The organism is Pseudomonas cremoricolorata DSM 17059 = NBRC 16634 (genome assembly GCF_000425745.1).
GTDB lineage: Bacteria > Pseudomonadota > Gammaproteobacteria > Pseudomonadales > Pseudomonadaceae > Aquipseudomonas > Aquipseudomonas cremoricolorata.
The window spans coordinates 283,775-341,445 of the sequence record NZ_AUEA01000001.1 but is presented as its reverse complement, the minus strand read 5'-3'; the positions used below and the strand labels follow the sequence as shown (position 1 = coordinate 341,445).

At 64.1% G+C, this 57,671-nt stretch carries 47 protein-coding genes and 1 pseudogene (2 of these 48 running past the window's edge); 20 read left to right on the top strand and 28 right to left on the bottom strand.

All coding sequences use genetic code 11. The annotated features are described in order from the left end of the window. The 6 genes from H618_RS0101505 to H618_RS0101480 form a co-directional block, all read left to right on the top strand. Window positions 1-807 carry the 3' portion of a M16 family metallopeptidase gene (locus H618_RS0101505; RefSeq protein WP_028693377.1) on the top strand. 549 nt of this gene lie to the left of the window's left edge, so only the last 807 of its 1,356 coding nucleotides appear in the window; its start codon lies beyond the left edge, outside the window; it ends in the stop codon at window positions 805-807. Next, the gene (locus H618_RS0101500) at window positions 800-2,275 is read left to right on the top strand and encodes a M16 family metallopeptidase (protein WP_028693376.1); all 1,476 of its coding nucleotides are present in this window, start codon (window positions 800-802) and stop codon (window positions 2,273-2,275) included. Before H618_RS0101505 ends, H618_RS0101500 begins: the two co-directional genes overlap by 8 nt. Beyond that, complete coding sequence (rsmD, locus tag H618_RS0101495; protein ID WP_028693375.1) at window positions 2,275-2,871, top strand: 16S rRNA (guanine(966)-N(2))-methyltransferase RsmD; 597 nt, start codon at window positions 2,275-2,277, stop codon at window positions 2,869-2,871. The genes H618_RS0101500 and rsmD overlap by 1 nt, the downstream gene beginning before the upstream one ends. A 93-nt stretch (window positions 2,872-2,964) precedes the next feature. Then, a complete protein-coding gene (locus tag H618_RS0101490; RefSeq protein WP_050577181.1) occupies window positions 2,965-4,278 on the top strand; it encodes a M16 family metallopeptidase in 1,314 nt (437 codons plus the stop codon). Beyond that, window positions 4,275-5,669: a M16 family metallopeptidase gene (locus tag H618_RS21095; RefSeq protein ID WP_050577180.1), complete on the top strand. Its 1,395-nt coding sequence runs from the start codon at window positions 4,275-4,277 to the stop codon at window positions 5,667-5,669. The genes H618_RS0101490 and H618_RS21095 overlap by 4 nt, the downstream gene beginning before the upstream one ends. A 97-nt stretch (window positions 5,670-5,766) precedes the next feature. Next, window positions 5,767-6,753 carry a hydrolase gene (locus tag H618_RS0101480; RefSeq protein ID WP_028693373.1) on the top strand — a complete coding sequence of 329 codons (987 nt, stop codon included), beginning with the start codon at window positions 5,767-5,769 and terminating at the stop codon, window positions 6,751-6,753. 15 nt (window positions 6,754-6,768) lie between these two features. Here H618_RS0101480 and H618_RS0101475 read toward each other — a convergent pair whose 3' ends face one another. Further along, complete coding sequence (locus H618_RS0101475) at window positions 6,769-7,623, bottom strand: sulfurtransferase (protein WP_028693372.1); 855 nt, start codon at window positions 7,621-7,623, stop codon at window positions 6,769-6,771. 237 nt (window positions 7,624-7,860) lie between these two features. Here H618_RS0101475 and coaD point away from each other — a divergent pair, with 237 nt between their 5' ends. Both coaD and H618_RS0101465 read left to right on the top strand, forming a co-directional pair. After that, window positions 7,861-8,343 carry a pantetheine-phosphate adenylyltransferase gene (coaD, locus tag H618_RS0101470; RefSeq protein WP_028693371.1) on the top strand — a complete coding sequence of 161 codons (483 nt, stop codon included), beginning with the start codon at window positions 7,861-7,863 and terminating at the stop codon, window positions 8,341-8,343. A gap of 109 nt (window positions 8,344-8,452) precedes the next feature. Next, complete coding sequence (locus H618_RS0101465) at window positions 8,453-8,704, top strand: YfhL family 4Fe-4S dicluster ferredoxin (protein ID WP_028693370.1); 252 nt, start codon at window positions 8,453-8,455, stop codon at window positions 8,702-8,704. A 24-nt stretch (window positions 8,705-8,728) separates the two neighbouring features. On the opposite strand, the gene mutM is transcribed toward H618_RS0101465, so the two are convergent. Further along, entirely contained in the window at window positions 8,729-9,541 is an 813-nt protein-coding gene (gene mutM, locus H618_RS0101460; RefSeq protein WP_028693369.1) for a bifunctional DNA-formamidopyrimidine glycosylase/DNA-(apurinic or apyrimidinic site) lyase, read from the bottom strand. Window positions 9,542-9,544: 3 nt separating this feature from the next. Next, window positions 9,545-10,363 (bottom strand): HDOD domain-containing protein, encoded by an 819-nt coding sequence (locus H618_RS0101455; RefSeq protein WP_425414154.1) that lies wholly within the window; start codon window positions 10,361-10,363, stop codon window positions 9,545-9,547. A 211-nt stretch (window positions 10,364-10,574) separates the two neighbouring features. Between H618_RS0101455 and H618_RS0101450 the strand changes: the two genes are divergently transcribed. Together H618_RS0101450 and H618_RS0101445 are read left to right on the top strand one after the other, a co-directional pair. Further along, window positions 10,575-11,771 carry a class I SAM-dependent rRNA methyltransferase gene (locus H618_RS0101450; protein WP_028693367.1) on the top strand — a complete coding sequence of 399 codons (1,197 nt, stop codon included), beginning with the start codon at window positions 10,575-10,577 and terminating at the stop codon, window positions 11,769-11,771. 223 nt (window positions 11,772-11,994) lie between these two features. Further along, on the top strand, window positions 11,995-13,188 hold the full coding sequence (locus H618_RS0101445; RefSeq protein ID WP_033727351.1) for an MFS transporter: 1,194 nt from the start codon (window positions 11,995-11,997) through the stop codon (window positions 13,186-13,188). A 50-nt stretch (window positions 13,189-13,238) separates the two neighbouring features. Here the strand turns inward: H618_RS0101445 and H618_RS0101440 are convergent, their stop codons facing one another. Then, window positions 13,239-14,915: a DUF4153 domain-containing protein gene (locus tag H618_RS0101440; protein WP_028693365.1), complete on the bottom strand. Its 1,677-nt coding sequence runs from the start codon at window positions 14,913-14,915 to the stop codon at window positions 13,239-13,241. Window positions 14,916-15,181: 266 nt separating this feature from the next. Between H618_RS0101440 and ilvD the strand changes: the two genes are divergently transcribed. Continuing rightward, window positions 15,182-17,023: a dihydroxy-acid dehydratase gene (ilvD, locus tag H618_RS0101435; RefSeq protein ID WP_028693364.1), complete on the top strand. Its 1,842-nt coding sequence runs from the start codon at window positions 15,182-15,184 to the stop codon at window positions 17,021-17,023. 56 nt (window positions 17,024-17,079) lie between these two features. Here ilvD and darG read toward each other — a convergent pair whose 3' ends face one another. The 4 genes and pseudogenes from darG to H618_RS0101415 all read right to left on the bottom strand — a co-directional run bounded on the left by darG (window position 17,080) and on the right by H618_RS0101415 (window position 19,972). Further along, on the bottom strand, window positions 17,080-18,168 hold the full coding sequence (gene darG / locus H618_RS0101430; RefSeq protein ID WP_028693363.1) for a type II toxin-antitoxin system antitoxin DNA ADP-ribosyl glycohydrolase DarG: 1,089 nt from the start codon (window positions 18,166-18,168) through the stop codon (window positions 17,080-17,082). Further along, a pseudogene (locus tag H618_RS23240) lies at window positions 18,165-18,545 on the bottom strand (DUF4433 domain-containing protein); the annotation flags it as partial. The pseudogene H618_RS23240 and the gene darG, both read right to left, overlap by 4 nt. Then, entirely contained in the window at window positions 18,472-18,864 is a 393-nt protein-coding gene (locus tag H618_RS23235) for a DarT ssDNA thymidine ADP-ribosyltransferase family protein (protein ID WP_281169456.1), read from the bottom strand. The pseudogene H618_RS23240 and the gene H618_RS23235, both read right to left, overlap by 74 nt. A gap of 52 nt (window positions 18,865-18,916) precedes the next feature. Then, the gene (locus H618_RS0101415; RefSeq protein ID WP_028693361.1) at window positions 18,917-19,972 is read right to left on the bottom strand and encodes a hypothetical protein; all 1,056 of its coding nucleotides are present in this window, start codon (window positions 19,970-19,972) and stop codon (window positions 18,917-18,919) included. Window positions 19,973-20,215: 243 nt separating this feature from the next. Between H618_RS0101415 and H618_RS0101410 the strand changes: the two genes are divergently transcribed. After that, window positions 20,216-21,607, top strand: a complete 1,392-nt coding sequence (locus H618_RS0101410) for an L-cystine transporter (protein WP_028693360.1) — start codon at window positions 20,216-20,218, stop codon at window positions 21,605-21,607. Window position 21,608: 1 nt separating this feature from the next. On the opposite strand, the gene H618_RS0101405 is transcribed toward H618_RS0101410, so the two are convergent. Further along, a complete protein-coding gene (locus tag H618_RS0101405; protein ID WP_028693359.1) occupies window positions 21,609-22,499 on the bottom strand; it encodes a LysR family transcriptional regulator in 891 nt (296 codons plus the stop codon). A gap of 143 nt (window positions 22,500-22,642) precedes the next feature. On the opposite strand from H618_RS0101405, the gene H618_RS0101400 reads away from it, so the two are divergent. Further along, complete coding sequence (locus H618_RS0101400; protein ID WP_425414153.1) at window positions 22,643-23,875, top strand: MFS transporter; 1,233 nt, start codon at window positions 22,643-22,645, stop codon at window positions 23,873-23,875. A gap of 52 nt (window positions 23,876-23,927) precedes the next feature. Here H618_RS0101400 and hemE read toward each other — a convergent pair whose 3' ends face one another. The 10 genes from hemE to pilM form a co-directional block, all read right to left on the bottom strand. Continuing rightward, entirely contained in the window at window positions 23,928-24,992 is a 1,065-nt protein-coding gene (hemE, locus tag H618_RS0101395; protein ID WP_028693357.1) for a uroporphyrinogen decarboxylase, read from the bottom strand. 157 nt (window positions 24,993-25,149) lie between these two features. After that, window positions 25,150-26,568: an FAD-dependent oxidoreductase gene (locus H618_RS0101390; RefSeq protein WP_028693356.1), complete on the bottom strand. Its 1,419-nt coding sequence runs from the start codon at window positions 26,566-26,568 to the stop codon at window positions 25,150-25,152. Between the two features lie 121 nt (window positions 26,569-26,689). Beyond that, a complete protein-coding gene (gltB, locus tag H618_RS0101385) occupies window positions 26,690-31,135 on the bottom strand; it encodes a glutamate synthase large subunit (RefSeq protein ID WP_028693355.1) in 4,446 nt (1,481 codons plus the stop codon). 370 nt (window positions 31,136-31,505) lie between these two features. Continuing rightward, a complete protein-coding gene (locus H618_RS0101380; RefSeq protein WP_028693354.1) occupies window positions 31,506-33,095 on the bottom strand; it encodes an SPOR domain-containing protein in 1,590 nt (529 codons plus the stop codon). A gap of 15 nt (window positions 33,096-33,110) precedes the next feature. Further along, complete coding sequence (gene aroB, locus H618_RS0101375) at window positions 33,111-34,208, bottom strand: 3-dehydroquinate synthase (RefSeq protein WP_028693353.1); 1,098 nt, start codon at window positions 34,206-34,208, stop codon at window positions 33,111-33,113. A 96-nt stretch (window positions 34,209-34,304) separates the two neighbouring features. After that, on the bottom strand, window positions 34,305-34,823 hold the full coding sequence (gene aroK, locus H618_RS0101370; protein WP_028693352.1) for a shikimate kinase AroK: 519 nt from the start codon (window positions 34,821-34,823) through the stop codon (window positions 34,305-34,307). Between the two features lie 4 nt (window positions 34,824-34,827). Next, on the bottom strand, window positions 34,828-36,063 hold the full coding sequence (locus tag H618_RS0101365) for a type IV pilus secretin PilQ (protein WP_033727399.1): 1,236 nt from the start codon (window positions 36,061-36,063) through the stop codon (window positions 34,828-34,830). Further along, window positions 36,020-37,057, bottom strand: coding sequence for a pilus assembly protein PilP (locus tag H618_RS21090; protein WP_028693350.1), 1,038 nt, complete (start codon window positions 37,055-37,057; stop codon window positions 36,020-36,022). Before H618_RS21090 ends, H618_RS0101365 begins: the two co-directional genes overlap by 44 nt. Continuing rightward, entirely contained in the window at window positions 37,054-37,590 is a 537-nt protein-coding gene (locus H618_RS0101355) for a PilN domain-containing protein (RefSeq protein ID WP_028693349.1), read from the bottom strand. Before H618_RS0101355 ends, H618_RS21090 begins: the two co-directional genes overlap by 4 nt. Further along, window positions 37,590-38,483 (bottom strand): type IV pilus biogenesis protein PilM, encoded by an 894-nt coding sequence (gene pilM / locus H618_RS21085; protein WP_033727349.1) that lies wholly within the window; start codon window positions 38,481-38,483, stop codon window positions 37,590-37,592. Before pilM ends, H618_RS0101355 begins: the two co-directional genes overlap by 1 nt. A gap of 182 nt (window positions 38,484-38,665) precedes the next feature. Here pilM and H618_RS0101345 point away from each other — a divergent pair, with 182 nt between their 5' ends. Continuing rightward, window positions 38,666-41,119, top strand: coding sequence for a penicillin-binding protein 1A (locus H618_RS0101345; RefSeq protein WP_028693348.1), 2,454 nt, complete (start codon window positions 38,666-38,668; stop codon window positions 41,117-41,119). A gap of 162 nt (window positions 41,120-41,281) precedes the next feature. On the opposite strand, the gene H618_RS0101340 is transcribed toward H618_RS0101345, so the two are convergent. The 3 genes from H618_RS0101340 to rpmE form a co-directional block, all read right to left on the bottom strand. After that, window positions 41,282-42,550, bottom strand: coding sequence for a malic enzyme-like NAD(P)-binding protein (locus H618_RS0101340; protein ID WP_028693347.1), 1,269 nt, complete (start codon window positions 42,548-42,550; stop codon window positions 41,282-41,284). Window positions 42,551-42,729: 179 nt separating this feature from the next. Continuing rightward, the gene (locus tag H618_RS0101335) at window positions 42,730-43,551 is read right to left on the bottom strand and encodes a thermonuclease family protein (RefSeq protein WP_028693346.1); all 822 of its coding nucleotides are present in this window, start codon (window positions 43,549-43,551) and stop codon (window positions 42,730-42,732) included. Window positions 43,552-43,553: 2 nt separating this feature from the next. Continuing rightward, window positions 43,554-43,769 (bottom strand): 50S ribosomal protein L31, encoded by a 216-nt coding sequence (gene rpmE / locus H618_RS0101330; RefSeq protein ID WP_028693345.1) that lies wholly within the window; start codon window positions 43,767-43,769, stop codon window positions 43,554-43,556. Window positions 43,770-43,936: 167 nt separating this feature from the next. Between rpmE and H618_RS0101325 the strand changes: the two genes are divergently transcribed. The 3 genes from H618_RS0101325 (at window position 43,937) to H618_RS0101315 (ending at window position 48,730) form a co-directional block, all read left to right on the top strand. Next, window positions 43,937-46,156: a primosomal protein N' gene (locus tag H618_RS0101325; RefSeq protein ID WP_028693344.1), complete on the top strand. Its 2,220-nt coding sequence runs from the start codon at window positions 43,937-43,939 to the stop codon at window positions 46,154-46,156. Between the two features lie 140 nt (window positions 46,157-46,296). Further along, a complete protein-coding gene (gene argS, locus H618_RS0101320) occupies window positions 46,297-48,033 on the top strand; it encodes an arginine--tRNA ligase (RefSeq protein ID WP_028693343.1) in 1,737 nt (578 codons plus the stop codon). A 1-nt stretch (window position 48,034) separates the two neighbouring features. Then, the gene (locus H618_RS0101315) at window positions 48,035-48,730 is read left to right on the top strand and encodes an SPOR domain-containing protein (RefSeq protein ID WP_028693342.1); all 696 of its coding nucleotides are present in this window, start codon (window positions 48,035-48,037) and stop codon (window positions 48,728-48,730) included. A 45-nt stretch (window positions 48,731-48,775) separates the two neighbouring features. On the opposite strand, the gene H618_RS0101310 is transcribed toward H618_RS0101315, so the two are convergent. After that, on the bottom strand, window positions 48,776-49,195 hold the full coding sequence (locus tag H618_RS0101310; RefSeq protein ID WP_028693341.1) for an NINE protein: 420 nt from the start codon (window positions 49,193-49,195) through the stop codon (window positions 48,776-48,778). A gap of 167 nt (window positions 49,196-49,362) precedes the next feature. Here H618_RS0101310 and H618_RS0101305 point away from each other — a divergent pair, with 167 nt between their 5' ends. Next, window positions 49,363-50,001, top strand: a complete 639-nt coding sequence (locus H618_RS0101305; protein WP_028693340.1) for a C40 family peptidase — start codon at window positions 49,363-49,365, stop codon at window positions 49,999-50,001. A 66-nt stretch (window positions 50,002-50,067) separates the two neighbouring features. On the opposite strand, the gene H618_RS0101300 is transcribed toward H618_RS0101305, so the two are convergent. Beyond that, entirely contained in the window at window positions 50,068-52,344 is a 2,277-nt protein-coding gene (locus H618_RS0101300; RefSeq protein WP_245586739.1) for a TonB-dependent siderophore receptor, read from the bottom strand. Window positions 52,345-52,502: 158 nt separating this feature from the next. Between H618_RS0101300 and H618_RS0101295 the strand changes: the two genes are divergently transcribed. Beyond that, a complete protein-coding gene (locus H618_RS0101295; protein WP_028693338.1) occupies window positions 52,503-53,222 on the top strand; it encodes a response regulator in 720 nt (239 codons plus the stop codon). A gap of 19 nt (window positions 53,223-53,241) precedes the next feature. Next, entirely contained in the window at window positions 53,242-54,612 is a 1,371-nt protein-coding gene (locus tag H618_RS0101290) for an ATP-binding protein (RefSeq protein WP_028693337.1), read from the top strand. On the opposite strand, the gene H618_RS21080 is transcribed toward H618_RS0101290, so the two are convergent. The 4 genes from H618_RS21080 to H618_RS0101270 all read right to left on the bottom strand — a co-directional run. Further along, the gene (locus tag H618_RS21080; protein WP_033727348.1) at window positions 54,607-55,026 is read right to left on the bottom strand and encodes a hypothetical protein; all 420 of its coding nucleotides are present in this window, start codon (window positions 55,024-55,026) and stop codon (window positions 54,607-54,609) included. The genes H618_RS0101290 and H618_RS21080 overlap by 6 nt on opposite strands. Continuing rightward, the gene (gene ssp4, locus H618_RS0101280) at window positions 55,023-55,880 is read right to left on the bottom strand and encodes an Ssp4 family T6SS effector (RefSeq protein ID WP_154660607.1); all 858 of its coding nucleotides are present in this window, start codon (window positions 55,878-55,880) and stop codon (window positions 55,023-55,025) included. The genes H618_RS21080 and ssp4 overlap by 4 nt, the downstream gene beginning before the upstream one ends. 163 nt (window positions 55,881-56,043) lie before the next feature. Beyond that, window positions 56,044-56,934 carry a type VI secretion system-associated lipoprotein TagQ gene (gene tagQ / locus H618_RS0101275; protein WP_028693335.1) on the bottom strand — a complete coding sequence of 297 codons (891 nt, stop codon included), beginning with the start codon at window positions 56,932-56,934 and terminating at the stop codon, window positions 56,044-56,046. Between the two features lie 81 nt (window positions 56,935-57,015). Beyond that, window positions 57,016-57,671: the 3' portion of a formylglycine-generating enzyme family protein gene (locus tag H618_RS0101270; RefSeq protein ID WP_028693334.1), read on the bottom strand. Its footprint extends 1,126 nt past the window's final position; 656 of the gene's 1,782 nt are visible here — the last part of the coding sequence; its start codon lies beyond the right edge, outside the window; its stop codon occupies window positions 57,016-57,018.

Genomic DNA, 57,671 nt, shown 5'->3' with positions numbered 1-57,671 from the left:
CCCACCATCGGCTGGATGGCCGACCTCGAACGCATGAAGGTCGAGGAGCTGCGCCACTGGTACGAAGCCTGGTACACGCCGAACAACGCCACTCTCGTGGTGGTCGGTGATGTTACTGTCGACGAGGTCAAAGGCCTGGCGCAGAAATACTTCGGCGCCATCCCCAAGCGCGCCACACCGCCGGCCAAACTGCCGCTGGAGCTGGCTGAGCCTGGCCAGCGTCAGTTGACCTTGCATGTCGCCACGCAACTGCCCAGCCTGATCTACGGCTTCAACGTGCCGGGTCTGGCGACTGCGCAAAACCCACGTAGCGTGCATGCCCTGCGGCTGATTTCGGCCCTGCTCGATGGCGGCTACAGTGCGCGTTTGCCATCGCGTCTGGAGCGTGGCCAGGAGCTGGTGGCCGGTGCATCGTCCGGCTATGACGCCTTCACCCGCGGCGACAGCCTGTTCCTGATTTCCGCTACCCCCAACGTGCAGCAGCACAAGACCCTGGCCGACGTGGAAAAAGGCCTGTGGGAACAGCTCGACGAGCTCAAGAGCACCCCGCCCAGCGCGGCAGAACTGGAACGCGTGCGCGCTCAGGTCATCGCCGGCCTGGTGTACGACCGCGACTCCATCAGCAGCCAGGCCACCACCATCGGCCAGCTGGAAACCGTCGGCCTTTCCTGGAAGCTGATCGACCGCGAACTGGACGAACTCAAGCAAGTGACGCCCAAGGATATCCAGGACGCCGCCCGCACCTACTTCACCCGTGAACGCCTGAGCGTTGCCCACGTACTGCCCGAGGAGTCCGCTCATGAGTGATCGCCGCGCACCGCGCCAGACCTTCGTTGGCGCCGGCCTGTTCGCCCTGGCGCTGTCGGCCTGCACGCTGCTGTCGGCGCCGGCACACGCTGCCGACGCTGGCAAACCTGCCAACACCCTGCAATCGCTGGCCGAACTCGATGGCAAGGCACCCAGCCGCCGCCAGCTGAACGTGCAGAGCTGGAAAACCGCCGAGGGCGCCCGAGTACTGTTCGTCGAGGCCCACGAGCTGCCGATGTTCGACCTGCGCCTGACCTTCGCCGCCGGCAGCAGCCAGGACGGCGGCACCCAGGGCCTGTCCACCCTGACCAACGCCATGCTCAACGAAGGCGTGGCCGGCAAGGACGTCACTGCCATCGCCCAGGGCTTCGAAGGGCTGGGCGCCGACTTTGGCAACGGCTCGTACCGCGACATGGCGGTCGCCAGCCTGCGCAGCCTGAGCGCGGCGGACAAACGCCAACCGGCGCTGAAGCTGTTCGCTGATGTGGTCGGCAAACCGACCTTCCCCGAGGACTCGCTCAAGCGCATCAAGAACCAGATGCTCGCAGGCTTCGAGTACGACAAGCAGAACCCGGCCAAGCTGGGCGCCAATGCCTTGTCCGCCAAACTGTATGGCAGCCACCCTTACGCCTTCCCCAGCGACGGCAACGCCAAGAGCATTCCGGGCATCACCCAGGCGCAACTGCGCGCCTTTCACGCCAAGGCCTACGCCGCGGGCAACACGGTCATCGCCCTGGTCGGCGACCTTAGCCGCAGCGACGCCGAAGCCATCGCTGCGCAGGTCTCGGCCGCGCTGCCCAAAGGTCCGGCGCTGCCGGCCCCGGCGCAGCCGAGCGAGCCCAAGCCTGGCATCACCCACATCGACTACGCCTCCAAGCAGACCCACTTGATGCTGGCCGAGCTGGGCATCGACCGTAACGACCCGGACTGGGCCGCGCTGTCGATGGGCAACCAGATTCTCGGCGGTGGCGCCTTCGGCACCCGGCTGATGAGCGAGGTGCGGGAAAAACGCGGCCTGACCTACGGCGTGTATTCCTCGTTCACCCCCATGCAGGTGCGCGGCCCCTTCACCATCAACCTGCAGACCCGTGCCGAACTCAGCGAGGGCACCTTGAAACTGGTGCAGGACCTGCTGGCCGACTACCTCAAGACCGGCCCGACCCAGCAGGAACTGGACGACGCCAAGCGTGAGCTGGCCGGCAGCTTCCCGCTGTCGACCGCAAGCAACGCCAGCATCGTCGGACAACTGGGGGCGATCGGCTTCTACAACCTGCCGCTGACCTGGCTGGAAGACTTCATGCAGCAGTCGCAGGCGCTGACCGTCGAGCAGGTGAAGGCCGCCATGAACAAACACCTGGCAGCAGACAAACTGGTGATCGTCACGGTCGGCCCGAAAGTGCCGCAAAAGCCGCTGCCGCCACCCACCGAAAAACCTGCCGATCAGCCGCTCGGCGTACCGGAGCACTAATGGCCAGAGCAACCCCCTCCCCCCGTCCCGCCGCCAGCAAGGGCCAAGGCCACCTGCGCATCATCGCCGGCGAATGGCGCAGCCGGCGCCTGCCGGTGCCCGAGAGCGATGGCCTGCGGCCTACCCCAGACCGGGTGCGGGAAACCGTGTTCAACTGGTTGGCGCCGTACATCGAAGGCGCCCAGGTGCTGGACGCCTTCACCGGCAGCGGCGCGTTGGTGCTCGAGGCGCTGTCGCGTGGCGCACAGGATGCGGTGGCCCTGGACAGCAATCCGGCAGCCATCGCCAACCTGAAGAACAACCTCGAACTGCTGCGCTGCCCGCGCGGGCAGATTCTGCAAACCGACGCCGTGCGCTACCTGCAAGGGCCGGCCAAGCAACAGTTCGACGTGGTGTTTCTCGACCCGCCCTTCCACCAGGACCTGCTCGCCAACACCTGCCAACTGCTCGAGCAACAGCAGTGGCTGCGTGAACGCGCATGGGTCTACACGGAAAGTGAAGCCGTGCCTTCGAGCCTCGGCATGCCCGCCAACTGGCGCCTGCACCGCGAGAAGAAAACCGGCCAGGTGCATTACGCGCTGTGGCAACGGGAGTAACCGGTTACTACCTGCGTACTTAGTTAACGCAGCCGCACGGCTGCATTGACCGAAGCTGCTCCGGCCATCGCCATCCAAGGAGCCTCTTCGATCATGCAGCCCTCATTCCAGACGAGCAGCCGCCTGGGCCGCTCGTCCTCGCCGCTCGCCCACTTCACTCTCGACAACGGCCTCAGGGTCATCCTCGTGCAAGACCACCGCGTGCCGCTGGTCAGCGCGCAGTTGTGGTATCACGTCGGCGCCAGTCATGAACCGCACGGGCAAAGTGGCCTGTCTCACGCACTTGAACACTGGGTGTTCGAGGGCAGCAGCAAGCTCGCGCCCGGGCAGTACGCCAAGGTGCTCGCCCGTCTGGGTGCCAAGCCGCTGGCCTTCACCCTCGACGAAGCCACGCTGTACGTCGCCAGCGTGCCGGCCAATCGCCTCGAGATCGTGCTGGAAGCTCAGGCCGACATCATGTCCAGCGCTACGCTCGCGGAGCAGGACTTCGTCAGTTGCCGCGATGCGCTGATCAACGAGCATCGCTTGCGTGTCGAAAGCTCAGCCGATGAGCAGGCCAGCCGCCTGCACCTGCAACTGGCCCATGGCGCCAGTCCCTACGCCCATTCACGCTATGACCACCTCGATGACCTGCAAGGCCTTGGCGCGGATGCGGTGAGGGCCTGGTACGCCAAGCATTACCACCCCAGCAACGCCACTCTGGTGGTGGCCGGCGACATCCGGATGCCCGCTTTGCGCGAGCAGGTCGAGCGCCATTTCGATGCACTGCCGACACGCCCGAAGCACACCGACCCTGGCTTCAGGCAAACCGACACACTGTTCGGACGCGAGCAGACGGTGCGACTCCCGGCGCTGCGCCAAGGCGTGATTCTCAGCTTCAACACGCCCAGCCTGGGCAGCACTCAGTCGCCGGCCGAGGTGATTGCCCTGCAAGTGGCTGCAGCGCTGCTCAGCAATGGTGCCAGCTCGCGACTTTACGCAGCACTGGTGCGAGACCAGCCCTTGCTGCGCGGCATTCGCAGCGAATTCGACGTTCATCTGCGCGGCGACACGCTGATGACCTGGCATAGCTTGCTCAGCCCTGGGCGAACCAGTCCTGAGCAGGCCAGCGCACGCATGCTGGCAGTGATCGATACGCTGTCCCATACACCGGTATCGACCGTCGAATTGCAACGGGCCAAGACCAAGCTGCTGGCGCAGTTGATCTATCAACGCGACGCGTTGCAGGACCACGCTTATCACATCGGGCGCCATGCGCTGAGCGGCGCCGACCTCGACCTGCTCGAACGAACCCCTGAGCTGATCCAGTCCGTCACCGCCGATGCGGTGCACGAGGTTGCCAGACGCTACTTCACAGCGAACCGCCTGACCGTGACCTACACCCAGCCTGAGGAGGCCGCGCAATGATCCACTCGTTTCTCAATGCCGGAACGCACTGCGCCGACTTCGCAGCGAGTGAAGACGCCTTCGACTTCGGTGGGCTGACCAGCGCCACGGACCTTGACCTGAGCGACCTGCCGACCGTGCAGCGCACGCCGCTGGACTGGCACACCGCCCAGGGCAGCCGAGTGCGTTTCATCGAATCCCGCGAGCTGGCGGTCGTCGACATCGTGCTGCGCTTCACTGCCGGCAGCAGCCTGGATGGCGACCTGCCTGGCCTGGCGGCGGCCACCCTGTACATGCTCGACCAGGGCGCAGACGATCTCGACGCTCAGGGCCTTGCCACCGCCCTGGAAGATCTGGGTGCCGAGCTGCGCAAGCAGCTGGAGGTGGATCACGCCAGCCTGTCGCTGCGCTGCCTGAGTGCCGTGGACGTATGCGCTCAGGCCCTGCAACTGCTGACCGCAGTGGTGGCGCGGCCGCGCTTCGAAGTGGCTGCCCTGGAGAAGATCAGGAGCCGCTTGCTCAGTCATCTGGCGCTGTCCGAGCACAACCCCAACCGCCTGTTGCAACGCGCCGTGCTCAGCGAGCTGTTCGTCGATCACCCCTACGGTGACTACGTCAACGGCAGCCAGGCGGGCGTTAGCGCGCTGAGCGTCGAGCATCTGCGCGCCTTCCACCAGCGCGCCTACAGCGCCAACAACCTTGAGATCGCCATCGTCGGCGACCTGTCGAGCAATCAAGCCCGGGCACTGGCCGAAGCCATCAGCGCCGCCCTGCCCCAGCACTGGGCCGCCGCAGCACTGCCCCCCGCGCCGGCACCAGGAGCGACCCGCCGCGAACTGACGTTTCCCGGTACCGGTGCCAGTATCGCGCTGGCGCTGCCCTTGCACCTCACACCGCAACACGAAGACTACACGGCCGTGCTGCTGGGCTGCGCGGTGCTAGGCTCTGGGGCCAGTTCGCGGTTGATGGAGCAACTGCGCCAGCGCCGCAATCTAACCTACGACATCCGCGTCACACCCACCCTCTGGAAGGCCGGTGGGCTGCTCACGGTTCGCTGGGAAATCGCCGCTCACTACGCCGAAGCCTCACGCCAATTGGTGCTGGCGACCATCGCCTGCTTCGTCGAGCATGGCCCCACTCACGCAGAGCTGGAGCGAGCCGCGAACCAGCACGCAGGCGCATTGCTGCTGGAGGCGGCACGCAATGATCAGGCGGCTGCGCTGCTGGCTCAGCACAGCCAGCACGGTCTGCCCGCACGCTACCTCACCGACTTCATCGAGCAACTGCGTCGCGTGACGCCCGAGCAGGTACGCCAGGCATTGCAGCGCTGGATCGATGTTCGCGGCATCAGCTTCTTCAGCATCGGCCCAAGGCAGCCGCAACAGCATCTGCCGGACTGGCCAGAAGCGTGAGTGCCAGGGGCAGCGCTGAATCCGCAAGCGCTGTCCCGCCCCTCCCTGGGCGAGCCGTTCCGTGGCAAGCTGTGCCGGCTTACCGGAGCCCTCGTTCATGTCCACACCCGCTTTCCACCCCGCCCGGGGTCTGTCCAATCCGCACCTGCAAACCTTATGGGGGCCGCTATGGCGCAAGCTGGCGCCGCTGTCGCGGCAGCGCGAGCGAGTGTGGCTGGCAGATGGCGATTTCATCGACCTCGACTGGTTCGGCCCGCACGAAGCAGACGCGCCGCTGGTGCTGGTGCTGCACGGGCTGACGGGTTCATCCGATTCGCCCTACGTGAAGGGTCTGCAACTGGCGCTGCGCGAGCAAGGCTGGGCCAGTGTCGCGGTGAACTGGCGCGGCTGCTCGGGCGAGCCGAACCTATTGCCGCGCAGCTACCATTCCGGCGCCAGCGCAGACCTGGCCGAAACCATCGCTCATTTGCGCGCGCAGCGGCCATTGGCGCCGCTGTATGCGGTGGGGTATTCGCTGGGCGGCAACGTGCTGCTCAAGTACCTGGGCGAGAGCGGGCAGCACAGCCACCTTCAGGCTGCGGTGGCGGTGTCGGTGCCGTTTCGCCTCGATCAGTGCGCCGACCGTATCGGCCTGGGCTTTTCCAAGGTGTATCAGGCACATTTCATGCGCGAAATGCTCGCCTATGTGCAGAACAAGCAGCGCCATTTTCGCGCAGGCGGTCAACAGGATGCCGTCGACACCCTCGAACGCCTGGGCTCGCTGAGCAAGCTGCGTACCTTCTGGGACTTCGATGGCAAGGTCACCGCGCCGCTCAACGGGTTTCGTGACGTGCACGACTATTACCGCCAGTCGTCCAGCCGCTATTACCTGGGGCAGAACCAGACCCCGACGCTGATCATCCACGCCGAAGACGACCCGTTCGTGTTCAGGCACAGCTTGCCGGAAGCCGCCGAGCTGCCCGCGCAGACCCACTTCGAGCTGCACCGGCGCGGCGGTCATGTGGGTTTCGTCGAAGGTAGCGTGCGGGCGCCGCGATACTACCTTGAGCGGCGCATCCCGCAGTGGCTGATCAGCGGCCAGTGAGGGCCGCCGGCAGGGTCAGTCGCCGGTGGCGACTTCATGGCTCGGGTCGGTGATCCACTCACTCCACGAACCTGGGTACAGACGGCCCAGGGGGTAACCGGCCAGGGCCAGGGCGAACAGATTGTGACAGGCGGTCACGCCCGAGCCGCAGTAGGAAACCAACTGCTGGGCCGAGCGCTCGCCCAGCGCCTGGGCGAAGCGCTGACGCAACTGCTCGGGCGGCAGGAAACGCCCGTCCGGCCCGAGGTTTTCACTGGAGGCCAGGCACTTCGCACCTGGGATGTGCCCGGCGACCGGGTCGATCGGTTCCATCTCGCCGCGAAAGCGCGGCAGCGCGCGGGCATCGATCAGCGTCAGCTCGGGGCTGTCGAGGCGCTTGAGCAACTGCTCGGCATCGACCACCAGCCGCGAATTGGCCACGCCAGTGAACGAGCCGCTGCGCTTGGCCGGTGGATCGAGGCTCAGCGGCAGGTGCGCGGCATGCCAGGCTTTCAGGCCACCATCGAGAATCGACACCCCACTGCATTTGCCCAGCCAGGCCAGCAACCACCAGGCGCGCGCGGCAAAGGCGCCGGGGCCATCGTCGTAGAGCACGATCTGGCTGTCTGCATCCACCCCCCACTCGCGCAGACGCTCGGCCAGTTGCGCGGGCTCGGGCAGCGGATGCCGGCCAGTCTGGCCCTTGTGCACCGGGCCGCTGAGGTCGCGCTCGAGGTCAGCGAAATGTGCGCCGGCAATATGCCCTTCGGCATAGCTGCGCTGGCCGTAGTCGGCATCTTCCAGGGCGAAACGACAATCGAGGATCACCAGCCCGGGCGCATCCAGACGCTCGGCCAACTGTTGCGGGGTGATCAATTGCGCAAGGGGCATGACGAACTCCTTATCGAGGGCGGTATCGGTGCATCTTACGGCCATCCAAGCGCGCCTGTGTAGCCGCCCGCGGCCCCGCTGGGTGCAGGGCCGACATGCCGCGTCGTGGTCCGTGCGGATGCTGCACGGGCAATACCCACACGTCGCAAGGTGCCATCATTTGCCCGCGCGACTTGCCCGGGCGCAGTCGCTGCGCTACCATCCGACTCCCCAACGCCCTCCTGCCAGGACCAAGCGATGAACCGAGTGTTGTACCCGGGCACCTTCGACCCGATTACCAAGGGCCATGGCGATCTGGTCGAGCGCGCTTCACGGCTGTTCGACCACGTGATCATCGCCGTGGCCGCCAGCCCGAAGAAAAACCCGCTGTTCCCGCTGGAGCAACGCGTCGAGCTGGCCCAGGAGGTCACCCGCCATCTGCCCAACGTCACCGTGCTCGGGTTCTCCACGCTGCTGGCCGCGTTCGCCAAGGAGCAAGGCGCCAACGTGCTGCTGCGCGGGCTGCGGGCGGTGTCGGATTTCGAGTATGAATTCCAGCTGGCGAACATGAACCGGCAACTGGCCCCTGACGTCGAGAGCCTGTTCCTCACCCCGTCGGAGCGCTACTCGTTCATCTCCTCGACCCTGGTGCGCGAAATCGCAGCGCTGGGCGGCGATATCAGCAAGTTCGTCCACCCCGCCGTGGCCGATGCGCTGACCGAGCGCTTCAACCGAAAATAACCCCACGTCGGCAGCACGCGCGCCCGCGTGCACTGCGGGCGTGAATACGGCACAATTGCGCCCATTGCTTAGCTACATGCCCGGGCGCGACGCCCCGGCCGGAGTCTCCATGTCCCTGATCATCACCGACGATTGCATCAACTGCGACGTCTGCGAACCCGAGTGTCCGAACGCTGCGATCTCTCAAGGCGAAGAGATCTACGTGATCGACCCGAACCTGTGCACCCAGTGCGTGGGCCACTACGACGAGCCGCAGTGCCAGCAGGTCTGCCCGGTCGACTGCATCCCGCTGGATGAAGCCCACCCGGAAAGCGAAGAACAACTGATGGCCAAGTACCGCCGCATTACCGGCAAGGCCTGAGCCCCTTCAGGCCTTGCGCCTCGCTCAGCGCTGGCAGCGCAGGCAATAGACGCTTGCCCGCTGGCCCAGCTTGACCTCGCGCAGGGTCGTTCCGCAGACCTTGCAGGGCTGGCCAGCCCGACCATACGCAAACAGTTCCTGCTGAAAATACCCCGGCTGACCATCGCCGCCGATGAAGTCACGCAGGGTCGTGCCGCCGCGCTCGATGGCCGCGGCCAGCACCCGTTTTATCTCAACCGACAGGCGCAGGTAACGCGCCCGTGAGATACCACCGGCCTCGCGCCGCGGATCGATGCCCGCGGCGAACAGCGCCTCGGTGGCGTAGATGTTGCCCACCCCGACCACCACGGCGTTGTCCATGATGAACGGCTTGACCGCCATGCTGCGCCCGCGCGACAGCTGGAACAGGCGCTCGCCATCGAACAGCTCGGTCAACGGCTCAGGCCCCAGGCGCAGCAGCAGTTCATGGTTATGCGGGTCCTGGCTCCAGAGCATCGCCCCGAAACGCCGCGGGTCGGTGTAGCGCAGCATCAGCCCCGACTCCAGTTCGATGTCGACGTGCTCGTGCTTGCCCGGCTCCAGGCCCATCTCGACCAGACGCAGATTGCCCGACATGCCCAAGTGGCTGATCAGCGTGCCGACTTCGGCATTGATCAGCAGGTACTTGGCGCGCCGCTGCACGGTGACGATGCGCTGCCCGGAGAGCCTCACGTCGAGGTCTTCAGGGATCGGCCAGCGCAATCGCCGGTCACGCACGACCACGCGGCTGACGCGCTGGCCTTCCAGGAAGGGCGCGATTCCGCGCCGGGTGGTTTCGACTTCTGGCAATTCCGGCATGAATCAGTGCCCGCTCGCTTCTCGGAGGTTTTGCTTGAGGCTCTCGAAGTCGTATTCCGACAGCCCGATGTAGTCCAGCACCAGCGGCGCGATGGCGTCCCATTCGTGGTCGACGTTCTGGTCGCCCAACACCCGGTACGACGCGCAGATGTGCTCGGCCATCTTGAGCACCGCCAGCAGATTCTTCAACTGCGGGTGCGCGCTGTGCGACGAGTCGTCGCTGAACACCGCCAGGGCGTTGTGGTGGTTGGCGATGGCCGCGCTCAGGTGCTCGGGCAGGCGCCAGGACTTGGCCGTGTAGTAACCGACCACCGAGTGGTTGGTGTTGAGCGCACGGTTTTCCGTGTCGACCACCCGCCAGCCTGGGCCGGCCTGGGCGTAGGCCTCGACCAGCACGTCCATGTAATTGGGAAAGCGCTTGAGCATCAGCGGCACGCCGCAATCGTGGAACAGGCCCAAGGTATAGGCTTCGTCCACGGCCTGGATGCCGGTGCGCTTGGCCAGGGTCAGGCAGGTGTTGGCGACGTCCTGGGCGGTGTCCCAGAAGCGGTTGAGGGTGACGATGGTTTCGTCGCTCATCTCGCCCTTGATCGACTGCGCGTTGATCAGGTTGATGATCGAGCGGCTGCCGAGCAAATCGACCGCGCGCTGGATCGAGCCGATCTTGTTGCTCAGGCCGAACTGCGCCGAGTTGACCAGCTTGAGCAAGGCCCCGGAAAGACCGGGGTCCTGGGCGATCAGCCGGGCGATGGTGCCCAGGTCCGGATCAGGCATGTACTGCTCGAACTGCAAATCGACGAGGATCTGCGGTTGCGGGGGAATGGTGATGCCTTGCAAGGCTTGCCGGATCTGCTCCGGGGTGAGTTCGAGGGACATGACTACATACTCGCTGAGGACGGCAGATTCTACCTGTCTGGCGCGCGATCGTTGAGCACAAGTTGGGACGATGAAGCATCATTCATGGCGCATAGCCAGCACCGCTTTATGGGCAAGCCTTACGCTATAATCCCGCTCTTTTTTCCGGAGCGACGTCATGTCCCTGCCCAGCCTACGCCTCAAAGCCAACGCCGACCGCCGCCTGCGCGCCGGCCACCTGTGGATCTACAGCAACGAGATCGACGTGGCTGCGACCCCGCTGCAGGGCCTGGGCGCCGGTCAGCAGGCGATTCTCGAAAGCGCCAGCGGCAAGCCTTTGGGCGTGGTCGCGGTCAGCCCGAACAACCTGATCTGCGCACGCCTGCTGTCGCGCGACGCCAAGCTGATGCTCGACAAGTCCCTGCTGGTGCACCGCCTCAACGTGGCCCTGTCGCTGCGCGAACGGCTGTTCGACAAGCCCTGCTACCGCCTGGTGTATGGCGATTCCGACCTGCTCCCAGGGCTGGTAGTCGACCGCTTCTTCGACATCCTCGTGGTGCAACTGGCCTCGGCCACCATGGAGCAGCACAAGGATGAAGTCATCGCCGCCCTGGTGCAGGTGCTCAAGCCCAGCGGCATCCTGTTCAAGAACGACTCCGCCGCGCGCGACGCCGAGGGCTTGGGCCGTTACGTCGAGACCGTCTACGGCGAAGTGCCGGACTGGGTCGCCCTGGAAGAGAACGGCGTCAAGTTCGAAGCCCCGGTGCGCGAAGGCCAGAAGACCGGCTGGTTCTACGACCACCGCATGAACCGCGCGCGCCTGGCGCCCTATGTTGCCGGCAAGCGCGTGCTCGACCTGTTCAGCTACATCGGTGGCTGGGGCGTGCAGGCCGGTGCTTTCGGCGCCAGCGAAGTGTTCTGCGTGGACGCTTCGGGCTTCGCTCTGGACGGCGTCGAGCGTAACGCAGCGCTCAACGGCATCAGCGAAAAACTCACCTGCATCGAAGGCGACGTGTTCGAAGCGCTCAAGGAGCTGAAAGCCGCCGAAGAACGCTTCGATGTAGTCATCGCCGACCCACCCGCCTTCATCAAGCGCAAGAAAGACTTGAAGAACGGCGAAGGCGCCTACCGCCGCCTCAATGAACAGGCCATGCGCCTGCTCAACAAGGACGGCATCCTGGTCAGCGCCTCGTGCTCGATGCACCTGCCCGAAGACGACCTCAACGGCATCCTCCTGACCAGCGCCCGCCACCTGGACCGCAACCTGCAGCTGCTCGAACGCGGCGGCCAGGGCCCGGACCACCCGGTACACCCGGCAATTCCCGAGACGCGCTATATCAAGAGCATTACCTGCCGGTTGTTGCCCAACAGCTGATCAGGCGATTGTCGAAGCATCCCAAGCCGATGCCCCGAACAGGGCGTCGGCTTTTTTACGGCTTGTTGCTGGCATCTCCTATCCAGGACGTTGCCTACGCCACACCAGGAAGTTTCCAAGCCCCACATCCCTTGCCCTGATCCCGTGGCCCTCTAGCCTGTTCGACTCGCGCAAATGCGACAGGCCGATGGCCGCCCGATAATCAGACAAGAGGATAAAAACCGTGGACCACGCTCTGCGCAGCAACGTCTGCCGGCTCTCGACAGCGTTGCTGATTCTGATGAGCCTGCTCAGTGTATTTCCGGTGGACGTCATCCTGCCGTCCTTCCCTGCACTGTCGGAGACGTTCGGGGTTGCAGGCAAGGACATCGCCTACTCCATGAGTGCGTTCGCCGTGGCAGTGGCATTTTCCCAGTGTTTCATTGGCCCACTTTCTGACCGTGTTGGCCGGCAGAAGCTGTTGCTGGCGGGATTACTGATAGCCATGGCCGGCGCCATTGGCTGCACGATAGCTCCCAACTACGCAGTGTTCATGGTCTTTCGCGCGATCCAAGCCATCGGCTGCGGCTGTTTCGTGCTGTGCCAGGCGCTGGTGCAAGACCTTTACCCCGCACATCGACGCAATGCGATGCGCATCTTACTGACCACCACCAGCGGATTGTTCATTTCCATTTCGCCACTGGCCGGCACTGTCTTGCAGCACCTCTGGGGATGGCCGGGCAGCTTCCATGTCTTCGTCGGCTTATGTGTGCTGGGCATCGTGCTGGTGTATGCAATGCCCGCTGAACGTCGGAGCGAGCCAAGCGCACAGGGCAGTGTGCGCAACTATGGGGTGCTGCTGCGCGATGCGGCGTTTGTGTTGTATTCGCTGATCGCGGCGCTGGCCTTTACCTGCCACTTCACCTTCGTGGTGGTTTCGCCGCTGTTGTTCATCGACCGGCTGGGATTCTCGGCCGAAGCGTTCGCCTGGGTGTTCGTCGTCTACGGCATGGCCTATCTGTTGGGCGGCTTGTTTGCCGCTCGAGTCAATCGCCTGCTCAGGCCACAGGTGCAGATCGCCCTGGGCCTGGCACTGATCGCCGCCGCGGGCGTGATCATGCTGGGCACGCTGTGGCTGGGCGGCCTTTCGGCCTTTGCGCTGCTGCTGCCAATGATCATTTGCACTGCCGGCACCACGGTGGCGCGTCCGGCGGCGATGTCGTGTGCGCTGGAGCGGCATCCGGGTTGCGCGGGCACGGCGGCGGCGTTGAGCAGCACGCTGCTGTTCATGCTGGGCGGGGTGCTCAGTGGGCTGATTGCAGTCGCTGAACACGGCTTGCCAGAACGCCTGGCCCTGGCGCTGATTGCCGTTGGCCTGTGTGCCGGCCTGATGCTGAAAGCGATCAGCGTTGCCAGCAAAAGGCGCCGAGTGACATGACAGCCAGGCCCCGACCGCGCAATGGGGTTCGGGGCCTGGATCGACGCAGCTTACGGTTCGCGCTGGAGCATCAACTCCTGCCCGTCGACTTGGAAGGTCTTGTAGCGGGGTGTGACCGGCTTCAGTTCGCCGGCCTGAATGCGTTTGACGAAGTCGTTCACGGCAGGCCGTGCGTAGTTCCAGGTGTAGACGCCTGCGCGTTTCCAGGCGCCGTCCTGCCAGGCGAACATCGTCACGCTCGGGGCATAGCGCTGGCGCGGAATGAGCAGTACTTCATCCTGGCCGTCGCCGTCCATGTCCTGCGCCCAGAGGTAGCAGCCTTGGGTGCATTCGTAGTCTGAATTGACCACCTCAGTGAAGGCTTCGGCATGCTTGGGTTTAGCGCCCAGCCACTCCAGCACGGGCTGTGCCGGGCTCGAGACAGCGCCCATTTCGCGGGTGTCGTCCAGGCGCTGACGCAGGGTTTCTCGCTCGGTCGGGGCAAGCACCGTGCCCGCCTCAACCTGTTTCGACAGGGCCTCGAAGGCTTGTCGACCCGGCTCGCCCCAGCCGAAGTACAGGGTATTGGCGTCAAACGAATCCACCGGTGTGCGTCCGTCGAGCAGGCGCGCCACCTGATTGCGTGCGCTGAGCCCAAGGGGGTCGAGCAGCGGTGACTGGTAGGCGACGATCAGCAACGCCGTGAGCAACGCGATCCACGGGTTGCTGCGGCGCAGGCCATGCAACCACGCGCCATGCCGGGGCAGTACCGCCCCGGCCGCCGCCAGCGCATGCACCAGCATCACGCCAATCAACAGCGCCGCCTGGATACGGCTGGGGGTCAGCCCGTACTGAGCGATGCGCAAGCCACTGGCCCATGCGGCCAGGGCCACCAGGACCGGCAGGCACAGCAGGCTGGCATTGACCAGCATGCGCAGTCCTCGCGGATACGCCTCGCCGTGTTCGCCATCCTGAAACACGCCATTGACCAGGAACAGGTTGAAGGCGCTGAGCAGCAGCAGAATCGCGGTGGCTTGCCCGGTGGCCCAGATCGGCTGTACCCCGGTGAACGGCAGCACGCAGGTGAATACCACGGCGATCGCAGCGCTCAAGGGCAGCAGTAAACGGCACAGCGACAACAACATGCCGCGCAGCAGGCCGATGACTTTCTCGTTCTGCAAACCGATACGCATACCCAGCGCGAACACCACCGGCAGTACCACATAGAGCAATGCGTGGTTCTCCAGCAACGCCTTGATCTGGCTGATGCCCACCACCTCGAACAGCGTGCCGCACAACCACAGCAACCAGAAGAACACCCCCATCAGCCCCAACGCCAGCAGGACGATGAAGACAGTGCTCCAGGCATGTCGGAACAGGTCCGAATAGCGCGGACGCAGGCCCTGCCGGTTGGGCCAGGCGAGGATGAACGCGGTGGCGATGTAACTGAGCACCACAATCGCCAGCCAGGCGGTGTCACGCACGGCGGCATTGTCCATCGAGGAGCGGTCATAGGCACTGAGCCCGGCCACCAGCAGGCCGAGGCCGAGGGCCATGAACAGCGTGCCGCGCTGCACGCCTTGGGGCCCCAGCAGTTGCAGCACGACAGCGCAGACCGTCACCCCGGCGCAGGCCGCGTAGATGAACGCCGACTGCGGCGGGCCGGCCAGGTCCAAGCCCATCAGCACCAGGCCGTGGATCAGGCCGATGATCAGGTAGAACGGCAGCGGGCGTTGCGACTCAGGCATGGGAAGTCCTTTTGGTGATGCGGCGAAGGGGGTGAAGTCTAGCGCCGTCCAGCCACGTCGGCATTCCCTCCAAACCCCAGCGGTGTAGAATCGGCCTATTCATCGCCAGTCATCCCCCGGCGGGTTTATGAGCTCTGGTCGAGCCTGCGGCGATCCCGCGCGGACTTCGTCCCAACATCCTTGCCAATGGCAACCGGCCTTCGGCGTATTAGGACAAGAGAAGCTCACTCCCTACTTTGACGTGATTTAGCCGCCAGGAGCGCTCCATGCCTGATTATCGTTCCAAGACCTCCACCCACGGCCGCAACATGGCCGGCGCCCGCGCCCTGTGGCGCGCCACCGGGATGAAGGACGAAGACTTCAAGAAACCGATCATCGCCATCGCCAACTCGTTCACCCAGTTCGTCCCAGGCCATGTGCACCTGAAGGACCTGGGCCAGCTGGTCGCCCGCGAGATCGAGCGCGCCGGTGGCGTGGCCAAGGAATTCAACACCATCGCGGTCGATGACGGCATCGCCATGGGCCACGACGGCATGCTTTATTCGCTGCCCAGCCGCGAGATCATCGCCGACGCCGTCGAATACATGGTCAACGCCCACTGCGCCGACGCCATCGTGTGCATCTCCAACTGCGACAAGATCACCCCCGGCATGCTCATGGCCGCGCTGCGCCTGAACGTTCCGGTGATCTTCGTTTCCGGCGGGCCTATGGAAGCCGGCAAGACCAAGCTGGCCAGCCACGGCCTGGACCTGGTCGATGCCATGGTCATTGCCGCCGACAGCTCGGCCTCCGACGAGAAAGTCGCCGAATACGAGCGCAGCGCCTGCCCGACGTGCGGCTCCTGCTCGGGCATGTTCACCGCCAACTCGATGAACTGCCTCACCGAAGCCCTGGGCCTGGCCCTGCCGGGCAACGGCTCGACCCTGGCCACCCACTCCGACCGCGAGCAACTGTTCCTCACCGCCGGGCGCACCATCGTCGAGTTGTGCAAGCGCTACTACGGCGAGGGTGACGCGTCGGTGCTGCCGCGTAGCATCGCCAACTTCAAGGCGTTCGAGAACGCCATGATGCTGGACATCGCCATGGGCGGCTCGACCAACACCATCCTCCACCTGTTGGCGGCCGCGCAGGAAGCGGAGGTGCAGTTCGACCTGCGTGACATCGATCGCCTGTCGCGCCTGGTGCCGCAGCTGTGCAAAGTGGCGCCGAACATCCAGAAGTACCACATGGAGGATGTGCACCGCGCCGGCGGTATCTTCAGCATCCTCGGCTCGCTGGCCCGTGGCGGCCTGCTGCACACCGACCTGCCGACCGTGCACTCGCCGAGCATGGAAGAGGCCATCGCCAAATGGGACATCACCCAAACCGACGATGAAGCCGTGCACACCTTCTTCAAGGCAGGCCCGGCCGGCATCCCTACGCAAACCGCATTCAGCCAGTCGACCCGTTGGGACACCCTCGACGACGACCGCGAGAACGGCTGCATCCGCAGCTTCGAGCATGCCTACTCGCAAGAAGGCGGCCTGGCCGTGCTGTACGGCAACATCGCCCTCGATGGCTGCGTGGTGAAGACCGCCGGTGTCGATGAGTCGATTCACGTGTTCGAAGGCAATGCCAAGATCTTCGAAAGCCAGGACAGCGCCGTGCGCGGCATCCTCGCCGACGAAGTGAAGGCGGGCGACATCGTCATCATCCGCTACGAAGGCCCGAAAGGCGGCCCAGGTATGCAGGAAATGCTCTACCCGACCTCGTACCTCAAGTCCAAGGGCCTGGGCAAAGCTTGCGCACTGCTCACCGACGGTCGCTTCTCCGGCGGCACCTCGGGCCTGTCCATCGGCCACGCCTCCCCTGAGGCTGCCGCTGGCGGCGCCATCGGCCTGGTGCAGGACGGCGACAAAGTGCTGATCGACATCCCCAACCGGTCCATCAACCTGCTGGTCAGCGACGAAGAACTGGCCCACCGCCGCATCGAGCAGGACAAGAAAGGCTGGAAGCCGGTGGAAGTGCGCCCACGCAAAGTGACCACCGCCCTCAAGGCCTACGCCCTGCTGGCGACCAGCGCCGACAAAGGGGCTGTGCGTAACAAGGCGATGCTCGACGGGCTTTGATTCTGTGCTGGCTTGAATTAAAACCGGCGTCTTGGGCGCCGGTTTTCTTGGGTAGGCTATTGAAGCGAAACAATCGCTTTCGACTGAAATGACGAAAGCTTATCCAGCGCAATCCCGATCGCTTGATCGTCGAACAACTTGCTCTTTCGCGCCGCACTGGCGGCGGGTCCAGACCAATGCGCGAGCCGCTCTCGAACCGCTGCAACGTCGGGTTCGATCGCCTCTCTGTAAAGTAGCCAGTCGACAGTAGCCAAGAGCTCCATGCCGAAGGGTGATTCGAAGCCATCGATCAAATCGGCAGTGAACTCCAAGGCAGGAAGGTAAGCTTTCGCCTGGCTATTCAAATAGGTTTGCACATACGTTTTACGGCTCTCGTCAAACCAGATCACATCTGATGGCTCCGCATCGCTGATGCGCTTGGCGCAATGTAAATAGCTGCCGTCGAGATTATCGAGCAGGTGCTCAAGCCGGTTGGCATAGGGGCCGTACTTATGCGCGATAAACTTGAGCTGTAACGGGTTATCCCCAGGAATGAATCGTTCGATGGCGCGCTCGAGAAACCATGCCAGTTTCTGAATCTCAAGCAAACTGCACTCCATGCCCAATACCCAGTAACGACGCACCAGCTCTGCAATGAGTGCACGCGCGGGAGTCAGTTCTTCTACACCACTGCGTTTGGAAACATTCTGATAGTGGGTAGTAGGCTCGAACACCAGGATATCCGCCTGCAAATCGCCAAGCACAGCTTCAATCTGGTCGCGTACAACAGCCCATGGCAGGCCACCGTTCCCAGCACCCAGAGGCGGAATGGCAATCGATTCCAGCCCTTGTTCGATGATAAAGCCACGCAGGTCATGCAATCCGTCGGTGATCCAGTCGATTTGCGATGGCGAACGCCAATGGCGCTTGGTGGGAAAATTCACGATCCAGCGAGGCCCGCCCAACTCATTCACCGCAGTTACGAACATCTTGCCGGTCACCACCTCTTTTGCCTGACACGCGGCCCTGTACAGTGAGTAGTTTTCGGCGAAGCGCTCCTTGAACATCAGTGCAATACCCTTGCCCATCACCCCGACGGTGTTGACTGTATTGACCAGCGCCTCGGCCTCAGCCTCGAGCAGGTTACCTTGAACAAATCGGATCATTGGAAATACCACCCAGGGCGAGCATGGACAGGAATGCTCAGCTGACGCTGCTGAACCTCACCGTCGACACGTCTCTTCGAAGCGTCGTTGTAGCAAATAATTCCAAGCAGGCCGGTCACCGGGACATGCTCATGGATGAGTGCCTCAGCCTGATAGCGTTCCATCTTTCGAGGATCATCTGGGTCGCGTTTGAAATCCCTACGCTGCAGGATCTCCCAATCGATGTTGTCCAACTGACTGAGATCACTGTAGTAGCCAGACCAATACGGATAGGCATGAGCGTCGGTGAACACAAACCGCAGGTTAAGCGACCGGGCATGGTACAGGCTGGAGACAAGAATCACGATTTCTTCGTTGCGTCGCTGCTGCACACCCCAAATTGTTCTGCTTCGCATGCGCTCTAGTCACGGCTATCAGCACGAAATGCTCATCTGGCCGATCCCTGTGCACCCTGCCATCGAAAGGATTTTTGGCAAACCAGTGAAACGGTACAAATTGTTCCAGCGCCGCACGCCGCCTGCCCTCGATGATCTGCTGATCCGCGATGTCAGCGAAGCCCGCTCCCAGCAGTGATCTGGGAAGCAAGCCGCGCTGCAATATGGATCGAACATTCCGCAGGCTGGTGAGGTGGTAGATGAATTTCTGATCACGAATAGCCAAGGCAAGCTCCTGCAACAGATGATATCCATATGCCATCAACCATAGATGCCGGATAATCTTTGCAAGGACCAAGGGTTCTAACCAACGCCTACTGAATTTGTTCAGGCGTCACGATCACCCAGTTCTTGTCCGCCGTCACCGGCAGCCCTTCTTTGGCTTGTGCAGCAGCATTCTTGGCGATCATGGCGTTGAGCTGGTCCATGTACTTGGGCTTGCGGTTGATCCACAGGTGGATGCCGCCTTTGTCGACATCGACGCCGTGGAACAGCATGTAGCCATCACTGGTGGGGGTGTCGCCGCCGACCAGCACCGGGCGTTTCCATTCATCGATGTAAGTGAGAATGGCCGCCTGCTTGCCGGCCATCCAGGTGGCTGGAGTCCACAGGTAGGGGGTCAGTTCGAGGTTCTCGTTGGCCTTGGGATCGTAGTGCCCGGCGCTGATCTGCTTGCGCGCGGTGGTGAGTTGGCCATTGCTGCGGTCCTTGAGCAGTTGGGTGACGCCAATCACGTTCTGCGGTTTGACGTTGTAGCCGTACTTGGGATCGGAGGCCACCATGCGTACCAGCTCTTCGCCCGCTGCGGTGATCACGTAGACCTCGATGCCATTCTCCATCAGCTTGTTGTACAGCTCGGTCTGGCCGACGAAGACCTTGGGCGGTTGTACCTCGGTGGTCTTGAGCTGATCGCCTTCGAAGTAGGTCGCAGGAATGGGTTTGCCCGAGGCCATCAGCTCATCGACCTGAACCTTCAGCTCCTTGAGGGTAAAGCCTGAAAACACTTGGGCGATCCACGGGTAGCAGACCATGTCGTCGAGTTCGCACAGCCGGTAGTAGTAGCTGAACAGGCTTTCCTTGTGCTCGGCTGTGTCCTTGAACGGCATCAGCTTGAGCGACGGGTCGAGTTTGTCGCGGGTCAGCAGGCCCTTGTTCTCCATGAATGGCAGCAGCGATTCTTCAAGGTCGTAGCGGTAACTGGTGTTGTCCATGTCGAACACCGCGTAGTTACCCTTGTTGGCGTTGGCGGCAATCATGCTGTCGAGCTGCTTGGCGGCGTCGGCCGGCCAATGCTTGAGTTCGGTCGCCGAGGCGTGAACGCTGAACAACAGGGACAACGCGACGGCAGCTGCTTTGGGTGCGAACTTCATGCAGGCATCTCCTGAAATGACCTGAACAAACTAGTCGACGAATCCTGCCCGCGCTGTATGACAACGACCCATTCGATGCTGAAAGCGCCTACTGCATATCCGCTGGCGACCCGTGCATATTCCAGAAACGACTATGCACATTCGATTTGGGTATAAATTGCTTGGCTTTCAGGCTGTTAGCATTTCCGGTTGGCAATCGCGCAATACCCTCGATGCCCCCTGCTTCTTCGTTCTGGAGCTTCAATGAACCTGCCGCTGTCCCTCAATCTTCTGGCGTTCCTGGCCCTGCTACTGGGCCTGGCGCAAACCCGGCGTACCGACTGGAGCCTGGCGAAAAAAGTCTTGCTCGGCCTGGTGCTTGGCGTGTTGTTCGGCCTGGTGCTGCACACCCTGTACGGCGCCGGGCACCCGGTGCTCAAGGCCACCATCGGCTGGCTCGACCTGGTCGGCAACGGCTATGTCGGGCTGTTGCAGATGATCGTCATGCCGCTGATCTTCGCCTCGATCCTCAGCGCCGTGGCGCGTCTGCACAACGCCTCCTCCCTGGGCCGCATCAGCGTGCTGAGCATCGGCACGCTGCTGATCACCACCGCCATCGCCGCGCTGATCGGCATCCTGCTGACCAACCTGTTCGGCCTCAGCGCCGAGGGGCTGATCGCTGGCGTGCAGGAAAGCGCTCGGTTGCAGGCTATCCACGCCGACTACGCCGGCAAGGTCGCCGACCTCAACGTGCCGCAATTGCTGCTGTCGTTCATCCCAAGCAACCCGGTCGGTGATCTGGCGCGGGCCAAACCGACCTCGATCATCAGCGTGGTGATCTTCGCGGTGTTCCTCGGCATGGCGGCGCTGCAGTTGGTGCGCGACGATGCCGAAAAGGGCAACCGCGCGCTGTCGGCCATCGACACCCTGCAAGCCTGGGTCATGCGCCTGGTGCGCCTGGTGATGAAGCTCACCCCCTACGGCGTGTTGGCGCTGATGGCGAAAGTGGTGGCCAGCTCCAACCTCGACGACATCCTCAAGCTGGGCAGCTTCGTGGTGGTGTCGTACCTGGGCCTTGGGCTGATGTTCGTGGTCCATGGGCTGATCCTCAGCGCCATCGGCGTCAGCCCGCTGCGCTTCCTGCGCAAGGTCTGGCCGGTGCTGACCTTCGCTTTCACCAGCCGCTCCAGTGCCGCCAGCATTCCGCTGAACATCGAAGCGCAGACCCTGCGCCTGGGCGTGCCGCAGTCGATCGCAAGCTTCAGCGCGTCGTTCGGCACCACCATTGGCCAGAACGGCTGCGCGGGCCTGTACCCGGCGATGCTGGCGGTGATGGTCGCCCCCACCGTGGGCATCGACCCGTTCGACCCGCTGTGGATCGCCACCTTGGTGGCGATCGTCACCCTCAGCTCGGTAGGCGTCGCAGGCGTCGGTGGCGGCGCCACGTTTGCCGCTTTGATCGTGCTGCCGGCCATGGGCCTGCCGGTTGAACTGGTGGCGTTGCTGATCTCGGTCGAGCCGCTGATCGACATGGGCCGCACGGCGCTCAACGTCAACGGTTCGATGACCGCCGGCATGGTCACCAGTCAGTTGCTCAAGCAGACCGACGCCCAGGTCTTGGCTGCCGACGAGCACGTGCAGCTCAAGCACACCTGAGTCAGCGCGCGCCTTCCACCAGCAATTCGGCAAAGGCCCGGGCCATTGCCGAATTGCCATGCTGACGCTGCACCAGCCACACCGCGGTGATGGCGTCTTCGTCGAGCAGGGTGCGATACACCACCCCTTCGATGCGCATGCGCTGGTAAGACGCCGGCAGCACCGACACCCCCAGCCCCGCCGATACCAGGCCGATGATGGTCATGGCTTCGCCGACTTCCTGAGTGAAGTGCGGGGTGAAGCCGGCCTGTCGTGCCAGGCTCAGTAACTGCGCGTGCAGACCGCTGCCATAGCTGCGTGGGAAAAACACGAATGGCTCGTCGGCCAACTGCGCCATGTACAGGCCGGCTTCGCTGCCCTGCGCCAGCGCGTGCGAGGCATTGAGCACCGCCACCAGCGGTTCGCGCAGCAACTCGGTGACCACCAGCCCTTCAGGCAGCGGCATGGGCCGCATCAGGCCGACCTCGATCGACTCATCGAACACCCCGGCCGCCACATCGCGGCTGCTCATCTCCTTGAGGTCCAGGTGCACGGCGGGGAAGCGCTGGCGGAAGGCATACAGGGCCTTGGGAATCTTCGAGGTGAACGGCGCCGATGAGGTGAAGCCGATCTTCATTTCGCCCAGCTCGCCCAATTGCGCCCGGCGCGCCACATCGGCGGCTTTTTCCACCTGTGCCAGCACCTGGCGCGCTTCATCGAGAAACAGCCTGCCAGCCTCACTCAACTCGACCCGGCGGTTGGTGCGCTCGAACAGCCGTGCGCCGAGCTCGTGCTCCAGCGCCTGAATCTGCTGGCTCAGCGGCGGCTGGGAAATGCCCAGTTGCTGCGCGGCGCGGCCGAAGTGCAGTTCCTCGGCCACGGCAATGAAATAACGCAAATGGCGCAGCTCCATGGCAACTCCTCAATAGGTCGTGAAAGCTCTCAAATAGGTCGAACAATATATTGGAACTAATCATTAGCCAGCTATATGATTTTTTCCATTGCCTGCATGCCGCCCCACCCGAGGTAGACTTCGTGAAATCCGCTGTAGCCCCATTGCCTTCCCCTGCTGCGCCTGCCCTGGCCGCCTCGGTGACCGATATCTGGATCGAGAAAGGATCGCCAGCGTTCATGAAGACCGTGCTGGCACTGTTCAGCGGCGGCTTCGCAACCTTTGCCCTGCTCTACTGCGTGCAGCCGATGATGCCGCTGCTGTCGCACGAGTTCGCCATCAATGCTGCGCAGAGCAGCCTGGTGCTGTCGGTGTCCACGGCGATGCTGGCCATCGGGCTGCTGATCACCGGGCCGATTTCCGACCGTATCGGACGCAAGCCGGTAATGGTCTTCGCGCTGCTCTGCGCCGCGCTTGCGACCCTCGCCAGCGCGGTCATGCCAACTTGGGAAACGGTCCTCGTCAGTCGCGCCTTGGTAGGTCTTTCGCTGAGCGGTCTGGCGGCAGTGGCGATGACTTACCTGAGCGAAGAAATCGCCCCGCAGCACATCGGCCTGGCGATGGGCCTGTACATCGGCGGCAACGCCATCGGCGGTATGTGCGGGCGGCTGATCAGCGGCGTGCTGATCGATTTCGTCAGTTGGCACACGGCATTGCTGGTCATGGGCGGTCTGGCGTTGGTGGCGGCGCTGGTGTTCTGGAAGGTGCTGCCCGAATCACGCAATTTCCGCCCGCAATCGTTGCGTCCACGGCGCCTGCTCGATGGCTTCGTGCTGCACTTCAAGGATGCCGGGCTGCCGTGGCTGTTCCTCGAAGCGTTCCTGCTCATGGGCGCGTTCGTCACGCTGTTCAACTACATCGGCTACCGCTTGCTGGACGGGCCGTATCACATGAATCAGGCGCTGGTCGGCCTGCTGTCGATCGTCTACCTGTCGGGCATCTACAGCTCGGCGCAGGTCGGCGCGCTGGCCGACAAACTCGGTCGACGCCGGGTGTTCTGGGCCAGCATCGTGGTGATGGCCAGCGGTATGCTGCTGACCATGGCTACGCCGCTGCCGCTGATCATCGTCGGCATGCTGGTGTTCACCTTCGGTTTCTTCGGCGCGCACTCGGTGGCCAGCAGCTGGATCGGCCGCCGTGCGCTCACCGCCAAGGGCCAGGCATCATCGCTGTACCTGTTCAGCTACTACGCAGGGTCGAGTGTGGCCGGGACGGCCGGTGGGGTGTTCTGGCATCTGGGCGGCTGGAACGGCATCGGCCTGTTCATCGGCGGCCTGTTAGCCATCGCTTTGCTGATCGCCCTGCACCTGAGCCGACTGCCGACCAAGACCGCCTGATCGACAGTGGACAACGGGCCAGGCCGTTGCGGCCCGGCCAACGCCCGCTAATTCAGCCGTGGTACTGCGCCGACAGCTCGTGCACGGCATTGATGAATACGCCGGCATTGGCCGGGTCGACCTCCGGGGTGATGCCGTGGCCGAGGTTGAACACATGGCCGCTGCCTGAGCCATAGCTGGCGAGAATGCGCGCCACTTCCTTGCGGATCGCCGCAGGGTTGGCATACAGCACGGTAGGGTCCATGTTGCCTTGCAGGGCCACTTTGCCACCGACGCGCTGACGTGCTTCGCCGATGTCGCAGGTCCAGTCCAGGCCCAGCGCATCGGCCCCGGCATCGGCGATGCTTTCCAGCCACAGGCCGCCGTTCTTGGTGAACAGAATCACCGGTACCTTGCGCCCTTCATGCTCGCGAATCAGGCCGCTGACGATCTTGCGCATGTAGGCCAGGGAGAATTCCTGATACGCCGCCGACGACAGGTTGCCGCCCCAGGTATCGAAGATCTGCACCGCCTGCGCCCCGGCCAGAATCTGCCCATTGAGGTAGCTGGTGACCGACTGCGCCAGCTTGTCGAGCAGCATGTGCAGGGCTTGCGGGGTGTCGTAGGCCATGGCCTTGATCTTGCGGAAGTCTTTCGACGAGCCGCCTTCGACCATGTAGGTGGCCAGGGTCCAGGGGCTGCCGGAGAAGCCGATCAGCGGCACACGACCATTGAGTTCGCGGCGAATGGTGCTGACCGCGTCCATGACGTAGCCGAGGTCTTTCTGCGCATCGGGCACCGGCAGCGCCTCGATGTCGGCCAGGTTGCTGACCACCTTCTTGAAACGCGGGCCTTCGCCGGTTTCGAAGTACAGGCCCTGGCCCATGGCATCGGGGATGGTGAGGATGTCGGAGAACAGGATCGCCGCGTCGAGCGGGTAGCGCTCCAGCGGTTGCAGGGTGACCTCGCAGGCGAACTGCGGGTTCTTGCACAGGCTCATGAAGTCGCCGGCCTTGGCACGGCTGGCGCGGTATTCAGGCAAATAGCGACCGGCCTGGCGCATCATCCAGACAGGCGTGACGTCTACGGGTTGCTTGAGCAGTGCGCGCAGGAAACGATCGTTCTTCAGGGCAGTCATGTCGGCATCCGGCAAAAAAGTGCCGGCATTTTCTCAGACCCCGAAGGAAAAGGCACGGACGATGCCTCTCGTTCTGCCCGATGGGTGCTTTGGGTCAAGATTGTCGGGAGCTGGCGCGGTGCAGACGCGACCGCTGTGGCCGCGCCTGCACCCTCGATCAGACCTCGAGGTAATCCAGAATCCCTTCAGCCGCGGTGCGGCCTTCGAAGATCGCGGTCACCACCAGGTCCGAACCGCGCACCATGTCGCCGCCGGCGAAGATCTTCGGGTGGCTGGTCTGGTGCTTGAACACGCCTTTTTCCGGGGCCACGACACGGCCCTGGCTGTCGGTGTCGATGCCGAACTGCTCGAACCATGGCGCCGGGCTTGGACGGAAGCCGAAAGCGATCACCACGGCATCGGCCGGCAGGATCTGCTCGGAACCTGGAATCGGCTCGGGGCTGCGACGGCCACGGGCATCGGGTTCGCCAAGACGGGTTTCCACCACCTTGACGCCCTCGACCTTGTCTTCACCGACGATGGCGATGGGCTGGCGGTTGTAGAGGAACTTGACCCCTTCTTCCTTGGCGTTCTTCACCTCTTTGCGCGAACCGGGCATGTTCGCCTCGTCGCGCCGGTAGGCGCAGGTGACGCTGGCCGCGCCCTGGCGGATCGAGGTGCGGTTGCAGTCCATCGCCGTGTCGCCACCACCGAGCACGACCACGGTCTTGCCCTGCATGTCGACGAAGTCTTCCGGGTTCTTTTCGAAGCCCAGGTTGCGATTGACGTTGGCGATGAGGAAGTCCAGCGCATCGTGCACGCCAGGCAGCTCTTCACCGGGGAAGCCGCCCTTCATGTAGGTGTAGGTGCCCATGCCCATGAACACCGCATCGTAGTCGGCCAGCAACTGCTCGAGGGTGACGTCGCGGCCGACCTCGGTGTTGAGGCGAAACTCGATGCCCATGCCGCTGAAGACTTCGCGGCGATTGCTCAGCACGCTCTTTTCCAGCTTGAACTCAGGGATGCCGAAGGTCAGCAGGCCGCCGATTTCCGGGTTGCGGTCGAACACCACCGGCGTTACCCCGGCACGCACCAGTACGTCGGCACAGCCCAGACCGGCAGGGCCCGCGCCGATGATGGCAACGCGTTTCCCGGTCGGCTTGACCTTGGACATGTCCGGACGCCAGCCCATGGCGAAGGCGGTGTCGGTGATGTACTTCTCCACCGAACCGATGGTCACTGCGCCGAAGCCATCATTGAGGGTGCACGCCCCTTCGCAGAGACGGTCTTGCGGGCATACGCGACCGCACACCTCCGGCAGGGTGTTGGTCTGGTGCGACAGTTCGGCAGCGGCCAGGATGTTGCCTTCCGACACCAGCTTCAGCCAGTTGGGAATGAAGTTGTGCACCGGGCACTTCCATTCGCAGTACGGGTTGCCGCAACCCAGGCAGCGGTGGGCCTGTTCGACCGACTGCTGGGGTTTGAAGGGCTCGTAGATCTCGACGAACTCTTTCTTGCGCTGGCGCAGCAGCTTTTTCTTGGGGTCTTTGCGCCCCACTTCGATGAACTGGAAGTCGTTACTCAGACGTTCAGCCATTTTTCAAAACCTCTCAACAGCAGCTGCAAGCCATTAGCCGCAAGCTGCAAGACGATCACGTAAGCCGAGCGAGCTGCGCTGCCTGTACTTGCAGCTTGCAGCTCGCCACTTGCAGCTGTAGTTACTGCGGATTGGCGCGGGTGCTGGACAGCAGTTGCTTGAGATTGGCCGCCTTGGGCTTGACCAACCAGAAGCGACGCACGTAGTCGTCCAGGTTCTCCGAGAGCTCACGCCCCCATTCGCTGCCGGTTTCATCGACGTATTCGGCAAGGACCCGCGCCAGGTGGGTGCGGTACGCCTCCATCGCTTCGCCGCTGATGCGCTGGATTTCCACCAGTTCATGGTTGAGCTTGTCGACGAACGAGTTGTCCATGTCGAGCACGTAGGCGAAGCCGCCCGTCATGCCAGAACCGAAGTTGTAACCGGTCTTGCCCAGCACGCAGACAAAGCCGCCGGTCATGTATTCACAGCAGTGATCACCGGTGCCCTCGACCACGGTGTGGGCGCCGGAGTTACGCACAGCGAAACGCTCGCCGGCGGTGCCTGCGGCGAACAGCTTGCCGCCGGTGGCGCCGTACAGGCAGGTGTTGCCGACAATGGCACTGTGCTGGGTTTCGAACGGGCTGCCGGCAGGCGGCACGATGGTCAGCTTGCCACCGGTCATGCCCTTGCCGACGTAGTCGTTGGCATCGCCTTCCAGGTGCATGTGCAGGCCGCCGGCGTTCCACACCCCGAAGCTCTGCCCGGCAGTGCCCTTGAAGCGGAAGGTGATCGGCTTGGCCGCCATGCCCTGGTTGCCGTACAGGCGGGCGATTTCGCCGGATACCCGCGCGCCGATGGAACGGTCGCAGTTGCAGATGTCCACGGCGAACTCGCCACCGGCCTGGTCACGAATCGCCGGCAGGGCCATCTCGACCATGCGCTCGGCCAGCTCGCCTTTGTCGAACGGCGGGTTCTTCTCGACTTCGCAGAACTGCGGCTTGTCGGCCGGGATATGCGAACTGCCCAGCAGCGGGGTGAGGTCGAGGTGGTGCTGGCGCTCGGTGTCACCCGGCAGCACGTCGAGCAGATCGGTGCGTCCGATCAACTCACCGAGGCTGCGCACGCCAAGCTTGGCCAGCCACTCGCGGGTCTCTTCGGCAACGAACTTGAAGAAGTTGATCACCATGTCGACGGTGCCGATGTAGTGATCCTTGCGCAGTTTTTCGTTCTGCGTCGCAACACCGGTGGCGCAGTTGTTCAGGTGGCAGATGCGCAGGTACTTGCAGCCCAGGGCGATCATCGGCGCGGTGCCGAAACCGAAGCTTTCGGCGCCGAGGATCGCCGCCTTGATGACGTCCAGGCCGGTCTTCAGGCCGCCGTCGGTCTGCACTCGCACCTTGCCGCGCAAGTCGTTGCCGCGCAGGGTCTGGTGGGTTTCGGCCAGGCCCAGTTCCCACGGCGCCCCGGCGTACTTGATCGAAGTCAGCGGCGAAGCGCCGGTGCCGCCGTCGTAGCCGGAAATGGTGATCAGGTCGGCATAGGCCTTGGCCACGCCGGCCGCGATGGTGCCCACACCCGCTTCGGCCACCAGTTTGACCGAGACCAGCGCCTGCGGATTGACCTGCTTGAGGTCGTAGATCAGCTGCGAAAGGTCTTCGATGGAGTAGATGTCGTGGTGCGGCGGCGGCGAGATCAACGTCACGCCTGGCACCGCGTAGCGCAGCTTGGCGATCAGACCGTTGACCTTGCCGCCTGGCAACTGGCCGCCCTCACCGGGCTTGGCGCCCTGTGCCACCTTGATTTGCAGCACCTCGGCGTTGACCAGATATTCCGGGGTCACGCCGAAACGGCCAGTGGCCACCTGCTTGATCTTCGAGCTGCGCACGGTGCCGTAACGCGACGGGTCTTCACCGCCCTCACCGGAGTTGGAGCGTGCGCCCAGGCGGTTCATCGCCTCGGCCAGCGCCTCGTGGGCTTCGGGCGACAAGGCGCCGAGCGAGATACCCGCCGAGTCGAAGCGCTGCAGAATCGCCTCGAGCGGCTCGACCTCGGCCAGCTCCAGTGGCTGCTCGGCGACCTTGACCTTGAGCAGGTCGCGGATCATCGACACCGGGCGCTGATCGACCAGCGCGGTGTATTCCTTGAAGCGGCTGTAATCGCCCTGCTGCACCGCCGCCTGCAGGGTATTGACCACATCCGGGTTGTAGGCGTGGTACTCGCCGCCATGCACGAACTTCAGCAGGCCACCTTGCTGGATCGGCTTGCGCGCGCTCCAGGCTTCGGCGGCGAGCAGCTTCTGGTCGCTTTCCAGGTCGACGAAACGCGCGCCCTGGATTCGGCTCGGCACACCTTTGAAGCTCAGGTCGACCACTTCGGACGACAGGCCGATGGCTTCGAACAGCTGGGCGCCGCGGTAGGAACCGACGGTGGAAATGCCCATCTTCGAGAGGATTTTCAGCAGGCCCTTGGAGATGCCCTTGCGGTAGTACTTGAACACCTCGTCCAGATCGCCCAGCACTTCACCGGTGCGGATCAGGTCGGCCAATACTTCGTAGGCCAGGTACGGGTACACCGCCGAGGCGCCGAAGCCCAGCAACACGGCAAAGTGGTGCGGGTCACGGGCAGTGGCGGTTTCGACCAGGATGTTGCTGTCGCAGCGCAGGCCCTGCTCGGTCAGGCGGTGGTGCACGGCGCCAACGGCCAGCGAGGCATGCACCGGCAGACGGCCCGGGGCGATCAGACGGTCGCTCAGCACCAGTTGCGTCTTGCCCGCGCGCACCGCTTCTTCAGCCTGATCGGCGATGTTGCGCACCGCCGCTTCCAGGCCGAGGCTCTGCTCGTAGTTGAGGTCGATCAGCTGACGGTCGAAGCCTTCGCGCTCCAGGTTCATCAGCGTGCGCCATTTCGCAGGCGAGATCACCGGCGAGCTGAGGATCACCCGCGAAGCGTGCTCAGGCGACTCCTGGAAGATGTTGCGCTCGGCGCCCAGGCAGATTTCCAGAGACATGACGATCGCTTCGCGCAGCGGGTCGATCGGCGGGTTGGTGACCTGGGCGAACTGCTGGCGGAAGAAGTCGTACGGCGAGCGCACGCGCTGCGAGAGCACCGCCATCGGCGTGTCGTCGCCCATCGAGCCGACCGCTTCCTGGCCCTGCTCGCCGAGCGGGCGCAGCACCTGGTCACGCTCCTCGAAGGTGACCTGGAACATCTTCATGTACTGCTTGAGCTGGTCAGCGTCATAGCTGGCCACGCCCTCATCGCCCTCCAGGGTTCCCTGGATGCGCGTGGCGTGCTGACGCAGCCAGCGCTTGTACGGGTGGCGCGACTTGAGGCGGTTGTCGATGGCGTCGGTGTCGAGAATCTGCCCGGTTTCGGTGTCGACCGCGAAGATCTGCCCCGGGCCGACCCGGCCTTTGGCTAGAACGTCTTCGGGCTGGTAGTTCCACACGCCGATTTCCGAAGCGAGGGTGATGTAGCCGTTCTTGGTGGTCACCCAGCGCGCCGGACGCAGGCCGTTGCGGTCGAGCAGGCACACCGCGTGGCGGCCTTCGGTCATGACGATACCGGCCGGGCCATCCCACGCTTCCATGTGCATGGAGTTGTATTCGTAGAAGGCGCGCAGGTCGGCGTCCATGGTCTCGACGTTCTGCCAGGCCGGCGGCACCAGCATGCGCACGCCGCGGAAAAGGTCGATGCCACCGGTGACCATCAGCTCGAGCATGTTGTCCATGCTCGAGGAGTCCGAGCCCACGCGGTTGACCAGCGGGCCGAGCTCGTCGAGGTCGGGGATCAGGTCATTGGCGAACTTGGTGCGACGGGCCATGGCCCAGTTGCGGTTGCCGGTGATGGTGTTGATTTCGCCGTTGTGGGCGAGGAAGCGGAATGGCTGGGCCAGCGGCCATTTCGGCAGGGTGTTGGTGGAGAAGCGCTGGTGGAACACGCAAATAGCGGTTTGCAGACGCTCATCGCCCAGGTCTGGATAGAACGCCGCCAGGTCGCGCGGCATCATCAGGCCTTTGTAGATGATGGTCTTGTGGGAAAAGCTGCAGATGTAGTGGTCGCTGTCGTGGGCGTTGGCGACCGACGAGCGGCGGCGGGCGCTGAACAGCTTGATGGCGAAGTCCTGATCGCTCAGGCCTTCACCACCGATGAACACCTGCTCGATCTGCGGCAGGCGCTCGAGGGCCAGACGGCCGAGCACGCTGGTATCGATCGGCACCTTGCGCCAGCCGACCAGGCTCAGGCCTGCGGCGAGAATTTCACGGTCCATGTTGTCCCGAGCGGCTTGAGCCTTGATCGGGTCCTGATTGAAGAAAACCATGCCCACGGCGTACTGCTTGGGCAGCGCGGTGGAGAAGTGCTCCTGGGCCACGGCACGCAGGAACTGATCGGGCTTCTGCATGAGCAGGCCGCAACCGTCGCCGGTCTTGCCGTCGGCATTGATGCCGCCGCGGTGGGTCATGCAGGTCAGCGCCTGCATGGCGGTTTGCAGAAGGTGGTGACTGGGCTCGCCCGTCATATGGGCGATCAGGCCAAAACCACAGTTATCCTTGAATTCTTCGGGGTGGTACAGACCTGTTTTCATAGACACTTTCTCACCAGGTTCGCCTCTCGACGAAGGCTAAACTCTTTTTAGAACAGACACTTGACGCCCACACTGGTCGATTGCCAGTTTTTTTGTGGGGTGAAGGAATTCCATTGTTGCACAGGGGCAGCGACGCCCACAAATTTTCATGACGCATCATTGAAAATTTATGTCGCTATTTTGAATGTTTTAGCACGCACCGCCGTGGTCAGGCCTGTGCCGTGTGAAACGCTTCAGCCAGAACTGCATGGAGGGGGCTTTTGGCCGGCAGTCTGGGACAGAAAAGCCTGCCGCATCGGTGTGCAGCAGGCTCTCGGAGTGTCGGGAATCGCTCAGCAACTGGGCGGCGGGGTGATGCCGCCCGGAAGGATCAGCGGGCCGAGGCCAGCTCTTGTTGGACGCTGGCGACGGTTCGTGGCCAAGGTTTACCAGCCTGAACCTTCTCTGGCAAGTTCTTGATGGCCGCAATAGCAGCGTCACGGCTGGCGAAGTTACCGTAGGTCACCACGTACAGCGGCTTGCCCTGCAAGGATTTCTTGAAGTAGCGGTACTCGCCGCCCTGGGCTTTGACGAATGCCTGGGCCGAGGCCTCGGAGCTGGTGCCGAGAATCTGCACCACGTAGTTGCCCGCTTTCTGGCTGCTGTACCAACCGCTGTTGCCGCTGCCGCCGGTGGCTGCTGCCGGTTTTTCCGCAGGCTTGACAGCCGGCGCGGCCTTGGCGACCTGGGTAGGGGTCGAAGGCTGTGCAGGCGCGGGTTTGGCGGCGGGCGTTGCCGGTTTGGCCGGCTGGGTGGCCGCAGGCTTTTGCGCAGGTGCCTGAGCAATGGGCTGAGCGGGCGTGGGCGCCGGACCTGCCGAGACGCCTTCGGGCGGCGCGGTGGTGGTCACGGTCGGCGGATTGGACGGTTGCAGCGTGGTATTGCTGGCCGGACCGTTTTCCTCGCCATCGCCCATCCCTGCGGCTTCGGCCAACGGTTCGCGCACGACGGGCTGTTGCCCGCCAAGCGGCAGCGGCTTGGTGGTGCCGGAGAACTCGATGGCTGGGCTGCCATCGTTGGTCTGACCCTGCTGACTCTGCGTGACAGGCTCCTGGGCAGGCTTGTCACCTTTCTTGGGCATCAGCACCGCAGCGGCGACGGCCACCACGATGACTGCGGACAACGCCAGTACATGTTTCTTCGGCATAGTGAACCCCATGGTTGGTCGCTTGGCCGTGGTGCGGCTGGCGATCATGGCTTCGATCAATGTATCGCGGGCAACCTGGTTGATGATTCCAGGCCAGCCGTCGGAGTTTTCGTGGATGTCGGCCAGTTGCTCCCGGGTGAACAGGTCGATACCACGCCCTGCCCCTTCCAGGCGCTGTTCCAGGTATTCGCGCGTTTCGTCCTCGGTATAGGGCTCAAGCTCGATGACATGGAACCGCTCTTCGTCCGCACTGAACGCGTCCAGCCGAGCGATCAGCGACGGCTCACCGAACAGGAACACATGGGGGCGACCCTCAGCCACCCCGGCAGCCAACTCCAGCAACGCTTGGAGTGCCGACTCCTCGAGTTGTTCCGCATCGTCCACCAACAGATAGACTTCCTGGCCGGTCAGCGCCAACTGCACGACCTGGGAAAGAATGGCCTGCATTTCCGCCTTGGCGACGTTGAGCGACTGCGCCACCTGGCCCAGTACGCTGGCCGCATCCGCAGCTCCGCGGGCAGAAACCACCACGCTTTGCACCGACTGCTTGTTGGTGCTGGCCACCAGCGCCTGACGCAGCAGCGTCTTGCCGCTGCCCAATGGTCCTGTGACCACCAGCATCAGGTGGCTGTAGCGCGCCAGGTGGTGCAGCTGGCCCAACACCGGCTTGCGCTGGGCGGGAAAGAATTTGAACCCTGGCACCCGTGGGGCGAAAGGGTCGTGGCTCAACTCGTAATGGTCGAGGAAGGCCTCGTCGGCATGCAAACTGGTCATCGCGCTGTCACAACCTCAAAGCTGGGCCACGATGGCGCGGTAATCCGCCGCCAGCGTCGCCTGGAGAATCTGTGTCGGATAGTCGTCAGTGACGATGGCCTCGCCCATCTGGCGCAGCAGCACCAGACGCAGACGCCCATCGAGTACCTTCTTGTCGACTGCCATGTGTTCCATGAAGTGTGCCGGGGTCATTTCCGTCGGCGGTACCACCGGCAGGCCGGCAGCCTGCAACAGGCGGATGCCCCGGTCACGCTCGGCCTGATCGATCCAGCCCAGGCGCATGGACATTTCCAGCGCCATGACCGTACCCGCAGACACCGCCTCGCCATGCAGCCAGACGCCATAACCCATGTGCGTCTCGATGGCGTGGCCGAAGGTGTGACCGAGGTTGAGCGTGGCGCGCACGCCAGACTCGCGCTCATCGGCGCCCACCACCGCAGCCTTGGCCGCGCAGGAGCGGGCGATGGCTTCGGTGAGGGCGGCTGAATCGAGCCGGCGCAGGGCCGGCATCGTCTCTTCGAGCCAGGCGAGGAAGGGCTTGTCGCAGATCAGGCCGTACTTGATGACCTCGGCCAGCCCCGCCGACAGCTCGCGGGCCGGCAAGGTGCCAAGACTGGTGGTGTCGATCAGCACGGCATTGGGCTGATAGAACGCGCCGACCATGTTCTTGCCCAATGGATGATTGATGCCGGTCTTGCCGCCGACCGAGGAATCGACCTGGGACAACAGCGTGGTCGGCACCTGGATGAAGTCGACACCGCGCTGGTAGCACGCCGCTGCGAAACCGGCCATGTCGCCGATCACGCCACCGCCCAGGGCGATCACCGTGGTGCGACGGTCATGTCGGGCGCTGAGCAGCGCGTCGAAGATCAGTTGCAGGGTTTCCCAGTTCTTGTATGCCTCACCGTCGGGCAGTACCACCGGCAGCACCTTGTAGGCGCCGAGGGTGTGACTCAGGCGTTGCAGATACAAGGGGGCGACGGTTTCGTTGGACACGATTGCGACTTGCCGCCCGGTGATGTGCGGCGCCAGCAGTTCAGCCTGGTCCAGCAGGCCTTCGCCAATGTAGATGGGGTAGCTACGCTCGCCCAGATCGACTTTCAGTGTCTGCATGTATCCCCACGATGTACTGGAGCACGGGATCGTCGCAGCGACCCGCGCGAAAACGTTGAACGCGTCTCGGCAGTGGTCGCCGAGAATAGACGCGGCTTACCGGGGCGGCAACTGCTCGAGCCGTTCGAGAATGTCGAGTACCACCATACGCGGCGGGCGCTCGTCGGTCTCCACCACCAGGTCGGCAATTTCGCGGTAGAGCGGGTCGCGCAGTTCGAGCAGCGCGCGCAGCGTGGCTTCAGGGTTGGCCGTGCGCAGCAACGGGCGGTTTCTGTCACGGGCGGTGCGCCCGACCTGCTGCTCCACCGAAGCGTGCAGGTAGATCACCCGCCCACCCTGGCGCAGGGCCTGACGATTGGCCTCACGCATGACAACGCCGCCGCCGGTGGCCAGTACCACGCCTTGAAGTTCGCACAGCTCGCCGATCATGGCCTGTTCGCGGTCGCGAAAGCCTGGCTCGCCTTCCTTGTCGAAGATCCACGGGATATTGGCGCCCGTGCGCAGTTCGATTTCCTTGTCGGAATCCTTGAACAGCAAACGCAGCTCTTTGGCCAGCAAGCGGCCGATGGTGCTTTTACCCGCGCCCATCGGCCCCACAAGTATCATATTTCGCACAGAATCAACGACTCACAGCTATCGCCTGGTCTCCCATGATACGCGGAGTCAGAAAGACCAAAAGCTCGGATTTTTTCTCTTGTAATGCATCGCGTCGAAACAGCCGCCCAACATACGGCAGATCACCGAGAAATGGCACCTTGTCGGACACTTTGTTTTGCGACGTCGAATACACGCCGCCAATCACAATGGTATCGCCATTGGCCACGCGGACCTTGGCGTTGACCTCGTTCTTTCGGATCGGCGGTACGTCGTTCAGGGCGTTGAGGTAGTCGGGTTCGTCCTTGGTCACGCGCACGGTCATGATGACATCGCCATCCGGGGTGATCTGTGGGGTGACTTCCAGTGACAGCGAGGCCTCGCGGAACGAGGTCGAGGTCGCACCGCTCTTGCTGGTCTCCTGGTACGGCACCTCGGTGCCCTTGAGAATCCTTGCGGTTTCCTTGTCGGCCGTGAACACCTTGGGCTGGGAGATGATCTCGCCGTTGCCGGTCTTTTCCATGGCGCTCAGCTCCAGGTCGAGCAGCACCTCGCTGCGCAGCAGGCCCAGGCCAATCACCGCCCCTGCGCGCTCCACGCCCAGGTCGACGAACAGCTCCTTGCCGGCGCGCGCGCCCTCCTCGTACAGGCCACTGCCCCAGCGTACCCCCAGCCCCTGCTGGTAATCGACATTCACCTCGACGATACGCGCCTCGATCATCACCTGACGCACCGGCACATCCAGTTGCCGGACCAGCGTGCGCAGTTCTTGCAGACGCTGCGCCGGCTGGCTGACGATCAAGGTGTTGGTGCGCACATCCACGCTCAGCCCACCGCGGGTGGCAAAACCCGGTTCATCGCCCAGCGCGGTGAGCAGCAAGTCGGCCAGCTGCGCAGCATTGGCGTGGTGGATGGGCAAAAGCTCGCGCTGCAGCGGCTGTTGCTGCGCTTCGTGCACATCCCCCAGCCGCGCCTGCGCAGCCTGCTCGACCAGCTCCGAAGTGGGTGCAACCAGCAGCACGTTGCCTTCCTGGCGCCGGCTCAGGCCTTTGCTGCGCAAGACCAGGTCCAGGGCCTGCTGCCAGCCGACTTGCTCGAGCCGCAAGGTGACCCGCCCTTGAACCGTATCGCTGGCCACCAGGTTGACTCCGGCGTGTTCGGCCAGCACCTGCAGCACCGCACGTACCTCGACATCCTGAAAATTCAACGACAGCCGTTCATCCTCGCTCGCCTGCGCCTGCATCGGCAGCCACATCAGCATCAGCGACACCAGAATCGGCAACACCGCCCAGCACCCTCGCCTCCTTGCCGTCTCGCTCATCTGCACCTCGATTACCCACGCTGTTTCCAAGCCACAACGTCCTGTTGTGCTCCTGCCACATGTCGCCAAGGAAAATGCGTTCCTGTACCCGCACCTGCCCGGCTTCGACTGCCACCACCTTGCCCTGATAACGCCCCAGGGCGTCACCGACCCGCACCCGATGAATACGCCCGGCAGCGGCGATCAGCGCCTGCCGTCGCTGCGCACTGAACAGGCTGCCGACCATTTTCAACTGTTCCAGCGGCACACCGCGCAGATCGCCGGCCACCCGCTGCGTCGACCACGGGCGAAACAGATCGACCTCAAGCGCAGGCGCGCGGCCACGGGCGGGCTGTTCGGCCAGTGACACCGGCGCAGCCAGGACCTCACCAGGGTGGTAGGCGGTGACGCGCAGGTGTGCCTGAACGCGCCCGGCATCGGTCGAGGACTGGGTCAAGCGCAGCTCGCCAACACGCAGCAGGCGCATCTGCCCCAGCCAGTCATCGAGCCACTGGCGTAATGCCGGGTAGCTGCCGCCGGCCTGAATCTGCAGGGTCGAGGGGCGGAAATCGGCTTGCGCAGGCTCTGCGGCAATCGCCACCTGCTCGAAGGCCAGGCCATGGGCATGCCCTGCCCGGCTCAGTTGATCGAGCAGATCGCTGCTGTCTTCGCCGGCCGCCAGCCGCCAGCGGCTGTCGAGCAAGCGCGCGCTGGCCTGCGCCACTGCCTCGCGCTCGGCCTGCACATGTTCGGCCTGTGTGCGCAACTGGGCGTGGAGGGTGCGCAGCTGCTGGGCCTGGGCCAAGGCCTGCTCGAGCGCGTGTTGCGAGGCCTGCACGCGCACCCAGTAACCTACTGCGACCACCGCCGACATCAGCAGCAGCACCAGCAGCAGCCTCTGTAACCAGTGCCGCGCCGCCATCGCCTGCCAGTCGAGCCATAACAGCGCCTTCATGACCAGCGCGCTGGCAGCCTGGCGAGCAGTTCGAACGCCTCGCCATCGACGCTGTTGCGAATCGCACTGATCTCGACATCGCTCAGCATCCCCAACTGCTGCAACTCGCGCACCCACTGGGCGACCAGGGCAGGCGATGCGGCCAGGCCGATCAGCACCACCCGTTCACCGTCAAGGCGCAGTTCGGTGAGCTGCAGGCCGCTGGGCATGGCCTGCTCAAGACCGGCGAGCATGCTCGGCAGCAGCGCTTGATCGCTTCTCAGGCGAGTCAGCACGCGCTGGCGCAGCTCCAGTGCAGCCCGCGCCGCACGCAGCTCATCGAGTGTCTGCACATCGGTTTGCAGGCGTTCGACCTGACGCTGCGCGTCAGCATTGGCCAGACGCTGCTCGCGCACACGCGACTGCGCCAACTGATCGATCACCGTCACCAGCGCCAACGCGCCCACCGTGCCGGCCACGAGTGTGGCCTGAAAGCGCCGTACCGCGGCGTGGCGGCGCTGCTCGCGCCAAGGCAGCAAGTTCAGCCGAATCATCAGCGCAGCCCTCCCAACGCCAGGCCATGGGCCAACGCCAGCCGGCCAACCTGGCTGCGCAGTTGCTCGTCGATCGGCGCGCCGGGCTGCATCGACTCCAGCGGCGTCCACACTGCGCAGGCCAGGCCCAGTTGCGCAGACAGCACCTGAGCCAACGCCTCGCTGGCGCGCGCGCCGGTCAACGACAACTGCGTGGGAGGGCCAAGCGCTGAAGCCTCTTGCCACAGCCCGCGGAGCCAGTCGACGCAGGCCAGTGGATCGCTGCCGGGAAGTTCTGGCGCTCGTTGCTGCAGCGCCAGGTGCCGGGCGCCCCAGCGGTGCAACAGCACTTCGTTCGCCTCCACCTGCAACAACGCCGCGCCCTCGGCAGCGCCACCGCGTAGCAGTCGCAACAGGGCAAAGCTGTCTACCTCGATGCCGACCAGTTGCAACCCGGCCTCGGCACAGAGTTGCTCGTAGGGATCTATCAGGCTCTGTCGGCACGCGGCCACCAGCACCTCGACCTGGCCCGGCTGGGCTGCAGGGCCGAGCACCTGAAAGTCCAGGGCAAGATCATCCAGCGGAAAAGGCAACAACTGCTCGGCCTGACGCAACAGCTGCTGCTCTAGCTGGGTGTCGACAAGACCGGCCGGCAGCGCGCAGGTCTTGCAGATCACCTGGGCGGCCGGCAACGCCAGAACGACCTTGCGCTGACGGCTGGCGCAGCGCTGCACGGCCCGGCGCAACGGCTGGCACAACCCTGGCAGCGGTGTACTGCGCTCGAGCATTTCCACCGCCCACGCGCTGATGCGGGGCCGGCCGCGGCGGCGGTTCAATTGCACGATTCGAATGGAGTCGGCGGCGATTTCCACCGCCAGAGGTGAACTGGCATCCCTGCCTATGCGTCCAAGCACTGGTTTTTCCTTTTCTGCGGGTGGCGATACCCCGGCTCCAGAGGTCGATCAAGCCGTTCACTGACAGTCGGCGGACTGCCCGGACGGTGACCCAGTCAAGCGAAAAGTGCTTATAATGCCGGCGATTTTTCCCAGTCCCCGGACGCGTGCAATCCACTTCCCAACCTGGACACCCAAAAGCCTTGATACGCCTGTTGAAATTCTGCTGGTGGTCTTTCGTTGCAGTCATCTGCTCGCTCGTACTCGGTCTGAGCGGCGCGTTTCTGTATCTTAGTCCCAACCTCCCGTCGGTCGACTCGCTCAGAAGCATCCAGTTGCAGATACCCCTGAGGGTGTATAGCAGCGACGGCAAGCTGATCGCCGAATTCGGCGAGATGCGGCGCTCTCCCATCCGTTTCGAGGAAATTCCCCCACAGTTCATCCAGGCGCTTCTGTCAGCCGAGGACGACAATTTCCTCAATCACTACGGTGTCGACCCGGGCAGCCTGATGCGCGCGGCGACGCAGCTGGTGAAAACCGGCCACATCCAGACCGGCGGCAGTACCATCACCATGCAGGTGGCGAAGAACTTCTTCCTCACCAGCGAGCGCAGTTTCTCGCGCAAGACCAACGAAATTCTCCTGGCGCTGCAAATCGAACGCGAGCTGACCAAGGACGAAATCCTCGAGCTGTACGTCAACAAGATCTACCTGGGTAACCGCGCCTACGGCATCGATGCCGCCGCGCAGGTGTACTACGGCAAATCGATCCGTGACGTCAGCCTGGCGCAGATGGCGATGATTGCCGGCCTGCCCAAGGCGCCCTCGCGCTTCAACCCGCTGGCCAACCCAGTGCGCGCCAAAGAGCGTCGCGACTGGATCCTGGGGCGCATGTATCGCCTCGGCAAGATCGATCAGGCCAGCTACCAGAACGCCCTGGCCGAGCCGCTCAACGCCAGCTATCACGTGCCGACCCCTGAGGTGTACGCGCCTTACGTGGCAGAGATGGCCCGCGCCGAGATGGTCGGGCGTTATGGCAGCGATGCCTACACCGAAGGCTTCCGCGTCACCACCAGCGTGCCCAGCGATCTCCAGGAAATGGCCAACACCGCGGTGCTCAAAGGCCTCAGCGAGTACGACGAGCGCCATGGCTATCGCGGCCCGCTGGCGCGCTTCCCGGGCAAGAGCCGCAGCGAATGGCTGGCCGAGCTGAGCAAGCAGCGCACCCTCGGCGGCCTGGAGCCGGCCATCGTCACCCAAGTCGAGAAGACCGGCATCAGCGTGCTGACCCGCAGCGGCCAGGATCAGCAGATTGCCTGGGACTCGATGAAATGGGCGCGTCCGTTCATCAACACCAACGCCCAGGGCCGCGCGCCGCAGTCGCCGGCAGACGTCGCTCAGGTGGGCGACCTGGTGCGGGTCCAGCGCCTGGCCGACGGCACCTTGAAATTCAGCCAGGTGCCCGCAGCGCAAAGCGCCCTGGTCTCGCTAGACCCCACCAGCGGCGCGATCCGCGCGTTGGTCGGCGGCTTCTCGTTCGAGCAGAGCAACTACAACCGCGCCACCCAGGCCAAGCGCCAGCCCGGTTCGAGCTTCAAGCCGTTCGTGTACAGCGCGGCCCTGGACAGCGGCTACACCGCCGCCAGCCTGGTCAACGATGCACCGATCGTGTTCGCCGACCCCAACGTCGACAAGGTCTGGCGTCCGAAGAACGACACCAACACCTTCCTCGGCCCGATCCGCATGCGCGAAGCGCTGTACAAGTCGCGCAACCTGGTGTCGATCCGCTTGCTGCAAGCCATGGGTGTAGGCCGCACGGTCGACTACATCGCCCGCTTCGGCTTCAACAAGCAGGACCTGCCCTACAACCTGTCGCTGGCCCTGGGCACCGCCACCCTGACGCCCATGGAGATCGCCGCAGGCTGGAGCACCTTCGCCAACGGCGGCTACAAGATCAGCCCGTATCTGATCGAGCGCATCGAAAGCCGCAGTGGCGAGACACTCTTCACCGCCAACCCGCCACGCGTGCCACAAGGCGCCGAGGATCAGGCCGGTATCGCCGCACCGGAACAGCCGATCAGCACCGGCGGCCTGCCCGGCGAAGCGCCCAACGCCATCGACCAGGCCTTCGCCGCCACCCAGCCACCGGCGGTGGCCGAGCGTATCGTCGACGGTCGCACCACCTACATCCTCACCAGCATGTTGCAGGACGTGATCAAGCGCGGCACCGGACGCCGGGCGCTGGCCCTGGGCCGTAACGACCTGGCGGGCAAGACCGGCACCACCAACGAGTCCAAGGACGCCTGGTTCTCTGGCTACAACGCCGACTTCATGACCACCGTCTGGGTTGGTTTCGATCAGCCGGAAAGCCTCGGCCGCCGCGAATACGGCGGTACTGCGGCGCTGCCGATCTGGATGAACTACATGGGCGCTGCGCTGAAGGACAAGCCCAGCCACCCACCGGCTCAACCCCAGGGCATCCTCAGCCTGCGCGTCGACCCAATCAGTGGCCGCGCCGCAACGCCGAGCACACCCAACGCCTACTTCGAGCTGTTCAAGGCCGAAGACTCACCGCCCAATGGCGATGAGCTGGGCAACGGTGTAGCGCCAGGCAGCCCACTGCCGGCCGACGAATCGGCGCCCATGGACCTGTTCTAAGCGGCAAGCTTTAAGCGGCAAGCGGCAAGATGGATTGCGTCAGGGCGAGCCTGACGCGATCTATCACGGCACACCGCTCAGCTTGCGGCTTGCGACTTCAAGCTCGCAGCTGCCCCATAAAAAAACCCGCTCACCAGGAGCGGGTTTTTCATGCAAGGCCGCTTAGCCGTTGAAGACGTCATCCACACCCTTGAGCGGGTAGTGCTTCGGATACGGCAGGGTGGCGACGCCGGACTCGATGGCGGCCTTGGCCACGGCATCGGAGACCAGCGTGATCAGGCGTGGGTCCATCGGCTTGGGAATGATGTACTCACGACCGAACTCCAAGGCCTGAACGCCGTAGGCGTCGCAGACTTCCTGAGGCACAGGCTGCTTGGCCAGGTCTTTCAGGGCGATGGCGGCGGCGATCTTCATTTCTTCGTTGATGCGCTTGGCACGTACGTCCAGAGCGCCACGGAAGATGAAGGGGAAGCCCAGCACGTTGTTGACCTGGTTCGGGTAGTCGGAACGACCGGTGGCCATGATCACGTCGCTGCGGGTTTCATGGGCCAGTTCCGGCTTGATTTCCGGATCAGGGTTGGAGCAGGCGAAGACGATCGGGTTCGGCGCCATCGACTTCAGGCCTTCGGCGCTGAGCAGGTTCGGGCCGGACAGGCCAACGAACACGTCGGCACCGTTCAGGGCGTCGGCCAGGGTGCGCTTGTCGGTGGCGTGGGCGAACTGCGCCTTGTACTGGTTGAGGTCGTCACGGCCAGCGTGGATCACGCCGCTGCGGTCGATCATGAAGATGTTTTCGACCTTGGCACCCATGCTCACCAGCAGCTTCATGCAGGAGATGGCCGCAGCACCGGCACCGAGACAGACGATCTGCGCTTCAGGCAGGGTCTTGCCGGCGATCTCCAGGGCGTTGATCATGCCGGCCGCGGTGACGATGGCGGTGCCGTGCTGGTCATCGTGGAACACCGGGATGTCGCACTGCTCGATCAGCGTACGCTCGATCTCGAAGCACTCAGGGGCCTTGATGTCTTCGAGGTTGATGCCACCGAAGGTGATGGAAATGCGACGCACGGTGTCGATGAAGGCCTGCGGGCTTTCCGACTCGACTTCGATGTCGAACACATCGATACCGGCGAAGCGCTTGAACAGAACGCCTTTGCCTTCCATGACCGGCTTGGACGCCAGTGGGCCGAGGTCACCCAGACCGAGAATGGCGGTGCCGTCGGAAATCACTGCGACCAGGTTGCCCTTGCCGGTGTACTTGTAAGCCAGCTCTGGGTCACGGCCGATTTCACGCACCGGCTCAGCAACGCCCGGGCTGTAGGCCAGGGCCAGGTCGCGCGCGGTGGCGGTAGGCTTGGTGAGCTCGACGCTCAGTTTCCCCGGACGAGGCTGAGCGTGGTAGTCGAGAGCGGCAGTTTTGAGATCTGACATGGTAGGCATTCCGCTTTTTACTGTTCTGACGGGCCGCCGAGGATACGCAATGTGCCGGGGAGCGACAAGACTGCCCGGTCACAACTGTCAAGGCCCTTGGTCTACGACTTTGCGCTAGGACCTACGGTGGCGTGGAAAAGCCAGTGTGTACAATCAGCGATGATAGTGTCTACAACTTTCTATCCAGCTGGCCCTCTGAGCATGCTTGGGTGGCTCAGTTGCAGCTGCCAGCGCAGTGAGCGCGGCGTGGCGGCACGCGCACCTGAACGGCTGACGATCCAGCCCCGCACTTCCACCGTTCGCCCTTTGAGGGTATCCGCGAATGCCGCGGGATAACTGCGCAGCAGACGAGCGGGAAGGCGTACTCGCAGCACGCCATCGACATCCAGCAACAGCGCACCATTGCGCCGCTGCATACGCGTGACCTGGCCGCTGACCACAGCGAAACCGGAGTGTTTCAGCGTGCGCGCGCGTTGCACGGGTTGACCCTGCCAGAGCCCGAGACGGGCCGTACGTGCAGCCTGCTCTGCCTCGCCCTGACAGATCGCCAGACGCGTGTTGGGGGCGATTGCGCTGTGGTAGCCCAGCCCCTCACGCAGCAGTTGTGCAGCCAGATTGTCGCCAGTTCGCGCGTAGCCATAGGCGAGGATGCGGCCATAGCGGTCGTTGGACTCCGCCCCGCGGACGAGATGGATACGCCCGCCACTGGCCTCGACCAGCGCCTGCAAGCGCTGCCGCGCGGCGATGGCGTAGGGTTCACTGGCGCGCTTGCCGCGACCGACTTCCGGGGCGTTGATGCCGATCAGCCGAACGCTGCGGCCGTTGCCCAGGCGCAGGGTATCGCCATCGACCACCTCAGCGACCGCAACCGTCGCCTTGGGCAGCGGCAATGGGCACAGCGCTGCGGCCGAAAGGTGCCAGAAGACGCCCACAAAAAAGGCGCCCACCAGGGACGCCTTTTTTTGCAACAGTACGAACTCCGAAGAATTCGCCATGCGCAGTCTTACTTCTTGGCACCGAACATGCCGAAGCGATCTGCGAACTTCTGTACGCGACCACCGGTGTCGAGAACTTTTTGCTTACCGGTGTAGAACGGGTGGCACAGCGAGCAAACGTCGATCGACAGAGGCTTGGCCAGGGTCGAACGGGTTTCGAACTGAGCGCCACAGCTGCAGGTGACTGCAACTGCTTCGTAATTCGGATGGATATTGTCTTTCATCGTCATTTCCTCGAGCTGCGTGCCGCCACCCAACACCATTGTTGAATACCGCACGTAATTAGGCGGCGAATAATACCAGAGCGCGTCCTGAGCGCAAGTTGTCGCTTGCACCGACTGTCGTCTGCTAGGCTCGTCGCATTCTGAAACACCCTCCAGAGACCTCCCGCGTGTCCGACGTCATCCTGCGCCTCGCCCTGCCCTCGCCCTTGCGTCGCCTGTTCGATTACCGCGCACCGGCAGGCCTGGCAGGCCGCACGCTGACGCCGGGGATGCGCGTGCGCGTGCCGTTCGGCCGCCGCGAGATGATCGGCGTGCTGGTGCAGGTCGACGACCGCAGCGAGGTGCCGGACGACAAGCTAAAGCCTGCCCGCGCGCTGCTCGATGAGGTCTCGCCGCTGCCCCCGGCGCTGTTCAAGCTGTGCCTGTGGACCGCGCAGTATTACCAGCACAGCCTGGGCGACACCCTGAGCTGGGCCTTGCCCAACCTGCTGCGCCAGGGCGAGCTGGCCGAGGCGCGCCAGGAGCGCTACTGGCACGCGGCAGACGGCGCGAGCCTGAGTGACCCGCGCATCGCTCGCGCGCCGCGCCAGCGTGAAGCCTTGCAGACCTTGGCCCAGCACCCGCATGGGGTGGCCCACAGCCTGCTGAGCAAGCTGCAACTGAACAAGGACAGCCTCGACCTGCTGCTGGCCAAGGGCCTGGTGAACGTGGAGGTGCGGCGGCAACTGCCGGCGCCGCGCCATGAGCACTGGCTGGCGCAGCCGGAACTGACCCTCAACGACGAACAGCAAGCGGCGTTCGCCGCCGTGCGCTCAGGCTTCGGTGCCTTTCACGCCTTTCTGCTGGCCGGGGTGACCGGCAGCGGCAAGACCGAGGTGTACCTGCAACTGATCCGCGAAGCGTTGCAAGCCGGCAAGCAGGCGCTGATTCTGATTCCCGAGATCAACCTCGGCCCGCAGACCGTGGCGCGCTTCGAGCAACGCTTCAACGCGCGCATCGCCCTGCTGCATTCTGGCCTGAGCGACCGCGAGCGCCTGGACGCCTGGATAGCCGCCCGAGACGGCGAAGCCGACATCATCATCGGCACCCGCTCGGCGCTGTTCACGCCCATGAAGCACCCCGGGCTGATCATCATCGACGAGGAACACGACGGCTCCTATAAACAGCAGGAAGGCCTGCGTTACCACGCCCGCGACCTGGCGGTGGTGCGCGCCCATCAGGAGCAGATTCCGATTCTGCTCGGCTCGGCCACGCCCTCGCTGGAAAGCCTGCACAACGCCCACACCGGCCGCTACGGCCTGCTGCGCATGCATCAGCGTGCTGGCGGCGCGCAGCCGCCGCGGCTGCTGCGCCTGGACGTGCGCAGCCTGCCGCTGGACAGCGGCATCAGCGGGCCGTTGCAGCAGGCCATCCGCCAGACCCTGGAAGCGGGCCAGCAAGTGCTGGTGTTCCTCAACCGCCGTGGCTTCGCGCCGACACTGCTGTGCCACGACTGCGGCTGGTTGTCGGGCTGCCCGCGCTGCGACGCGCGGATGACCGTACACCAGCGCTCGGGCCTGCTGCGCTGCCACCACTGCGGCCATGAAGAACGCCTGCCGCAGCAATGCCCGCAATGCGATCACGTCGACCTGCGCCCCATCGGCGCCGGCACCGAGCGCGCCGAAGAACGTCTCAAGCTGCTGTTCCCCGATTACCCGGTACTGCGCGTCGACCGCGACAGCACCTCGCGCAAAGACGCCATGCACACGCTGTTCACCACCATCCAGCGCGGCCAGCCGAGCATCCTGGTCGGCACCCAGATGCTCGCCAAAGGGCACCACTTCCCCAGGGTGACCCTGGTCGCCGTGCTGAACGCCGACGGCGGGCTGTTCTCCGGCGATTTCCGCGCCAGCGAGCACATGGCGCAGTTGATCATGCAGGTCGCCGGTCGCGCGGGACGTGCCGAAGAGCCGGGCAAGGTGATCATCCAGACCCACCTGGCCGAGCATCCGCTACTGGTGCAGTTGACCGAGCAGGGCTACTTCGCCTTCGCCGAACAGGCCCTGAGCGAGCGTCGCAGCGCCGGCCTGCCGCCGTTCTCGCACCTGGCGCTGTTGCGTGCCGAGGCGCACAAGCCGGGGCAGGCCGAGGCGTTTCTCGACCTGGCGTGCTCGGCCGCCGAAGCCTGGCTGGCGGAATTTCCGCAGACCGGCATCGAGCTGCTTGGCCCGGTGCCAGCCCCGATGGAACGCCGCGCCGGGCGTTTCCGCGCGCAGTTGCTGGTGCAGGCCAGTGGCCGGGCGGCGCTGCACCGGCTGCTCAGCGCCTGGCTGGTGCAGCTGGAGCAATTGCCTAGCGGCCGACAGGTGCGCTGGTCGCTGGACGTCGATCCGGTCGACCTGTATTGAGTCACGCCCGCTGGCGGCGCGGTGTGCACGACCATTGGCCGTGAAAGGTTGGCAACCCGCTTCCGGCCACGGATAATGTGCAGTTTTTCCACCAGCGCATCGAAGCGCCCCGCCGCGCTTGCGGTCGAAAAGAGAACCTGATGAAAGACACCATTCGCCAGCTGGTCCAGCAAGCCCTCACCCAACTCGTCACCGACGGTGTGCTGCCTGAGGGTCTGTCGCCTGCGATCCAGGTGGAAAACGCCCGCGACAAGACCCACGGTGACTTCGCCAGCAACATCGCCATGATGCTGGCCAAGCCGGCCGGTATGAAGCCACGCGACCTGGCGGAAAAACTCATCCAGGCCCTGCCAGCCAGCGACGACATCAGCAAGGTGGAAATCGCCGGCCCCGGCTTTCTCAACTTCTTCCAGAACACCGCGGCCCTGGCCAGCCGCCTCGACGCCGCGCTCGCCGATGCACGCCTCGGCGTGCGCAAGGCCGGTGCCGCGGAAAAGGTGGTGGTCGACCTGTCGGCGCCGAACCTGGCCAAGGAAATGCACGTCGGCCACCTGCGCTCGACCATCATCGGCGACAGCGTGGCGCGCATTCTGGAGTTCCTCGGTGACGAGGTGATCCGGCAGAACCACGTCGGCGACTGGGGCACCCAGTTCGGCATGCTGCTGGCCTACCTGGAAGAAAACCCCATCACCAGCGACGAGCTGTCCGACCTGGAAAACTTCTACCGCGCGGCGAAGAAGCGCTTCGACGAATCCGAAGCCTTCGCCACCCGCGCGCGCAGCCTGGTGGTCAAGTTGCAGGCCGGCGATCCGGAGTGCATGGCGCTGTGGACGCGCTTCAAGGACATCTCGCTGTCGCACTGCCAGAAGACCTACGAGCAGCTCAACGTCAAGCTGAGCATGGCCGACGTGATGGGCGAAAGCGCCTACAACGATGATCTTGCCAACGTCGTCAGCGACCTCAAGCACAGCGGCCTGCTGGTCGAGAACCAGGGCGCGCAGTGCGTGTTCCTCGACGAGTTCAAGAATGCCGAAGGCGACCCGCTGCCGGTGATCGTGCAGAAGGCCGACGGCGGCTACCTGTACGCCACCACCGACCTGGCCGCCGTGCGCTACCGCAGCAACGTGCTCAAGGCCGACCGTGCGCTGTACTTCGTCGACCAGCGTCAGGCGCTGCACTTCAACCAAGTGTTCGAAGTGGCCCGCCGCGCCGGTTTCGTCGGTCACCCGATGCGCATGGAGCACATGGGCTTCGGCACCATGAACGGCGCCGATGGCCGCCCGTTCAAGACCCGCGACGGCGGCACGGTCAAGCTGATTGACCTGCTCAACGAAGCCAAGGAGCGGGCCTACACGCTGGTCAAGGAAAAGAACGCAGGCCTGGGTGAAGAGGAACTGCGCCGTATCGGCGAAGTGGTGGGCATCGGTGCGGTGAAATACGCCGACCTGTCCAAGCACCGCACCAGCGACTACAGCTTCAACTTCGAGCTGATGCTCAACTTCGACGGCAACACCGCGCCCTACCTGCTGTATGCCTACACCCGGGTTGCCAGCGTGTTCCGCAAGCTGGGCAAGGGCTTCGAGCAGGTCGAGGGCAGCATCGTGCTGCAGGCGGCCCACGAGCAGGAGCTGGCCGCGCGCCTGGCGCAGTTCGGCGAAGTGCTTAACAGCGTCGCCGAGAAAGGCACGCCGCATGTGCTGTGCAGCTACCTCTACGACATCGCTGGGCTGTTCTCCAGCTTCTACGAGAACTGCCCGATCCTTGCCGCCGAAACGCCGGAGTTGCAGCAGAGCCGTCTGCGCCTGGCCGCGCTGACCGGCCGTACTCTCAAACAGGGCCTGGAACTGCTTGGCCTGGAAACCCTGGAGCGCATGTAACTTGGCCGCCAAGAAAAAACCTGCCCCCAAGCGCGGCGCCAGCCGCCAGCAAGCCCCCAGCAAGAAGCCGATTCCGGGGTGGATCTGGCTGGCGGTGGGCCTTACCGTGGGCGCCTTCGTGGTGTTTCTGATGAAGCTCGAACCGGGTTCGGGCGACATCCAGCGCGCCAAGCCCGAGAAGCAGGCGCCGGGCAAAGTCGCAGAGGCCAACAAGACCGCGCCGTCGCCGCAGCAGCCGGTCAAGCCCAAGTACGACTTCTACACCCTGCTGCCGGAATCGGAAGTCATCGTGCCGCCTGAAGCGGTGCCGGAGAAAACCCCGCCGGTGCCTGCGCAGCCGGTCACCCCGGTGACCCCTGCCGAAGCCGCGAAAATCGACACCGCTCGCGCTCAGGCAGCGCTGCTCGGCCAGACCCCGCCACCCGCCCCGCCGGTGATCAAACCTGCGGCCACCACGCAGTTCTTCCTGCAGGCCGGCTCGTTCCGCAAGCAGGCCGATGCCGACAAGGTGCGCGCGCAGATCATCCTGCTCGGACAGACGGTCAAGGTCGAGTCGGGCACGGTGAAAGAGGAAACCTGGTACCGCGTGCTGGTCGGTCCGTTCAGCAACCGTGAACAGCTCACCGTGGCGCAGAAACAACTGGCCGGGGCAGGTTTCAGCAACCTGCTGCTGCAACAGCGACAAACCCGTCAGTAACGGAAAAGGCCCTGCCAGCGATGCTGACAGGGCCTTTTTTCCAGCTCAGCGGCGGCCGGCGTTGACCTCGGAGATCTGCCGATTGAGGGTCCAGAAGTCGTACAGCACACCGAGCAGGAACAGCCCACCGGTGCACAGGTAGATCAGCGCGGAAATCCACTTGCCCTGGTACAGCCGGTGCAGGCCGAACACGCCGAGGAAGGTCAGCAGAATCCACGCCAGGCTGTAGTCCACCCGCCCCGGCTGGAAACGCGCATCGGCCTCGCGGTCCATGGCCGGAATCAGAAACAGGTCGATCAACCAGCCGATGCCTAGCAGGCCCAGGGTGAAGAACCAGATCGTGCCGGTGATCGGCTTGCCGTAGTAGAACCGGTGTGAGCCGGTGAAGCCGAAGATCCACAGCAGATACCCCAGCACTTTGCTGTGGGTGTCGTGCAATGGCTGACTTTGACCATAACCATTCATTGAGTAATCCTCGCCGCTTATACAGAAAATTTTCTAAAAAAAGTTGTGACTTTTTTCAAGATGGCCGACGGGCGGTAGCCTCGCAATCGACCAACGGATCAGGAGTTGATCAAAAAGCTGTTATAAAGTTGCGCGCCAAACACACAACTTTCATAAGAGCTTCATCTATGCCGCCTCTGTTCAAGACATGGCTGACCCTCTGTCTATTATTGCCACTGGCCGCCCACGCCACCAATCGTGAGCAACGTCTTCCCAACGGCTTCACTGGCCAGACCGTGCACAGCGCCTCGGTCAAGCGTCCACAAGTCAAGCACCTCAACGTTCTGCGCGCAGTTCCGGTCAGCAGCAAAGCGCACAACTTGCCCACCGCCGCAGTCCCGGCCAAGCAAAGCAACGCCGTGCTCAGCCGCGCCGTAAACATGCTCGGTACGCCCTATCGTTGGGGCGGCACTAGCCCGAAAAAAGGCTTCGATTGCAGTGGTCTGGTGCAGTACGCCTTCAATGACGTCGCCAACGTCGACCTGCCGCGCACCTCCAGCGCCATGGCCGCCGGTCACGGCGTCAAGGTCGCCAAGACTGACCTGAAGCCGGGCGACCTGATCTTCTTCAACATCAAGAGCCGCCGGGTCAACCACGTGGCCATCTACCTGGGCAACGATCGCTTCATCCACGCGCCACGGCGTGGCAAGAAGGTCAGCATCGACACCCTGAAGAAACCCTACTGGCAGCAGCATTACGTGGTCGCCAAACGCGTGCTGCCCAAAGAGCCGCTCAATGCGCAGGACCTGAAGATCGCCAAGCGCTGAGGCACTAGTCCCTGCATTGAGTGGAAAAACAAAACGGCCCGCATCTGCGGGCCGTTTTTCGTTGCGTCAGAAGACGGTGTTCACCGTCAGCGACAGGCTGCGTGGGTCGCCGTAAATGGCGCCGGCGTAGAAGCCGTAGCGGGTGTAGTAGTGCTTGTCGAACAGGTTGTTGGCATTGAGGGTGACGCTGGTGTCGTCGGTCACCTGGTACTTGGCCAGCGCGTTCCAGATCGCGTAACCCGACCAGTTCACATCGCTCGGGCCGGTGCTGATGCCATTGCTCGGCTGACCGGCAGGCGAAGACACGGCGCGGATGTTGGTTTGCGCGGTGACGCCGGCACCCAGGGTCAGGCGATCCAGCGCGCCCGACAGGCGATAGGTGGTCGAGGCCTTGAACAGGTGCGACGGGTCTTGCCGGCCATCGCTGTCGACGCGACGGAAGTGCAGGTAGGTGTAGCCGGCGTAGACGTTCCAGTCCGGGGTCAGGGCGCCGGCCAGCTCCAGGTCGATGCCGTCGGTTTCCTGGCCAGTGCCGGCTTTGTAAGCCGAGTTGCCGGTCGGCGTGGTGAGGTCACCGTCGAGCACCGCCTTGTTGTCCTGCTTGGTGCGGAAGTACGCCGCCGAGGCGTTCAGCCGACCATCGAACCACTCACCCTTGATACCGGTTTCGTAGCTCTGGCCACGGATCGGCTCTACTGTGCCGCCGCTGACGGTCTGCTGGGTCTGCGGGGTGAAGATGTCGGTATAGCTGGCGTACAGCGAGTAGTTGTCGTCCAGATCGTACACAGCGCCCAGGTAAGGGGTGACCACACCATTATTGTGTTGGCTGGTGCGACTGCCATCGACGCCACGGGTGATGGCCGAGTAGTTGCTGCTGCGGGCGCCGACGATCACCGACAGTGGCTCGGTAATGCTCAGGCGGGTCGCAGCGTACATGCCTTGCAGGCGGGTGGTGACCTTGCTGTGCAGGCCGGTCTTGGAGGCCAGCATGTTCAGGTCGTCGTCCACGCCGTCGAGCCAGTTGCTGATCGGCAGGCCATTGTTGGCGCGGAACAGGCAACCGGTCACTGGCCCCGAGCTTTGCCCGTTACCGACCATGGTGCAGCTGTACTGCGGCGACCAGGCCACGGTGCGGCTGTCGCTGTAGCCAACCATTGCCTGGTGGGTACGCCCCAGCAGTTGGAACGGGCCGGACAAATCGATCTGTGCCGACTGCTGGGTGGTGTCGGTGGACTGGTGCAGGCCGTTGAGAATCGCCCCGCCGCCTTCCTGATCCCAATACCCGCCGTACACACCACGGCGGACCGAGTTGACCTTGGCCAGGCCGCGGTGGCTCAGGGCATCGATAGTGCTTTGAGAACCCTTCAGGTCCAGTTCCCAATCATTCTCGAAGCGGTGCTGCAAGCCCGCGAACACGGTTTGCGTCTCGGTTTCGCCGAAGCTCCAGCTTGGAGCCAGGTTGCTGCTGCGCGGCAGGTTGGTCTTGCTGCCATCGGCGAACCAGATAGGAATGTTGGCACCCCAGCCACCGCCGGCGGTCTTGCTGTATTCGTATTGGTAGCCGGCGTTGAAGGTGGTGGCATCGCTCAGGTCGAAGGCGAAGTTGGCCAATGCGGCGCGGGAGCGCTCGGACTGGTTGTCGCGGAACGAGTTGGCGTCCTGCTGGGTGACCACAAAACGCGAGCGCAGGCGACCGTCTTCGGACAGTGGCACGTTGAGGTCGGCGCCCAGGCGGCGTTTATCCCAGCTGCCGTAAGTGGCGTAGGCGCTGCCGCCGAAGGTCTTGGTCGGCGCCTTGCGGATCAGGTTGACGGTGGCCGACGGATCGCCGGTGCCGCCGAGCAGGCCGTTGGCACCGCGCACGATGTCGACACGCTCGTACATGTCCATGTTCAGCGCCGCGCCACCACCGCTGAAGTCGGTGCTACCGGGGTATTGCAGGCCATCGATCTTCCAGTTGCTGATGCCGTAGCCGCGCGCGCGGAACTCGGTACGCCCGCCAACTTCCATTTTGCTGGCGGTCACGCCTGGTGCGGTCTCCAGCGCCTGCTCGATGCTGTGGATATCACGATCCTGCATCTGCTGACGGGTAATGGTGGTGACCGACTGCGGGGTCTGGCGTGGGCTGAGTTTCATCCCGGTGGCGCTACGGGTGCTCTCGACGGTGTACCCTAGCTGGCCGGTTTCATCAGCGCCCAGGCTGCTGTCTTCGATCGTGGTGGCGTCGAGTTCCAGCGCGCCGCCATCGGCGGCGTGGGCGCTGGCGCCAAGACTGAGGGTGACGGCCAGGGCCAGGGGGGTGAGGCGCAAGCCGCCTCGGGCTGAGGAAGTAGAGGGGATCATGATGCTCTTCTGGATCATTTGGGAAAGCGTCTTATTCGCAGATGGTTTTTTGTTAGCATTTTAGGGTTCGGCCTGCGCCACTCCATGGCCGGCATGTACGCGCATGTAATCGAATGTAATGAGCGGCCTGGGCGCCGCTTCACACAGGTAAAGGCTCGATGGCTACCACCTTGCTTGTCGTCGACGACGACGACGAGATCCGCGAACTGCTTTGCGACTACCTCAGCGATGCCGGGTATCAGGTTCTGGCTGCGGCCAACGGCGATGAGATGCGTCAGCAACTGGCCAGCCACCCGGTGCGCCTGGTGGTGCTCGACCTGATGCTGCCCGGCGAAGATGGCCTGAGCCTGTGCCGGCAATTGCAGGCCCATGCCGGGCTGGCGGTGATCATGCTGTCCGCCAAAGGCAGCGCCTTCGACCGCATCATTGGCCTGGAGGTAGGCGCCGACGACTACCTCGGCAAGCCCTTCGAACCCCGCGAGCTGATCGCCCGGATCAAGGCCGTGCTGCGCCGCCCGCAGCGCCTGGAGCTGCAGGAAGAAACGCAGGTCAGCGCCGTGCATGATTTCGCAGGCTTCAGCCTCGACCACGTCAAGCGCTTGCTGACCAGCCCCGACGGCGACACCCTGACCCTGCCACGCTCCGACTACCGGGTGCTGCGCGAACTGCTCGAGGCGAACAACCGCGTGGTCTCGCGCGATCACCTCACGCGCAGCGCCTTCAGCCGCGATCACCTGCCTGACGACCGCTCGGTGGACATGTGCATCAGCCGCCTGCGCCAGCACCTGCGCAAGGCCCCCGCGGCCTCGGCGCAAATCCTCACCATCCGCAACGAAGGCTACCTGCTGAGCATCGAGCCGCACGGTGCGGACGCCTGACGTGCGCCTGCCTCGGCCTGTGCGCTGGCTGTGGCCGGGCACGCTGTTCGGCCAACTGCTGTTGATCATGGTCAGCGGTACGCTGCTGGTGCAGGCGGTGTCGAGCAGTATCTGGTTCGATGTGCGCTTCGCCCAGGTGCTGGAAGCGCCAGTGCGGCTGATGGCGGCGCGCAGCGCCCCGCTGATCGCCCAGGCCCAGTGCCACGCCAGCCGCCCGGCCTTGCCGCGCAACTACCATTTGCGCTGCACCGAACAGGCGCCACCGGCCTTCAGCGACGAACGCCCGGGCCGCCGGCGCATCGAGCTGCTGCTGCACCAGGCGCTCACCGCCGAGCTGGGCCACACGCAAAATGCCCGGGTGCTCAAGGTGCAACTGACCGACGAACTCGGCCAACCGCTGCTCTGGCGCAGCCTGTTCGGCCTGCGCACGGCGCAGGCGCACATTCGCTTCGCCGTACCCCTGACCGACGGCCACTGGCTGACCATCGACGGCGAGGAAATGCAGGGCTGGAGTGGCGAATCGGCCTGGGTGCTGATCAGCGACTACCTGCTGCGGGTCTACGCCCTGCGCATCGTCGCGGTGCTGCTGGTGTGCCTGGTAGCCGTGCGCCTGTGCCTGCGCCCGCTGCGCCGCCTGGCCGACGCCGCGCGCGGGCTAGGCAACGACCTCGGACAGGCGCCGCTGCCGCTGGACGGCCCCCAGGAAGTGCGCCAGGCCGCGCAGGCCTTCAACGCCATGCAGCAGCGGCTGATCGCCATGGTCAACGACAAGGCCTACTTCCTCGCCGCCGTGTCCCACGACCTGCGCACGCCGCTGACGCGCATGCGCCTGCGTCTGGAACGCTTGCCGGAAGGGGAAGACAAACAGCGTCTGCGGCAGAACATCGCGCAGATGGACGACATGATCAGCCAGGTGCTCGACTATTTGCGTGCAGGCGAACAGCAGAACCTGCAAAGCGTCGACCTCGACCGCCTGGTGGCGCGGCAGTGCAGCGAGCTTGCCAGCGCCGAGGAACCGCTGCCGATCCTCGGCCAGGCCGGTAGCGTGCAGGCCGATGCGCTGATGCTGCAGCGCTGCCTGCAAAACCTTCTGGTCAATGCCCTGCGCTATGCCCGACGGGTGTCGGTGCACCTGGAGCGCACGGCCAACGCAGCCTATATCCATGTCGAAGACCACGGCCCAGGCATCGCTCCCGAGCTGCTGGCAACCATCACCGACCCGTTCGTGCGCGGCGAAGCGTCGCGAAGCCAGGCCTCCGGTGGCTACGGCCTGGGCCTGAGCATCGTCCAGCGCATCGCCAGCAGCCACGGTGGCGGGCTGCTGCTGGGCAATCGTGCCGATGGGGGGTTGCGCGTCAGCCTGTGGTTGCCGGTCGGCCAGCCGCTATGAACCGCGACGCTCGATCGCCAGGGCGATCAGGTAGGCGCGCATCTCGCGATGGCGAGAGCTATTGAGCACAAGCAGCGACACCAGCAACAGCAATAGGCTAGCGCCCACCAGCACGGCCGGCATCCTCGAACCGAGCAGGCTCATGCCCATCAGAAGGCCGATACCCAGTACCGCCCAGATTACCCCCAGTCCCCAGCGGCGACCGCGGATCATGACGAAATGCCCGAGGCTGAGCAGCAGGGCCAGACCGGCGCCGAGCAAGGTGCTGTATTGCGCATTGTCGCTGGGGTTGCGCCATTGCAGGTCGCTCCATAGCGCGACCGCGATCGACAGACCGAACACTGCACTGAAGAACCCCAGCAAAAATGTGGGGAAGAATCGCGACATGAATTGAGAGTAGGCCTGCGGTTTCATTCCAACTCCTCATACAAACCCACCGCGACGCTCTGCACCCGAGCATTGCCAACGAAACCGAACACCGCGCTGACCGAGTCCTTGATCAACGTCCGCGTAGCGTGGCTGACCTGGGTTGGGGTATAGCGCTTGGTCAGGTTGCTGGCCGCCTGTTCCAGCTTGAGTTGTTTGGCGGTCAACGCAGGATGCTTGAGCGAGAGCAATTCGTCGGTCAGCGCCTTGCGCTGCTGACGGCTCAGGGTCTTGCCCAGTTCGTACCAGCTGCGGCCCGTACGTGCCTTGACCACTTGCAGGTACTTGATGGTCGTCAGTGCCGAAGCCCCAACGCCCAACAGCGACACACCATCGAGCACCAGTGACGCTGCCTGATACCAGGGATCGCTGTCGAGAGCGTCGTTGGCGGCCGGGTTGGTCACCTCACGGACGGTGCGTATTCCGCCGATCAGACACTGCGCGCCGCTGGCCGCTGCCGCAGCGCCGCCGATGTAGGTCAGTACCAGGCTGGTGCCGGCCGTGAACGGCGCGGCGATGGTGCCGCTGCATACCACGATCCAGCCCAGCACCGCACCGGCGCACGCCAGGCTGGTATTGACCGCTTCCTGGATGAGCTTGGACTCACGGGCGCTGTTCTGCAGCACCTCGGTGTACTGTTCGGGGGTCTGATATTTCTCGATTTCACGCAGAATCACCCGTTTCGGACGGATGCTGCAGATCGGCTGGAACTCGCGCAGAGTGACAATGTTGAGCGTGCTATCGATATACACCACGCCGGCCCCAACGATGTTCGGATCGGCATCGATGGCGGAAAACAGCTTGGGCAGGTTGACCATGCCCTCGATGCGCTGGCGCGCCATGAATTGCGAATGATTGCCCAGTGCCGGGGGCAGAAGACTGTTCAAGGGGAAGATCCTCGCAAGGGTTCAGGCCAGCGCGGGGTGCTGGCCTCTGGCCCGGTCGGAACCGACATGCCGGTTCCGACCCTGGAACATGCGCCGCCCGCAGGCGGCCACGCAGCCCTTACACGTTCGGGCAAGGTACCGGTGCCCAGTCGCCGACGTCGGCGCTGCGGCACATGCCTTCGACCTTGCTCTGGCCGGTCTTGGCCACGGCAGCGGCCTGGGCCTTCTTGGTGTTGGCCAGTTGCAGGGTCTTCTCGGTGTTCACCGCTTCGGTCGGAATCGCCTTGGCCTTGGCCGTGGTGGCCTTGGCGGTCTTGGCCACCTGGGCGACTTCGGTGCGCTGCACGCCGACCTGCTTGAGGTCCTGCTCGTAAGCCTGGGTGTAGTTGTTCAGGTCTTCACCGACACGGCCGTTGACCGCTGCCAGGAGGTTGTTCGACTCCTGCAGGCCGGAGACGATTTCGGCCAGGCGCTTGCGGCCTTCGGCGGCGTCGATGCGGTTTGCCTTGCGGCCGTCGATCAGCTGGGTGAACTCGCGCTGGTAGCAGGTCTGCGAGGCCTGGGCGTAGGCGCTGGTGCGGTCCAGGTCGGCGCTGCTCTTGTCGATGTCCACGGCGTACGAGGCGATGCGCTGCTTGTCGTCGCTGATCTGCTTCTGGCGTTCGGTGTAGTAACCGGCCGCGCCGCCGACCAACGCACCACCGGCCGCACCGATGGCGGCATTACGGCCACGGTGTTCCTTGTCGGTCAGGGCGCCGGTCAGGGCGCCGCCGAGTGCGCCCAGCGCCGCGCCGGTGGCGACCGACTTGGTCATGTCACCGTCGGTGGCGCGCAGGTGCTGCACCGGCTCGTAGCAGCTCGGGTAGTACTCGACCTTGGTGGTCGCGCCGACCTTGTCCGAGGCCGAAGTGGCGCAGCCAGTCAACAGCACGGTGCTGAAACCTGCGGCCAGCAGCAGTGCGCTGCGCGCATGGGTGGCGGTGAACAGTGGGTTGCGTTTGAAAAGCATGGTCAGTTCTCTCTTGGTGTGATGACGACCGCTCAGCCTCATGCCGGGCGGATTTCCTTTCGGTGAAACAATCCATCGGGCTCAACGAGCCGCTGCGGCGAGCAGCTCCTTGAGAATGGTGGCCGGGTCGGCACGGCGGTTCTGGCGGTATTGGCCGACGTGCCTGACGAACAGCGTCGCGCGCGCGGTGAGGCTCTTGCCCAGCACCGGGTTGCGATTGAGTTCGGTCTTGACCCGCTGAAACTGCGCCTGGATCACGGCATCGGTGTAGCGCGTGCCGCTGGCCAGGTTGTCGATGTAGATCGCCACGGCGCCGTTGAGTGCGGTCTGGCCGTTGCCAATGGCCGCACCGAACATGCGCGCGGTGGCCGGATCGCCGGAGGCCTTGGCGTCGGCCTGGCTCTTGCGCAGGTTGCTCAGGCGGATGTTGTAGTTGTTGATGGTCTCGGCCACCAGGGCCGCCGACTGGATCAGGTTGCCGGCCGCTTCCTCACGCTGGCGGGCGATCAGCGACACGGTGCGCTTGAGCTCTTCGTTGACCACGCCCAGCTCGGCCTGCAAACGCGGGTCGGTGGTGCTGGCGATGACGCTGTCCAGGCGTTGGGTCGGGTCTTCGGCGGCCTGGATGTCGTCGGTCAGGCTGGCCAGACGCCCCTCCTTCTGCCACTGCTCGAACAGTTCCTGGTAGCGCGAGCGGGGCGCCGACAGCGCGCCGATGGCCACGCGGAACCCGGTGG

What these genes read in the sequence shown, in the direction of transcription:
- H618_RS0101500 (WP_028693376.1), top strand. Translation starts at nt 800, where the DNA reads ATGAGTGATCGCCGCGCACCGCGCCAGACCTTCGTTGGCGCCGGCCTG.
- rsmD (WP_028693375.1), top strand. Translation starts at nt 2,275, where the DNA reads ATGGCCAGAGCAACCCCCTCCCCCCGTCCCGCCGCCAGCAAGGGCCAA.
- H618_RS0101490 (WP_050577181.1), top strand. Translation starts at nt 2,965, where the DNA reads ATGCAGCCCTCATTCCAGACGAGCAGCCGCCTGGGCCGCTCGTCCTCG.
- H618_RS21095 (WP_050577180.1), top strand. Translation starts at nt 4,275, where the DNA reads ATGATCCACTCGTTTCTCAATGCCGGAACGCACTGCGCCGACTTCGCA.
- H618_RS0101480 (WP_028693373.1), top strand. Translation starts at nt 5,767, where the DNA reads ATGTCCACACCCGCTTTCCACCCCGCCCGGGGTCTGTCCAATCCGCAC.
- H618_RS0101475 (WP_028693372.1), bottom strand. Translation starts at nt 7,623, where the DNA reads ATGCCCCTTGCGCAATTGATCACCCCGCAACAGTTGGCCGAGCGTCTG.
- coaD (WP_028693371.1), top strand. Translation starts at nt 7,861, where the DNA reads ATGAACCGAGTGTTGTACCCGGGCACCTTCGACCCGATTACCAAGGGC.
- H618_RS0101465 (WP_028693370.1), top strand. Translation starts at nt 8,453, where the DNA reads ATGTCCCTGATCATCACCGACGATTGCATCAACTGCGACGTCTGCGAA.
- mutM (WP_028693369.1), bottom strand. Translation starts at nt 9,541, where the DNA reads ATGCCGGAATTGCCAGAAGTCGAAACCACCCGGCGCGGAATCGCGCCC.
- H618_RS0101450 (WP_028693367.1), top strand. Translation starts at nt 10,575, where the DNA reads ATGTCCCTGCCCAGCCTACGCCTCAAAGCCAACGCCGACCGCCGCCTG.
- H618_RS0101440 (WP_028693365.1), bottom strand. Translation starts at nt 14,915, where the DNA reads ATGCCTGAGTCGCAACGCCCGCTGCCGTTCTACCTGATCATCGGCCTG.
- ilvD (WP_028693364.1), top strand. Translation starts at nt 15,182, where the DNA reads ATGCCTGATTATCGTTCCAAGACCTCCACCCACGGCCGCAACATGGCC.
- darG (WP_028693363.1), bottom strand. Translation starts at nt 18,168, where the DNA reads ATGATCCGATTTGTTCAAGGTAACCTGCTCGAGGCTGAGGCCGAGGCG.
- H618_RS23235 (WP_281169456.1), bottom strand. Translation starts at nt 18,864, where the DNA reads ATGGCATATGGATATCATCTGTTGCAGGAGCTTGCCTTGGCTATTCGT.
- H618_RS0101415 (WP_028693361.1), bottom strand. Translation starts at nt 19,972, where the DNA reads ATGAAGTTCGCACCCAAAGCAGCTGCCGTCGCGTTGTCCCTGTTGTTC.
- H618_RS0101410 (WP_028693360.1), top strand. Translation starts at nt 20,216, where the DNA reads ATGAACCTGCCGCTGTCCCTCAATCTTCTGGCGTTCCTGGCCCTGCTA.
- H618_RS0101405 (WP_028693359.1), bottom strand. Translation starts at nt 22,499, where the DNA reads ATGGAGCTGCGCCATTTGCGTTATTTCATTGCCGTGGCCGAGGAACTG.
- hemE (WP_028693357.1), bottom strand. Translation starts at nt 24,992, where the DNA reads ATGACTGCCCTGAAGAACGATCGTTTCCTGCGCGCACTGCTCAAGCAA.
- H618_RS0101390 (WP_028693356.1), bottom strand. Translation starts at nt 26,568, where the DNA reads ATGGCTGAACGTCTGAGTAACGACTTCCAGTTCATCGAAGTGGGGCGC.
- gltB (WP_028693355.1), bottom strand. Translation starts at nt 31,135, where the DNA reads ATGAAAACAGGTCTGTACCACCCCGAAGAATTCAAGGATAACTGTGGT.
- H618_RS0101380 (WP_028693354.1), bottom strand. Translation starts at nt 33,095, where the DNA reads ATGACCAGTTTGCATGCCGACGAGGCCTTCCTCGACCATTACGAGTTG.
- aroB (WP_028693353.1), bottom strand. Translation starts at nt 34,208, where the DNA reads ATGCAGACACTGAAAGTCGATCTGGGCGAGCGTAGCTACCCCATCTAC.
- H618_RS0101365 (WP_033727399.1), bottom strand. Translation starts at nt 36,063, where the DNA reads ATGCTGATGTGGCTGCCGATGCAGGCGCAGGCGAGCGAGGATGAACGG.
- H618_RS21090 (WP_028693350.1), bottom strand. Translation starts at nt 37,057, where the DNA reads ATGAAGGCGCTGTTATGGCTCGACTGGCAGGCGATGGCGGCGCGGCAC.
- H618_RS0101355 (WP_028693349.1), bottom strand. Translation starts at nt 37,590, where the DNA reads ATGATTCGGCTGAACTTGCTGCCTTGGCGCGAGCAGCGCCGCCACGCC.
- H618_RS0101340 (WP_028693347.1), bottom strand. Translation starts at nt 42,550, where the DNA reads ATGTCAGATCTCAAAACTGCCGCTCTCGACTACCACGCTCAGCCTCGT.
- rpmE (WP_028693345.1), bottom strand. Translation starts at nt 43,769, where the DNA reads ATGAAAGACAATATCCATCCGAATTACGAAGCAGTTGCAGTCACCTGC.
- argS (WP_028693343.1), top strand. Translation starts at nt 46,297, where the DNA reads ATGAAAGACACCATTCGCCAGCTGGTCCAGCAAGCCCTCACCCAACTC.
- H618_RS0101310 (WP_028693341.1), bottom strand. Translation starts at nt 49,195, where the DNA reads ATGAATGGTTATGGTCAAAGTCAGCCATTGCACGACACCCACAGCAAA.
- H618_RS0101305 (WP_028693340.1), top strand. Translation starts at nt 49,363, where the DNA reads ATGCCGCCTCTGTTCAAGACATGGCTGACCCTCTGTCTATTATTGCCA.
- H618_RS0101300 (WP_245586739.1), bottom strand. Translation starts at nt 52,344, where the DNA reads ATGATCCCCTCTACTTCCTCAGCCCGAGGCGGCTTGCGCCTCACCCCC.
- H618_RS0101295 (WP_028693338.1), top strand. Translation starts at nt 52,503, where the DNA reads ATGGCTACCACCTTGCTTGTCGTCGACGACGACGACGAGATCCGCGAA.
- H618_RS21080 (WP_033727348.1), bottom strand. Translation starts at nt 55,026, where the DNA reads ATGAAACCGCAGGCCTACTCTCAATTCATGTCGCGATTCTTCCCCACA.
- ssp4 (WP_154660607.1), bottom strand. Translation starts at nt 55,880, where the DNA reads ATGGCGCGCCAGCGCATCGAGGGCATGGTCAACCTGCCCAAGCTGTTT.
- tagQ (WP_028693335.1), bottom strand. Translation starts at nt 56,934, where the DNA reads ATGCTTTTCAAACGCAACCCACTGTTCACCGCCACCCATGCGCGCAGC.